The sequence below is a fragment of the uncultured Paenibacillus sp. genome, from assembly GCF_963515335.1.
In the GTDB taxonomy this organism is placed as follows: Bacteria; Bacillota; Bacilli; order Paenibacillales; family Paenibacillaceae; genus Paenibacillus_I.
In genome coordinates this window covers 1-57671 of the sequence record NZ_CAUPYC010000019.1, presented here as the reverse complement: position 1 = coordinate 57671, position 57671 = coordinate 1, and the positions used below count along the sequence as shown (strand labels likewise).

General features: G+C 53.9%; 46 protein-coding genes. 3 read left to right on the top strand and 43 right to left on the bottom strand.

The window, feature by feature from the left end:
- On the bottom strand, window positions 1-360 hold the full coding sequence (locus tag RWM61_RS08760) for a hypothetical protein (RefSeq protein ID WP_313999620.1): 360 nt from the start codon (window positions 358-360) through the stop codon (window positions 1-3).
- Between the two features lie 228 nt (window positions 361-588).
- On the opposite strand from RWM61_RS08760, the gene RWM61_RS08755 reads away from it, so the two are divergent.
- On the top strand, window positions 589-2883 hold the full coding sequence (locus RWM61_RS08755) for a hypothetical protein (protein ID WP_313999618.1): 2295 nt from the start codon (window positions 589-591) through the stop codon (window positions 2881-2883).
- 78 nt (window positions 2884-2961) lie between these two features.
- Here RWM61_RS08755 and RWM61_RS08750 read toward each other — a convergent pair whose 3' ends face one another.
- The 6 genes from RWM61_RS08750 to RWM61_RS08725 all read right to left on the bottom strand — a co-directional run bounded on the left by RWM61_RS08750 (window position 2962) and on the right by RWM61_RS08725 (window position 11049).
- Window positions 2962-4125 (bottom strand): glycoside hydrolase family 172 protein, encoded by a 1164-nt coding sequence (locus tag RWM61_RS08750; protein WP_313999616.1) that lies wholly within the window; start codon window positions 4123-4125, stop codon window positions 2962-2964.
- A 25-nt stretch (window positions 4126-4150) separates the two neighbouring features.
- A complete protein-coding gene (locus RWM61_RS08745; protein WP_313999615.1) occupies window positions 4151-4984 on the bottom strand; it encodes a carbohydrate ABC transporter permease in 834 nt (277 codons plus the stop codon).
- Window positions 4981-5787, bottom strand: coding sequence for a carbohydrate ABC transporter permease (locus RWM61_RS08740; protein ID WP_399538230.1), 807 nt, complete (start codon window positions 5785-5787; stop codon window positions 4981-4983). Before RWM61_RS08740 ends, RWM61_RS08745 begins: the two co-directional genes overlap by 4 nt.
- A gap of 209 nt (window positions 5788-5996) precedes the next feature.
- A complete protein-coding gene (locus RWM61_RS08735; RefSeq protein ID WP_313999610.1) occupies window positions 5997-7439 on the bottom strand; it encodes a sugar ABC transporter substrate-binding protein in 1443 nt (480 codons plus the stop codon).
- Between the two features lie 203 nt (window positions 7440-7642).
- Window positions 7643-9433, bottom strand: coding sequence for a sensor histidine kinase (locus RWM61_RS08730; protein WP_313999608.1), 1791 nt, complete (start codon window positions 9431-9433; stop codon window positions 7643-7645).
- An 8-nt stretch (window positions 9434-9441) separates the two neighbouring features.
- Window positions 9442-11049 carry a response regulator gene (locus RWM61_RS08725; RefSeq protein WP_313999606.1) on the bottom strand — a complete coding sequence of 536 codons (1608 nt, stop codon included), beginning with the start codon at window positions 11047-11049 and terminating at the stop codon, window positions 9442-9444.
- A gap of 137 nt (window positions 11050-11186) precedes the next feature.
- Between RWM61_RS08725 and RWM61_RS08720 the strand changes: the two genes are divergently transcribed.
- Window positions 11187-11897, top strand: coding sequence for a GDSL-type esterase/lipase family protein (locus RWM61_RS08720; protein WP_313999604.1), 711 nt, complete (start codon window positions 11187-11189; stop codon window positions 11895-11897).
- Between the two features lie 103 nt (window positions 11898-12000).
- Window positions 12001-12276: a hypothetical protein gene (locus RWM61_RS08715; protein ID WP_313999602.1), complete on the top strand. Its 276-nt coding sequence runs from the start codon at window positions 12001-12003 to the stop codon at window positions 12274-12276.
- Between the two features lie 143 nt (window positions 12277-12419).
- On the opposite strand, the gene RWM61_RS08710 is transcribed toward RWM61_RS08715, so the two are convergent.
- The 36 genes from RWM61_RS08710 to RWM61_RS08535 form a co-directional block, all read right to left on the bottom strand.
- Window positions 12420-14171 carry an alpha-glucosidase gene (locus tag RWM61_RS08710; protein ID WP_313999600.1) on the bottom strand — a complete coding sequence of 584 codons (1752 nt, stop codon included), beginning with the start codon at window positions 14169-14171 and terminating at the stop codon, window positions 12420-12422.
- Window positions 14171-15007 (bottom strand): carbohydrate ABC transporter permease, encoded by an 837-nt coding sequence (locus tag RWM61_RS08705; RefSeq protein WP_313999598.1) that lies wholly within the window; start codon window positions 15005-15007, stop codon window positions 14171-14173. The genes RWM61_RS08710 and RWM61_RS08705 overlap by 1 nt, the downstream gene beginning before the upstream one ends.
- The gene (locus tag RWM61_RS08700) at window positions 15007-15891 is read right to left on the bottom strand and encodes a sugar ABC transporter permease (protein WP_313999596.1); all 885 of its coding nucleotides are present in this window, start codon (window positions 15889-15891) and stop codon (window positions 15007-15009) included. The genes RWM61_RS08705 and RWM61_RS08700 overlap by 1 nt, the downstream gene beginning before the upstream one ends.
- 84 nt (window positions 15892-15975) lie before the next feature.
- Window positions 15976-17313, bottom strand: a complete 1338-nt coding sequence (locus RWM61_RS08695) for an ABC transporter substrate-binding protein (RefSeq protein ID WP_313999594.1) — start codon at window positions 17311-17313, stop codon at window positions 15976-15978.
- A gap of 272 nt (window positions 17314-17585) precedes the next feature.
- Window positions 17586-18584, bottom strand: coding sequence for a LacI family DNA-binding transcriptional regulator (locus RWM61_RS08690; RefSeq protein ID WP_313999591.1), 999 nt, complete (start codon window positions 18582-18584; stop codon window positions 17586-17588).
- Between the two features lie 291 nt (window positions 18585-18875).
- Window positions 18876-20939 carry a beta-galactosidase gene (locus RWM61_RS08685; protein WP_313999589.1) on the bottom strand — a complete coding sequence of 688 codons (2064 nt, stop codon included), beginning with the start codon at window positions 20937-20939 and terminating at the stop codon, window positions 18876-18878.
- A gap of 67 nt (window positions 20940-21006) precedes the next feature.
- Entirely contained in the window at window positions 21007-22590 is a 1584-nt protein-coding gene (locus tag RWM61_RS08680; protein WP_313999586.1) for a DUF3502 domain-containing protein, read from the bottom strand.
- Window positions 22591-22645: 55 nt separating this feature from the next.
- Window positions 22646-23578: a carbohydrate ABC transporter permease gene (locus RWM61_RS08675; RefSeq protein WP_313999584.1), complete on the bottom strand. Its 933-nt coding sequence runs from the start codon at window positions 23576-23578 to the stop codon at window positions 22646-22648.
- Window positions 23579-23594: 16 nt separating this feature from the next.
- Entirely contained in the window at window positions 23595-24515 is a 921-nt protein-coding gene (locus RWM61_RS08670) for an ABC transporter permease subunit (protein ID WP_313999582.1), read from the bottom strand.
- Between the two features lie 175 nt (window positions 24516-24690).
- Window positions 24691-26265, bottom strand: coding sequence for a response regulator (locus RWM61_RS08665; RefSeq protein ID WP_313999580.1), 1575 nt, complete (start codon window positions 26263-26265; stop codon window positions 24691-24693).
- Window positions 26262-27998, bottom strand: coding sequence for a sensor histidine kinase (locus tag RWM61_RS08660; protein ID WP_313999578.1), 1737 nt, complete (start codon window positions 27996-27998; stop codon window positions 26262-26264). Before RWM61_RS08660 ends, RWM61_RS08665 begins: the two co-directional genes overlap by 4 nt.
- Window positions 27999-28357: 359 nt before the next feature.
- On the bottom strand, window positions 28358-29806 hold the full coding sequence (locus RWM61_RS08655) for a glycosyl hydrolase (protein ID WP_399538218.1): 1449 nt from the start codon (window positions 29804-29806) through the stop codon (window positions 28358-28360).
- A 39-nt stretch (window positions 29807-29845) separates the two neighbouring features.
- On the bottom strand, window positions 29846-30817 hold the full coding sequence (locus RWM61_RS08650) for a glycoside hydrolase family 113 (RefSeq protein ID WP_313999576.1): 972 nt from the start codon (window positions 30815-30817) through the stop codon (window positions 29846-29848).
- Between the two features lie 48 nt (window positions 30818-30865).
- Window positions 30866-31888, bottom strand: coding sequence for an SGNH/GDSL hydrolase family protein (locus RWM61_RS08645; protein ID WP_313999575.1), 1023 nt, complete (start codon window positions 31886-31888; stop codon window positions 30866-30868).
- A 42-nt stretch (window positions 31889-31930) separates the two neighbouring features.
- Complete coding sequence (locus RWM61_RS08640; protein ID WP_313999574.1) at window positions 31931-32794, bottom strand: sugar phosphate isomerase/epimerase family protein; 864 nt, start codon at window positions 32792-32794, stop codon at window positions 31931-31933.
- A 25-nt stretch (window positions 32795-32819) separates the two neighbouring features.
- Window positions 32820-33896: a Gfo/Idh/MocA family oxidoreductase gene (locus RWM61_RS08635; protein ID WP_313999573.1), complete on the bottom strand. Its 1077-nt coding sequence runs from the start codon at window positions 33894-33896 to the stop codon at window positions 32820-32822.
- A gap of 32 nt (window positions 33897-33928) precedes the next feature.
- A complete protein-coding gene (locus RWM61_RS08630; RefSeq protein WP_313999571.1) occupies window positions 33929-35029 on the bottom strand; it encodes an SGNH/GDSL hydrolase family protein in 1101 nt (366 codons plus the stop codon).
- A 30-nt stretch (window positions 35030-35059) separates the two neighbouring features.
- Window positions 35060-36091, bottom strand: a complete 1032-nt coding sequence (locus tag RWM61_RS08625) for a glycosyl hydrolase (RefSeq protein WP_313999569.1) — start codon at window positions 36089-36091, stop codon at window positions 35060-35062.
- Window positions 36092-36206: 115 nt separating this feature from the next.
- Complete coding sequence (locus RWM61_RS08620; protein WP_313999568.1) at window positions 36207-37208, bottom strand: carbohydrate ABC transporter permease; 1002 nt, start codon at window positions 37206-37208, stop codon at window positions 36207-36209.
- Window positions 37209-37228: 20 nt separating this feature from the next.
- Window positions 37229-38131 (bottom strand): sugar ABC transporter permease, encoded by a 903-nt coding sequence (locus RWM61_RS08615; protein ID WP_313999567.1) that lies wholly within the window; start codon window positions 38129-38131, stop codon window positions 37229-37231.
- Window positions 38128-40704, bottom strand: coding sequence for a DUF5696 domain-containing protein (locus RWM61_RS08610; protein ID WP_313999566.1), 2577 nt, complete (start codon window positions 40702-40704; stop codon window positions 38128-38130). Before RWM61_RS08610 ends, RWM61_RS08615 begins: the two co-directional genes overlap by 4 nt.
- 13 nt (window positions 40705-40717) lie before the next feature.
- Window positions 40718-41338 carry a Yip1 family protein gene (locus tag RWM61_RS08605; RefSeq protein ID WP_313999565.1) on the bottom strand — a complete coding sequence of 207 codons (621 nt, stop codon included), beginning with the start codon at window positions 41336-41338 and terminating at the stop codon, window positions 40718-40720.
- Window positions 41319-42785 (bottom strand): gluconolactonase, encoded by a 1467-nt coding sequence (locus RWM61_RS08600; protein ID WP_313999564.1) that lies wholly within the window; start codon window positions 42783-42785, stop codon window positions 41319-41321. The genes RWM61_RS08605 and RWM61_RS08600 overlap by 20 nt, the downstream gene beginning before the upstream one ends.
- Before the next feature lie 13 nt (window positions 42786-42798).
- Window positions 42799-43671, bottom strand: coding sequence for a carbohydrate ABC transporter permease (locus tag RWM61_RS08595; protein ID WP_313999562.1), 873 nt, complete (start codon window positions 43669-43671; stop codon window positions 42799-42801).
- A gap of 4 nt (window positions 43672-43675) precedes the next feature.
- Complete coding sequence (locus tag RWM61_RS08590) at window positions 43676-44548, bottom strand: carbohydrate ABC transporter permease (protein WP_399538228.1); 873 nt, start codon at window positions 44546-44548, stop codon at window positions 43676-43678.
- A 108-nt stretch (window positions 44549-44656) separates the two neighbouring features.
- Window positions 44657-47599 (bottom strand): extracellular solute-binding protein, encoded by a 2943-nt coding sequence (locus RWM61_RS08585; protein WP_313999558.1) that lies wholly within the window; start codon window positions 47597-47599, stop codon window positions 44657-44659.
- A gap of 324 nt (window positions 47600-47923) precedes the next feature.
- Window positions 47924-49291 carry an extracellular solute-binding protein gene (locus RWM61_RS08580; RefSeq protein ID WP_313999554.1) on the bottom strand — a complete coding sequence of 456 codons (1368 nt, stop codon included), beginning with the start codon at window positions 49289-49291 and terminating at the stop codon, window positions 47924-47926.
- Window positions 49292-49658: 367 nt separating this feature from the next.
- Window positions 49659-50690 (bottom strand): LacI family DNA-binding transcriptional regulator, encoded by a 1032-nt coding sequence (locus tag RWM61_RS08575; RefSeq protein WP_313999622.1) that lies wholly within the window; start codon window positions 50688-50690, stop codon window positions 49659-49661.
- 413 nt (window positions 50691-51103) lie between these two features.
- The gene (locus tag RWM61_RS08570) at window positions 51104-51511 is read right to left on the bottom strand and encodes a VOC family protein (RefSeq protein WP_313999552.1); all 408 of its coding nucleotides are present in this window, start codon (window positions 51509-51511) and stop codon (window positions 51104-51106) included.
- A gap of 2 nt (window positions 51512-51513) precedes the next feature.
- Window positions 51514-51945 carry a VOC family protein gene (locus RWM61_RS08565; protein ID WP_313999550.1) on the bottom strand — a complete coding sequence of 144 codons (432 nt, stop codon included), beginning with the start codon at window positions 51943-51945 and terminating at the stop codon, window positions 51514-51516.
- A gap of 36 nt (window positions 51946-51981) precedes the next feature.
- Window positions 51982-52680, bottom strand: a complete 699-nt coding sequence (locus RWM61_RS08560; protein WP_313999547.1) for an SDR family oxidoreductase — start codon at window positions 52678-52680, stop codon at window positions 51982-51984.
- Between the two features lie 81 nt (window positions 52681-52761).
- Window positions 52762-53211, bottom strand: coding sequence for a VOC family protein (locus tag RWM61_RS08555; protein ID WP_313999545.1), 450 nt, complete (start codon window positions 53209-53211; stop codon window positions 52762-52764).
- A 36-nt stretch (window positions 53212-53247) separates the two neighbouring features.
- Entirely contained in the window at window positions 53248-54117 is an 870-nt protein-coding gene (locus tag RWM61_RS08550; RefSeq protein ID WP_313999543.1) for a sugar ABC transporter permease, read from the bottom strand.
- 11 nt (window positions 54118-54128) lie between these two features.
- The gene (locus RWM61_RS08545; RefSeq protein WP_313999541.1) at window positions 54129-55019 is read right to left on the bottom strand and encodes a carbohydrate ABC transporter permease; all 891 of its coding nucleotides are present in this window, start codon (window positions 55017-55019) and stop codon (window positions 54129-54131) included.
- Window positions 55020-55138: 119 nt separating this feature from the next.
- Window positions 55139-56521: an ABC transporter substrate-binding protein gene (locus tag RWM61_RS08540; RefSeq protein WP_313999539.1), complete on the bottom strand. Its 1383-nt coding sequence runs from the start codon at window positions 56519-56521 to the stop codon at window positions 55139-55141.
- A gap of 214 nt (window positions 56522-56735) precedes the next feature.
- Window positions 56736-57671 (bottom strand): LacI family DNA-binding transcriptional regulator (locus RWM61_RS08535; protein WP_313999537.1); only part of this gene is annotated, 936 nt, incomplete at its 5' end.

Sequence of the window (57671 nt, the reverse complement as noted above, 5' to 3'; positions counted from 1 at the left end):
TTACATGCCCAGAATATCGTTTATATTGCTGAAGTTATACAGGGAAGCGAAGAATCGGCGAATGTCCTGAGAGACCTCATAATCGTCGGTGTTGTCGGCCTGAATCCGGCTCCCGTTTTGAAGCGCTTTCAATAATTTGGTGTTGTAATAGATGTTGTAAACCCCATTCTCTAAATTAAGGAAATATTCTTCCACTTTTTCTTGGATATCCACGGCCGTACGGTTGGTCGAGACCGACACTTCCGTATCGATGGTCTGCTTGATCATGAAAAAAAGGATGGCGGAAATAATCCCAACCGGAATCAATGACGTAATCAACATAGCACAAAAAACTTTCGTCTGTATTTTTTTAAAGTGCATAGATCGTCACCATTTAACACCTCAGGGTTATTTGATTGGATAACAAGATTATGGCACGTTTGTCCCGAACCTGCCATTATTATTATGCGCGCACAAATACGTCTTGTGAAAGCGCTATATTTTCTCCTACTTCCGAAAACATCTCCTATATCATTAATCCCGGCCATCTCCAATAATGAAGAAAGGCGCTGCAGACCGCTAAATCCACCGACGCAAAGGAGAAGGATCATGTCGCATCCCTTTCTATCCGTGAACGACGCACTGACCCAGCCGAGGAGCCGTTATTTCGGCGTAACCTACAAGGACGGCAGCTATGCTGCGCACGACGAAATGAGCTTTTTCGGACGAAAGCTGCCCGATCCCGAGTTGACCTTCGATATCTCGAACAACAAAACGCTGGTGAACGTCAACATGAACGGATCCATCAAATTCGTATCTGTCTATCACGGCAATTATTACAGCGACAACATTCCCGGGGTATGGATGTGCAAGGATTTCAAGAAAACCGGTCCGTACGGCTTCAAGCTGAAGCTGGGTGACAATCTGATCGATCTCGGTCTGGACGACCTCCCTTATGCCACTTCGCTCCTCGGCAATCTGTTCCCGGTCACTGAATTTCAATTTGACGCGGTGAAAGCCACGCTCGTCACCTATACGCCGGTCTCGGCAGACGGTACCCTCCGCCTTCGGGGGCTCGTCTATGGACTTCATCTGCAAAATCTATCGCAGGAAATCGTGCGCGGCGACGTGCTGCTTCCATCCCCCGACGTATCGGCCGGCCAATTATTCTCAGGGGCCGAGCTGTGCGTCCATGCTTCGGATCTGGAGAACAAGAGCGGCATTATTTCCTTCGAGCTGTCTCCCGGACAGAACGTATGGGTGCCTTCCGTCATTTACCCGCCAGGCGAAAAAACGCTGCAACTCGTCGATGAGAAAGGCTCCTTGTACTGGTTGAACGAAACTTGGGCCTATTTCAAGGGCATCACCGGCACCCTGCAGATGAAGAATGACCCCTTCGTTGCGGAATTTTATGAACGTGCGGTCCTTCAGTGCTTCGGTTCCATCGGTATGGACGGGCATGGCGTCATTGCGGGCTCCAACTGGGGAACCTACCCGACCACGGAATTCATATGGAACAAGGATATGTATTACTCGTTCCTGCCGTTTCACATGATGGAGCCCGAGCTGTTCAAGCAAGGTATGCTTTGGTTCCTGGAGCATGGGGTTCGTCCGGCCGGCAACCGGTATGAAGGCGGCATCACCCACTCCCTCAGCAACTCCTTGTCATCCGTGATGATGGCCGGTCTTTATTACCGTACTACCGGAGACAAACGGCTGTTTCTGGACCGTCCGGATCTTGATCTTAAAGTTCGGGCCTTGCTGGAACAAACGATCCGCGCCAGAAAACCTGACGGACCATGGCTATTCCCTTCCGTATGGTTGTCTGATGCTTATTCTCTCGGTGATTTCCACACGGGCTCCAACGTCATTGCCTGGGGTTGTTTCTTTCACTACGCCCGCGTCGTGGAGGAAGTATTCGGCGACACAGAGGCGGCGCAACGTTACCGGGATATCGCCGCTCGGATAAAAGACGATTTGGAACGGCTTGCGACTGCGGAAGGCCCATTCGGTCCCCAATATGTCGAAGGAATCAGCATGTCCGCCTCCGACAAGCTGAAGGACGACGCCAAGAAATATGAAGGCGCCTACGATGGTTTCGGCATGCAGTTTATTATGAACCTGACCGAGAACGGCCAAATCGACTTGATGCATCACGACGGCGAAGAATCGGACACGATACTGATGCCGCTCTACGGCTACACGTCGTATGACGAACCGACCTACGGCAACTACATGCGTTTCTCGTTGAGCACCGCCAACCCTACTTATAATGCGGAATCGAGGGGCATTCAGTGGGGAGACCACTCGGCCTGCACCTTCCCCGGCTATATGAGCGGCATGGGAATGATCACGGATGCGGATTCCATGAGCGGAGAAGACGGCTACTTCACCCAAATCCGCAAGCTGACCGATGCCGACGGCTCCCTATGGTGGTGGCCCTACAAGAATGGCGCCGCTTACGGCGACGTCGTCCGTCACAATACGTGCGGCAAATGCGGATGGGCTTCTGGCGTGTTTGCCGGTCTATTCATCTCGGAGATTCTCGGGCTTGCCTATGATGCCCCCGCAAAGCAGCTGTCCTTTCGCCCGTTCAGTCCTACAAGCTCATTCTCATGGGACCGTGTCCGGTTGGGCTCCCAAACCTTCAGCGTCTCTTACCGAACAGAAGACGGGGTGACGGAGGCCGTTGTAACCAGCTACGGGCCGCAGGCTATTACTGCGGTGATCGAACTGCCTGTCGGTCGGCCCGACGGTGCTGTGACGGAGATGAACAGCGGCATGGAGGCCTCGCCCGCAAGGCATGGCGTCCGGAATGGGCGCGCCACGCTGATCTTCAATGAGACGCTACAGCCGGGCGACACGAAAACATTTACGGTTAAGGCGCAAACGGTGATCGTTTAGTTGAAAAGCAGCAAACAGCCCCTTCGGCTCAACTTGGCCGAAGGGACTGCTTTTTGCGGCAAATAAGCGCCGACTCAATTAGAACGTGCGATAGAACAGTCTGGCGCTTTCCTTCTCCGGCAGCGGCAGCCGCATCGCGACAGGCAGCATGTCCGGATAGGCTTTGTGCGGCTCGCGCTGGTACCAGTAGGCTACCGACGAATAGTCGTTTGCTTGTGCGTTTCCATGGCCGTGCTCCATGCTGAAGCGGATCGATTTGCGGAAAATGATCGGATCCACGATATGGAACCGGTACTGCGTCATTTTACCGGAGTAATCGTTGAAGGAAATCGTGTTGCTCTCCTTCCACGCATCGCCGTTTTCACGGATCGGCGCATACAGGGACAAGCCATGATACGGACTGTCGTACTTGCCGGACGGATACCCCCAGGCCGCGCAGAAATAATCCTCCGTACCCGTTCCATGAAGGCGTGGGGGCCAGGGCTCGCCGTCGATGAAAAACATGTCGTCCCCTTCGCCCGGCCAGCTGAACCCCGGCATCGGATTGAGATGGTCGATACTGAGATTGCACCCCACGTAATGCCCTTCCCCTTCGGCATCCAGCAGCACATAGTTTTCGTCGCCGCTGAGGTTCTTGATCTCGTATACCTTCTGGTCGGAGAAATTCGCCTTGTCCTGCTTGTCATGCTCCGCTTTCAGGACGGACAGGTCCATCAAACCCTTCGTCGGGTTCTCCCTCCGCCACGACGCATGAAAATAGAAGCTTTCGTCCGATACCGGCTTTTCGACGTAGTCCACGTAATAATACAGCACCATGTCATGTTCACATTCATTGACGATTTCGATTCTGGCGCCCTTGCGGAAAGGCATCTCAAAGAAGCAGTTCATGGCCGCCTTGTTCTCGATAACTCCCTGGGTCGTAATCATGTTGAGCGGCATGGAGACGTAATGACTGGCGACGCCGTGCCCGACGCCGAAGAAATCGCCGGCCGGCGATTCCACGCTCGGCTCGGTCTCGTCGTCCCAATACATGCGGATCAGCACCTTGCGGAACGAGTATTTGTCCTGCGAGGCGATCGTCATCCAGATGTGCCGAATGACGCCGGACCCTTCCACCTCTGCAATCACTGCAGTACGGTTCGCCCCGATGACGAGAAAGTCCTTGTTGCCGCCGGTCGTGTCCCAGCTTGATTGGCGGCGCGATACGCCTTCCTGGCGCAAATACAGTTGACTCATGTTCATAGTCGTTTTCCCGCTCCTTCTGCGATCAGGCTTTGATGCCCGTGAGTGTGATGCCTTCCACAAAATACTTTTGACCGATAAAAAACACGATGATCGCCGGAGCCAGCACGACGGTAGCAGCCGCCATCATCAGGTGCCATTCCGCGGCGTACATCCCTTTGAACTGCTGAAGCCCCAGTGCAAGCGTATATTTGGATTCGCTGTTCAAATAAACAAGCGGGCCCAGGAAATCGTTCCACGAAGCCAGGAAGGTGAACAGGCCGACGACGATCAAGGCAGGCTTGGTCAACGGAACGATAATCGACAGGAATATTCTCCAGTGGCCGGCGCCGTCCACATACGCCGCCTCGTCCAGATCCCGCGGAATGCTGAGATAGAACTGCCTCAGGAGAAAAATATTGAACGCCCCGCCGCCGAACCAAGCCGGAGCGATCAGCGGAATGAACGTGTTGGTCAATCCCAGCTTGCTCCAGCCGACGAACGTCGGAATGAGCGTTACGGCATACGGCAGCATCATGCTGGACAGCAGCAGGCCGAAAATAAGGTCCCGCCCCCTCCATGTCATCCGCGCGAAGCTGTACGCGCTGATCGAGCAGGTAATGATAACCCCAAGCATCGTAAAAACGACGATAATGGACGTATTTACGAAATATTGGCCGAACGGCAGGATCGTCAGCGCTTCACTGAAATTCGAGAACCGGAACGGATCCGGAAGCCAGACGGGCGGCATTTCGAAAATCTGGCCCATGTCCATCAGGGAGCTGCGAACGAGCCAGATCAGCGGCAGAAGACTGAACGCGCTTCCAGCCAGAAGCACAAGGTACACCACTCCGTCTCCAAACCATCGTGTGCTGCTCATCGTGTTCCATCTCCTTCATAATACACCCATTTTCGCGACGTCTTGAAGACCAAATAAGTCAGCGCCATGATGATGACGAACAATACCCATGCGATGGCACTGGCGCTTCCCATCCGCGAGAATTGAAACGCTTCCCGGTACAGATAGAAGACGTAGAACAGGCTCGCGTTGTTAGGTCCCCCGTTCGTCATGACGTAGGCCTGCGAGAAAATCTGGAAACCGTTGATGATGCCCATGATCAGGTTGAAAAAGATGGTCGGCGTCATCATTGGAACGGTAATATGCCATAATTTATCGAGCCGGGAACCGCCGTCCATTTCGATTGCCTCATACAGGGAACGCGGTATGTCCTGCAAGCCCGCCAAAAAAATGATCATCGTCCCGCCCGTCGTCCACAGGTTCATTATGGCCAGAGACGGTACGACCGAATTCTCCCCAAAAATCCACTGGCTGCCCGGCAGCCCGACCGAACGGAGCACCTCGTTTGCGAGGCCGAGATCCGGGTTCAGCAGCCACAACCAGATGAAGGAGATGGCAATGATCGGCACGATGGACGGCAGATAAAAGATCGTACGGAAAAATGCCTTTCCTTTAACGTCCCGGTTGAGCAGAAGCGCCAGAAGAAACGAATAGATGATGCCGGTCGGCACGCTCAGGATGACGAAATAAACGGTCACCCCTAGCGATTTATAGAAATATTGGTCTTCACCGCTGAACATTCTCGTATAGTTGTCGAGTCCGACAAAGGCCGGCGTATTCGAGCCGGAATAGTCGGTAAAGCTCATGTACAAGCTGTAAATCATCGGTCCAAGGGTAAAGATGAGCAAGCCCAGAATGGCCGGCAGCGCAAAGAGGACGCCGTTCAGCTCGTTTTTATAGGACCTGCGTTTCTTATCCGTACGTGCCTCTATACGGGAAGCGATGACTGCCATCAGCAAGTTTCCTCTCTGTCGAACCGCTGCAGAAGGGGCTCCGCCCGGTTCATGCGGAGCCGCCTACCGGCAACGGTTCGTTATTTCAAATACGTGCCTTGTATAAGCGGCTTGATTTTACTTTCCGCTTCTTTCAAAGCTTGTTCGGCGGTTTTGGTTCCGAGCCACACCTGATCCAATGCAGCCGTTACCGCCGCGTCAATCTCCACGAAGTTTCTCACATTGTTTTCCGGTGACGGCTCCGCATTCTCGAACGTCGCACGCATGACGGCATCCTGGAAGCCTTGTGGTCGGCCCGGCAGCTCCTCGCTCGCCCACTTGTCGATCAATTGCGGATCTTCATACCAGTTGGTCAGCTGCGGCATCCAGAGCCCCTGATGCATCTCCAGCACGTTGTTCGGGTCCGTAAGGAACTTGGTAAATTCCCATGCCTCCTTCGGATACTTCGTGCTCTTGAAAATAATGAGCGACCCGCCGAGGAAAAATGATTTATAGTCTTTCAAAACCGGAAGCACGCCGACACCCCAGTTAATATTTGCTTTGCTGAGATCGAGATGGTTCCAGCTGCCGTCGATAACCATGGCAACCTTTTTGGATTGGAGAGCCGTGGCCGGAGCCGGGATGCTGCTCGCTTGCACGGGAGAAGGCGCGACTCCGTATACATTGATCAGGTCGGCGATCTTCTGGATCGCTTCGACCGCTTCCGGCTTCGCGAGTCCCAGCTCTTTGCCGTCTTCCGTCAAATAATCGCCGCCGTTGGAGAGAACAAGCGGCATGTACGAGATCCAATTCAAGCTGAACTTCACGCCATACTGCTTGATGTTCTTCGGATCGAAGCCTGCTTCGCCGGCACGCTTGCCGTTGCGGTCGATCGTAAGCTTCTTGGCGGCTTCAACAAATTCATCCCATGTCCATGCTTCCGATGCCTTCGTAGGCGGCAGCTCCACTCCGGCCTCCTTGAACATGTCGACATTGTACATCAGGCTGGGCACAACGGAAGCTTGATAAGGCCCGGCGCTCTTGTCCGTATCCCAGTTCCACCAGCCGTACTGCAGGTAATCCTCTTTCCTGATGGACGGATCGTCCTTCATCAGATCAAAGAAATTGTAAATCAAACCTTCCTCGCCCATCTTCAGCTTCCACGCGGAGGAATAACTGATATCAGGTGCTTCGTTGCCGGCGATCATCGCGTTCAGCTTTTGCAGGAAGTCGGTTCCCGGTATGTGAACCGGCTCGATGGTAATATTGGGATTCTTCTTCTCGAACGCTTTAATCGCATCCTCCACGGCTTTCTTCTCTTGCGGGCTGCCCCAGAACGTGAACTTCAACTTTACCTTTTCACCGGTACTCGATGGCTGGTCTGCGGCGGAAGCGCCATTCTGCCCCGTGCTGTCCGCGGTATCACCCGATAAGGAATTCGTTGCCTGACTTCCTCCGTTATTGCTTGTTCCGCAAGCGGTTGCAATAATGGCCATAATCATCAGGATGATGAATACCCTTGCCATACCCGATCGCTTGATCATTTGGTTATTCCCCCTGCTCCGAATGTAAGCGCTGCAGTCGCCTATCCCTAGTGTAAAGCGGCTCTTCGCAAAAACCTATTGTACAATTATCCGTTTTCCGGACGATTTTTCGATCAATCCGAAATAATAACGTCCTGCCGGCATAAAACCACGAAACACCTTCCCGGCCGTCTTTCGGCGTCCGAAAAGGTGTCGATGTCGATTCAATCCGCGTGCTTTTGATAAGGTATGAGCAAGTTGACGCGTGTGCCGAGTCCCGGCTCCGACTCGATTTCGATGCCGTACCTGCTGCCGTACAACAGCTTGATTCTCTTGTCGACATTCCGGATACCCACGCTCGATGAAGCTTCCCCGAGCAGCATTTTCAGCCGTTCCGGCTCGATTCCGCTGCCGTTATCCTCCACGCAGAACCGGATGTCATCCTCCTGTCTGCAGCCATATACGGTAATCAGTCCGACAGTATCCATATCGCGGAAACCGTGAATGATCGCATTTTCCACAAGCGGCTGCAGGAACAGCTTCGGTACGCTGGCTTCCATCAGCTCCGGCTGGATATCGAAGTCGACGCGAAGCCGATGCTCGAATCTGTTTTGCATAATTACGATGTAATCCCGCAGCCATCTTATATCATCTTTCAGAAATGTGGAATCCCGGCGGTTATCCGTCGTATATTGCAGCATGCGGGACAGACTGACCAGCATGCCGCTCACCTGCTCCTTCTCACCGTTCACGGCCATCCAATTGATGATGTTAAGCGTGTTGTACAGGAAATGAGGGTTCAGTTGTATGTTCAACGCCAGAATTTCCGTTTCCTTCTCGCGCAGCTTGACGATATAATTCTCATTGATCAGCTCCTTCACCTTCTCATTCATACTGTTGAACTTGGTCAGCACATGGCCCAGCTCGTCCTTGCCCTCCACGTTGATCTTCGCGTTGAAATCTCCTCCCCCGACCCGCTTGATAGCAAGCAGCAACTTATTGACCGGCGAAGATATTCTGGCGGATATCAGGTAGGCGAATAGGAGCGAGAGCGCAAGCAGCGAGGCGCCGAGCGTGACGATAAAGAAGTTTATCGTTTTCAATATATCCTTCGTTAGGGCGCTGGGCGGGATCAGTACGATCGAAGTCCAGTTCGTTACCTGGGACACGGCGAAGGAAGCGACCATCCGCTGTCCGCCGACCGTTACGAAGGCCGTCCCGCTGCCGCGGTTTTTCACTTCCTCCACCCAGAGAGACGACTCGGTACGCGCAAGCAACGACTCGTCCTGATGGGAAATGATCGTTCCGTCTTCGCTGACGACAAGGAAAACCGCGCCTTCGATCGGAATGCTGTCTTGGAATATCTCCCTGTAAATGTTATCTTTGAAGTTCATGACAAGCACCGGCTTCTCCGATCCGCTCTGAGCGCGTACGATGACATCGTTTCGGACGCAGGAAGGATTCAATTCCCTCACACCCGAGAACAGGTAGCGGTAATCGATATCGGCGCCCGCAAGCTCCGGAAGCTGATACATGTCGGCGTAATCATAGGTCGGCACCCAGGAGATCCGCCCCTTTTCAGCCTTCGCCCGTTGAAACAGACGCGAGTTGTAAAATTGATCCGGCGGATAGGTATTCCTGGCTTTGCTGCCATAGACGAACGCCTTTGTCACAAGCTCCACGGAATACAAATCGTCGGACTGTGCGAAATAACGATTCAGGATGCCCGTCACCCGGTCGTCGGTCTGAAGCAGTTGCAGATCCCCCGAAGGTCCCCCTCCGTCAAAAATCTGGAACAGATCGCATTCCACCATTAAGGAAAGGCTGCTGTCCTCGATGATGCCGAGGCGCTCGTCGATGATCTGGTTGTTCTTTTGTACGATTTCCAGTACATTGTTGCGGGCGAGCTCCAGCATGATGTCTTTGCTTGCATAGTAATACCCCGCGCCCAGAATGGCGAGAGGCAGGGTAATCATGACGATATAGGACAAAATCAGCTTGTTTTTGAGTTTCATGCTCTCACCTACAGGACGACGTTCTTGCGAAATTCTTCGGGTGAATGACCTGTCTCCCGTTTAAACATCCGGGTAAAATAACCGGCGTCCCGGAAGCCCACTTTCAATGCGATGTCCGAAACCTTCCTTTCCCCCTCATGCAGCAGCGCCTTGGCCTTGGCCATTCGAAGCCCAAGCAAATATTCGGTGAACGTCCTGGAAGTATGGGCCTTGAAAAAGCTGCTGAAGTATGCGGGGCTGAAAAAAAACTTCCTTGCGGTTGCCTCCAGCGAAAGATCCTCCATGTAATGCTCCTCGAGATACGCTATGCACATCTCGATGATTCTCTGATTCTTGTTGTTCTTTCGGCTCTCCACGGCGTCGATGATTCGATGCAAATAATGTATCGCCTGATCCTTGACCTCATCCAACGTTGCGCAGACCGGGATCTTGAACTCCATCTCCGCAATCAGGTTGCTCGCTTCCTCATTTCGGAGAACCGCTTCGCTTGCCTTCACCTGGTTGATCAGGACATAGAGAATGCTTTCCTTCAGATGAAGGGGAGAAGGATAGCCGCCGTGGAGCAGCCGGGTAATCAGCGAGTCGAGCGCGATCACGGCCATCTCCCGGTTCGACTGGGTCAAGGCGGCGGCGATCTCCGCATCGGATGGTACCATTCTCAATGCCGGCTTGTTCGGATCGTAAGCGATTTCATCATGAAAAACAAGCTTCCCCTTGCCGCTGTAGAACGTGTAATCAAGCGCCTTCCAGGCCTGCTCGAAAGAGAGACAGACGTCCTTATACAGATCGGTGACCCGCCCGCCGACGCCGATCGAAACCGAGAGTTCGAACTCGATGCGCAACTGGTCGATGAACTCGAATAACCGTTCCACATCCCGTTTCATCAGCCATTCCAGCGGTTTATCGCGTGCTATGACTGAAACCAGGATCTGATCCGTGCCCTCCAGATAGAAAGAGATTGAAGGTCCCAGCGCTTGGTGGGCTTGCTGTATCCAGCCTTTGAAGCTTGCCTTTACTTCCTCGAATTCGGAAGGCAAATACGTTTGTGCGATTTGTTGCGTATCGAATTTTGCAAGCACGACGAAGCCCGCACGGGCGTCCGGAAACAAATGCCCGATCTCGCGGAGTTCCGCGTCCCCGACCGCCGACCGCATCCACCGGCTAAGCAGATGCTGCTCATACACCGGAATGGCCGAATTCAGCCTTTCCCTCAAGTTTTCCCCGTCCTGCCGGCGCTCACGGTCCTTTTGTAATGAGTTGTCCAGCTTCGCCAGCATGTCGGCCATATCGTGCAGTTCTAGCGGCTTGAGCAGATAGTCGAACGCACCCAGCTTGATCGCCTGCCTGGCATAATCGAAGTGCCCGTAAACGCTAAGGATGACGACCTTGATCGACTCCATCCGCGTTCCCAGACTTTCGATCAGCTGAAGCCCGTCCATGTTCGGCATCCGGATATCCGTTAGCAAAATATCAATGCGGTTCTTCTCGATAATGCGCAGCGCGTCGTCCCCATCCTTGGCCGTAAAAACCAGGTAATCCGGCCGCAGCATTCTGATCATATCGGCAATGCCTCTCCGGTGCCGCGGTTCATCGTCGGCAACAAGCACATGATACATGTCGGTCCTCCCTTTTCGCAGGGTTTAATGATTTCCCTGATCATAACACGAAAAGAAAAGGTTGCGAAGGTGCGTCGATCAAGACTCCAAAAATCCCAAATTGCATAGATCATCCGCCACCGTCAAACATTAAAGGCATGAACAAGATAAAATGGCGGCATCTGTCGGTATTGATCATCCTTATGGTTCTTGGCGTTTCCAATCGCAACACGGCCGCGCATTCGACCGATACCGGCGGCAGATGGCACAAAGAAATACGCTCCATTGAACAACGCTACGACGGCCGTTGCCCCGCGGGTGTGGTCGTGTTTACCGGCAGCTCCAGCATCGCGGCGTGGACGACGCTGGCGGCCGATATGGCTCCCTTGAAGGTTGTCAACCATGGATTCGGCGGAGCCACGGTCAGCGATGTAACCCGTTATGCGGACCGGATCGTCGCGCCGTTCAAGCCGAAAGCCGTCGTTGTGTTTGCGGGAACGAACGATATCAACGGCATCCCCGGTAAAACGCATACCGCGGGCCGGGTTTTTCGGGACGTAACCGTGCTTTTCGATAAGATTCGTTCACGGCTGCCGAGGGTTCCTATTTATTACATCTCCATCACGCCGACTGAATTGAGATGGCGCGTTTGGCCGGAAGCGAGGCAAGCGAACGCCCGGATCCAAGCTTTTTGCCGCAAGCATGAAGGTCTGCATTTCATCGATATAACGCCTCATGTCATGAATGAAAAAGGCAAACCGAATAACACGCTGTACAAAGCCGACAGGCTGCATCCGAACAGGAGCGGATACAAAGTATGGACATCCGCGATAAGACCGGTATTGCTGCGGGACCTGTATGGAAAGTAACCGATTCGCCGCAGCAAGGCTGTTTGTTTTTCCGACGGATAATTGTCATGACAGACAAGCGTGCATGAATAAAGATACGGTAGAAAGGTGGTGGTGCAGATCTATGGCATGGTTATGGATCGCGCTTGGAGCCGTTCTTGTCGTCGCGCTTGCCGTTATGGCCGTACGGGGAAACAGAGGATGGGTAATGCTGGCGTCGGACCGTGGGGAGCGTGCGGATTGGCTGTATCGTTTCGAGGCGGAGGTGAAGTCCAAAGGAATCCAAACCAGGTTGGAGCGTGATGACAGCGATACGGCCAAGCTGAAGGTGGCGAAAAAAGACGTCGATCAGGCGGCACGGCTTCTGGACGACTTCAAAAAAGGAACCCTGACACCCTGATCCTTGTTTGTGAACCGCCCGGGTTGCATCCAGGCGCCAAAATGAAAAGAGGCCGCGAGTGATCGCCGGCCTCTTCCTTATTAGAGAAGGCTGCTTAATCGGATTCGGTTGCGGGCAGATCGTTTTTTTTCATCCACAGCTGATCAGGACAGCATCTCCGCCAACGGGGGTTCTTCGACCTTTCGAGCAGGTTCCGGAGCGCATACTAAACGATAGACTCTCGATTCGTAAGGTTTCAAAAAGATTTTCCGAACGGTCGCCCCGGGGTTCTCCTCATAATTGGCCGCCAACAGCTCGGATGTGATGCATTTGATGGTTCTGGGCAGGTCAAATGTCGTTTCTTCCGGAAAAAGATTTGCAATAACCAGCAGCTTTTCGAGACCGAGCGTTCTTGTATACGCATAGATTTTCTTATGATTCGGCAGGATGAGGTCGTAGGTTCCGTATACGGCGACCGGATCGGTTTTTCGCAGCCGGATCAGTTTTTTGTAATAATGATAAATGGAGTCCGGATTGCTCATTGCGTCTTGGACGTTTATTTCTTTATAATTCGGATTCACCTTCAACCAAGGGGTTCCCGATGTGAAGCCGGCTTGGTGCCCGTCGCTCCACTGCATCGGCGTCCGGGAATTGTCCCGGCCGTTTTTCCAGATGATCTGCATGATGTCATCATGGCTCTTGCCGGCTTCCCTTTCGATCCGATACAGATTTTTCGCCGAGACATCGTTGTAATCCTCGATCGATTCAAATTTCACATTGGTCATCCCGATTTCCTGGCCTTGATAAATGAAAGGGGTTCCCTGCATCAGGAAAAACATGGTGGCCAGAGCCTTGGCGGACTGCTCGTGGTAGACGCCGTCATCGCCCCACACCGAGACCGAGCGGGGCAGGTCATGGTTTTCCATGAACAGCGCGTTCCAGCCGACGCCCTCCAGCCCCTTCTGCCAGCGGGTGAGCGTCTTTTTATACGCAATCAGGTCCAGTGTGCCGCCCCGGCCCTTGTCCCAAAGCCCGTTCGTTTCGAACTGGAAAATCATATTGAATTTCCCGTCCCGCTCCCCGACCCACTGCGCGGCGTCGTCGATGCTTACGCCGCCCGCTTCGCCGACGGTCATGATATCGTACTTATCGAACGTTTCGCGCTTCAGCTCTTCGAGATGAGCATGAATGCCTTCACGGTTTCGGTGCCCGTCGAAGGAACATACGTAAGGCAGATTCTCGGGATTAGGCAGATCGGGCAAGCCCGGGATTTTTTGGATATGCGTGATCGCGTCGATCCGAAAACCGTCGATGCCTTTATCCAGCCACCAGTTCACCATCGCGTAAAGCTCTTGACGGACCTCGGGATTCTCCCAGTTCAGATCCGGCTGCTTTCTGGAGAAAATATGCATAAAATACTGGCCGGTATGCTCGTCGTACTCCCACGCCGAACCGCCGAAAATGCTTTCCCAGTTGTTCGGCTCCGCTCCGTTCTTCCCGTCTCGCCAGATGTAATAGTCCCGCTTGGGATTATTCAGACTGGACCGGGATTCGATGAACCAGGGATGCTCATCCGACGTATGGTTGATCACCAGGTCCAGAATCAGCTTCATTCCTCTCTGATGCACCTGCCGGAGAAGCTGATCGAAGTCGTCCATCGACCCGAACTCCTCCATGATGTCCTGGTAATCCGAAATGTCATAGCCGTTATCGTCATTCGGCGACTTGTACATCGGGCAGATCCAGATGACGTCCACGCCGAGGTCCTGCAAATAATCCAGCTTGGCGATGATCCCTTGCAGGTCTCCGATTCCGTCCCCGTTGCTGTCCATGAAGCTGCGCGGATAGATTTGATACGCTACCGCTTCTTTCCACCAATTGCGTCCCGTCGTGTTCTCCGTAAAATGCTCGCCCATTACTTGATTGCTCCTTGCATGACGCCTCTAATGATGTAACGCTGACCGATCAGGTAAGCGATCAGTATAGGCAGAATCGTCAACAGGATGGCCGGGATCAGCAGCTGCCAGTCGTTCATATACGTGCCATTGAACACCTTCATTTTGATCGGCATCGTGAAATCCTGTTCCTTGTTGAGAATCAGCGATGGCAGCAGGTAATCGTTCCAGATCCAGAGCACGTTCAGAATGGCGATCGTCACCGAGGTGGGCGCAAGCATCGGCAGCACAATTTTGAAAAAGGTCTGTCTGCGCGTACACCCGTCGATCAAGGAAGCTTCCTCCAGCTCGACCGGAATCGATTTGATGAAGCCGTGATAAATGAATACGGAGAAGGAGCTGCCGAATCCGATGTACAATGCGATCAACAACGTGACCGGAGCCGTCTCGATCAGGTTCAATTTGGCGCCGTAAATATAGATCAGCGGAATCATGATCGACTGGAACGGAATGATCATCGAGGCGACCAGAACCGCAAAAAAAGTCTGATTGAACTTCGTGGCGTTTCGCACCAGGTAATGAGCGGTCATCGCCGCAAAGATCGCGATCAGGATGACGCTTACCGTCGTGATCACGAACGTATTTTTAAACGTGACCAGGAAGTTCATTTTTTCGATGACTTCGCCGAAGCGGCTGAAATCAAGCGTCTTCGGGATCGAAAACGGACTTTCAAGAATCTCGCCGTTCGTTTTGAACGAGTTCACAATGAGCAGAAAAAACGGAAACGTAAAACACACAAAAGCGACAACCAACAATGCGTAAGTGAACATTAACGATGTGAGCCTGCGGAGCGCCATTATGCCTGTACCTCCATTCTCTTGCTGAAATAAACCTGCAATCCGGTCACAACCGCAACGATCACGAACAGGATAATGGCCTCAGCCTGACCGACGCCGTAGTTTACTTCAAGAAACGCTTTCTGCACGACATGCATGGACACCATCATGGTGCTGTTGTAAGGTCCGCCTTCCGTCAATGCGAAGTTTATATCATAAACCATAAAGGCATTTTTCAAAGTGAGGAACACGGTCACGACAAAGGATGGAACCATCATCGGCAGCGTCATTCTAACCAGGCGCTGCCAGCCGTTTGCGCCATCGATGGTCGAGGCTTCAATAATATCCCGCGGGACGCTGATTAAGCCTGCGATAAAAATGATCATCATGTATCCGGCCGATTGCCAGATCGTTACAATAACCAACGCCCAAAAAGCCAGCTTTTCATCGCCGAGCCATCCCAGGCGCAGCAGCTCGATTCCGAATTTCTCGCCGATCGTCGGCAACGATTGTACAAAAATAAACTGCCAAATATAACCCAGAAGCAATCCGCCTATCAGGTTCGGCGTAAAGAGGGCCGTCCGGAAAAAGTTTTGGCTTCTGATGCCGGATGTGACCAGATAAGCCAAAGCAAAGCCGATCACGTTGACTAATACGATGGTTGCGCCTACATACTTGATCGTCAACCACATCGAATCCCAGAATTGAGGATCCTCGAAAGCAACCTTATAGTTCGCAAGCCCGGAAAATTCCAGCGGACTTACCGGGGAGGTCATTTTCATCAGCGTAAGATAAAAACCGTATACGAAAGGGACCAGTACGGCGACGGTAAACAGAAAGATCGTGGGACCGGTGAAAAACAGCTGGTTGCCAAGTCTTTTGATTTTACTTTTTTCCGCTATCATAACTTCTCCACATCCTAAACGAAATTAATGATCAAAGGGTGAGCGCTATCACTCACCCGTTTGATCAATTGTAAATGTACGGACTTATTTCTTGCTCGCGTAGTAGTTCTGGATAGCCTTTGCAAGACCCTCGCGGGTTTGTTTTTTGACGATATACTTTTGCACGTCCGGTCCGATGATCTTGAACCAGTCGTCAGCAACTACATAGTTCGTGCTGAATGGAGCCGTTTTGCCTTTGGAGATCGCATCGGCAATCGCTGCGCCCAGCGGGTTCGTTACCTTGTTCGGGTTGTTCTTGAAAGCGGAGATGATCTGGGATTTGTTCACCAGGAAATCTTGGCCCGCTTCATCGTACACCAGCCAGTTGAGGAATTTCTTGCCCGCTTCCTGCTGGGCAGGCGTAGCGTCCTTGTTGATGGCCAGAATTTGCGTCGGGCCTGCAACGATTTTGTTGTTGAGCGGGTTGTCCGGGTTGTTGTCCACCGGTACCGGGATGAAGCCGAACGTGTCGCCGGCGACCGCTTTCAGCGAATCGAACGCCCAGTTGCCGTTGAACAGGATCGCGGATTCGCCTTTGCCGACCGACAGGTGCGCGTCGTCATAGTACTGGCCGAGCGGACGCTCGCCGTATTTGTTGTAATCCTTCGATGCCAGCAGATCCATCGTGTCGTAATAGCCGTTCCAGATATCGTTGCCCGCCAGATCGAACTGGCCTTGCTTCAATTGCTCGACGATCGTGTTTCCGTCTTCAGCCTGGTTCAGGAATTGCGTGCTGTAGTGGTTGCTCACGGACCAAGCTTCCGTTTGGTAAGCCACCGGATACTTCACGCCGGAAGCTTTGATTTTGTCGAGCAGCTCCTTCAGCTTGTCGCGCGTGTTGATGGAGAACGGATCGAACGTGCCGCCGATCGCTTTCTCTACCACTTTGGTGTTATATACGAGTCCGAAGCCTTCGATCGCGAACGGGAAACCGACGATTTGGCCGTCTGCGTTTTTGAATCCGTCGGTCGTTTCTTCGTTCCACTTTTCATTCGAAAGATCGATGCCGAAGTCTTTGTATTTGTTCAATACCGCGCTCGGCTCAAGCATGGCAACCGTAACGGTCTCGCCGGACGCCGTCAGCTTATCCAGGATACCCAGCGTATCGCCTACCGCTGCGGACTGGGCCACGACCTTGATGTTCGGGTTCGCCGCCATAAAGTCTTTAGCCGCCTGCTCCCATTGCGCAGCGATCTCGCCTTTGCCGTTGGTGATGATGATTTCAACTTTTTCTTGTTCCGGGCCGGCTTCCTTGCTGCCGTTGGCCGAATTGCCGGTTGTCCCGGGGGACTCATTCGCAGGTTCTGCGGATTTTGATCCACCGCAAGCCGCCAATGTGACGGCCAGCATTACGACGAGAATTAAAGCTAACGTTTTCTTCAAGCAAACCCCTCCATCTTTGTGCTTTTAATTTATGTAAGGCCTTGGAAGGCCTTAACACCAGAATTTTGGGACCGGTTTCAAACACGTACGGAAAACAATAATTGGTACCGGTTTCAAACGCTGCCGAAAATCACTCTCCTATTCAAACCTCTCACCTGACTGCGTCGTGATCATCTGTATTGTAGCACGAGTTGAGACCGGTTTCAATCTTAATTTTCGCCTCAAAATCTTCATAAATAAATCGTGAAAAAGAGGTTGATATAAGTGCAAAACTAGGTGGATTTACGAATGACAAGCTCGATCGGAAGTTCGTACGTATCCGGGGCCTTTCCGGGATCATTGAGATGCCCGACAAGGACCTCAACTGCCTTCCTCCCCATCTGATCGACGGGTTGGCGAATGGTCGTCAGTCCCGGATCCAGCAGTTCCGCCGCGGGCTGGTCATCGAAGCCGACAATGGCCAAATCGCCAGGGATAGAGAATCCATACTGTTTGGCTGCGCTCAATATCCCCCCCGCAACCTCGTCGCTTCCCGTAAAAACAGCTGTCGGGCGATCCTTCAATTCAAGCAAGTATTTCATTACTTTTTTTCCGTCTTGAATCGTATGTTGATTGACTATAATCCAATTCGGGTTTATCTCGATTCCCGCCTCTTCCAGCGCTTTGCGGTAACCCAGATTGCGGTCGTTGTCTTTATCGATCTCAGTAAATGCCCCCCCCGTACAGTAGGCAATTTTCCGGTGCCCTCTTTCAATTAAATGCTTTACCCCCATGAATGCCCCCTTGAATTGATCCAAACGAATCATGGAGACATTGGCATTGGGATCACTTACATATTCATTGCATAACACAATGGGGCCATACTCGGTAAACGGCTCAACGGCCGACCAATCATTCTCAATGGCCGTCATGATGATGCCGTCCGCTTGTTTCGTCTTTAACAAGTTCAAAAACGTCAATTCTTTTTCTTTATCCAGATTACTCTGGCAAATGATCGTTTGATAGCCGTTTTGATAACTGACCTTCTCGATCGCATCCACCAAGTTGGAGAAAAAGGGGTTCACGATTCGCGGAACAATGACGCCGATGGTTGTCGTGAATTGCCCTCTCAATCTTCTCGCCGCCAGGTTCGGCGTATAGCCGAGCTCCTCCATCGCTTTCAAAACCCGTTCTTTCTTTTCCTTTGAAATATGGGGATAGTTATTAATGACGCGGGAGACGGTCGATTTCGACACGCCCGATAAACGAACGACGTCGGAGATGTTTGCCATTTCAATCACTCCATAGGCAGTAATTTGAGACCCGTTTCGCGTTTATTGTATCTCAATCCGGAACAAAAACGCACTATTTTTCTAAGGGTCGTAACAGAATTGATGATGAACCGTAACAAGAGCCCTCTGTCTCGGGGATCAATTGGGCCGCAATCTGAACGATGCAGCCAATTTTAATCACGACGACGAAATCCATCTGCCGGCCGGTGCCGGCTCCGCGGAACGATCCATGGAAGAACGGCCTGCCCCGTTGAGGGACAGGCCGTTTGTTTATTCCGACAAGGTCGATGCTCAAGCTTTCCGCTTCAGAATCCGCAGCCCGTGCAGCGGCAGCGACATTCCGCCCGTTACGGCTTCACCGCTCTCGACGTCCGTATAACGCGCTTCATCCAGCCCCACCGTCGCTTCTTTGCCGGAAAAATTAAGGATGAAGACATAATCATGCTCGCCGTCCGTCCGCAGCTGAGCCGTGACGCCGGCGGGCAACTCCGTATCGATTGCACGGCGGACACCCGCATCATCAACCAGCTTGCCGTAGAAGGAGTCATAGAACGACGGCTCACTGACGCGGGCAGCCAGGAAATAAGCCTTTCCTTCACCCAGTCCGTTAACGGTCAACGCCGGACGTCCGGCATAGAAATCGTCCCGGTAGACGGCAAGGACGTCCGCGCCCTCCGTGTGGATCAGCTCGCAAAGCTCATGCACGTCAAAGGCGCCTTCCAGTCCGAGCGAATTGCCGGCTTGCAGCACAATCCCGTTCCGGTCGCGGTCGTGAAGGCCTTCGATCTCTTCCGCCCATATGCCGAGCGTATTCCGCAACGGCCCCGGGAAGCCGGTCAAGTAGCACAGATCGTTCTCATTAACGATACCGGACCAATACGTTACGGCAATCGTTCCGCCGCCCCGGACGAACTGCTCGATCCGCGCACCCGCATCCTCTCTCAGCAGATAGGCCATCGGCACGACGAGAAGTTTGTACTTCGACAGGTCGTCATCGGATCCGATAATGTCGGTCGGAACGCCGAGCTCCCACAAGGCCCGGTAATGCTGCATCACCGTCTTCTCGTAATGGATGCCTCCGTTGCGGGGTCCTTGGGCGTCGTTCACCGCCCACCAATTATCCCAATCGAACAGGATCGCGGCTTCCGCCGGTACGGTCGTGCCGATCAGTTCCGTCAATCCCGACAGCGTCCGGCCGAGCGAAGCGACGTCCCGGAATACCCGCGTATGCTCATGACCGACGTGGTCGACGACCGCGCCGTGGAACTTTTCGCTGGAGCCCCGGCTTTTGCGCCATTGGAAATACTGTACCGTATCCGATCCATGGGCGACCGCCTGCAGCGAGGACAACCGGTGCATGCCCGGGCGCTTCAGCTTGCTGACGGGCTGCCAGTTGGTCAGGCTCGGCGTGCTCTCCATGAGCATGAACGGCTTTTGCTTCAACGTGCGGAACAGATCATGGTTGAAAGCGAACGATGAGGCGACGCCGGCTTCCGAGTCCGCGTCATGCCAGGTGGGATACGCATCCCAGGAAACGACGTCAAGCACATCGGCGAACTTCCGGTAATCCAGGTCATAGAACATATACATCATATTCGTGGTGCAGGGCAGCTCCGCATTGACGGCCTTGAGCGGCGCGATCTCGTGCTTGTAGAAATCGATCGTCTGATCGGTTACAAAGCGCTTCCAGTCCAGATTTTGTCCGTGAACCTGCGTCTCACCGTGCGGAGCGGGGGACTCGACTTGCGACCAGTCCGTGTACCGGTGGCTCCAGAAGGTCGTCCACCACGCCAGGTTCAGCGCGTCCAAAGTGCCGTATTTGCGCTTCAGCCATGCACGGAAAGCATCCTGGCAGTAGCCGCAATGGCAATCGCCGCCGAACTCGTTCGAGATATGCCAGCCTACCACCGCCGGATGGAAAGCATAGCGCTCGGCAAGCTTGCCGTTCATAATCGTGACCTTCTCGCGGTAGGCCGGCGAGGTGAAGCAATGGTTGTGCCGGAATCCGTGCAGGTTGCGGACGCGATTTTTCTGAACGCGCAGCACCTCCGGATACTTCTGCGACATCCAGGCCGGACGCGCGCCGCTCGGCGTGGCGAGCCATGCATAGATGCCGTTCTCGGCGAACGTATCCAGTACGCGGTCCAGCCATTCGAATGTAAACGTCCCTTCTTCCGGCTCCAGCGAGGACCATGAGAAAATGCCGACCGCCATGACGTTGCAATTGGCCTGTTTCATCAAGCGGATGTCTTCCTCAAGCACCTTCGGGTCATGAAGCCACTGATCGGGATTATAATCCGCGCCGTGCATGAATACCGGCAGCTTGCCGCTGATCGGCGGTACTTTCTTCTGCATCTGTACCAGTCTCCTTTGTCGTGAACAAGAAAAGAGGAGACGCTCGTCACCTCCTTCCTCTCATTCGTTATTTTTGATTGGCAAGGAAAGCGTCAATTTGGCTCTGCATCTCCTGCTGAATCTCGTCAATGCCCGCCGCCTTCAATTGCTTCAGAAGCTCCTCTTGGCCTTTATCGCCATCTTTGATCAGGCCGTATTCCAGCGGAATCGCGTAACGAAGCATCACATTGCCGACGCTGGCCACCTGGTTCTTCACCTTGGAATCGTCGAACACGAACGTTTCCAGCGGGAAATTGTACAGCTTCGACTCCCACTCGGCGGCCATGTCGATCGCTTCCTGCGGATAGGAGGCGTCCGTCCGGTTCAGCGGCGAGTTGAAGCCCCAGTTCGAGAAGCCGGTATAATTCGCCGCGCTCGGGCCGGCTTTGTACTTGTCGTCGCCGACCGGCTCGTAATGCGTGCCGGCGATCCCGTACATCATCAGGTCATGCAGTTCTTTGTCATTCTGCATCAAGTCGATGAACATCAGGGAGCGCTCGACCTTTTTGGACGTCGCATGGATGGCCATGCCGTTCTGCGTGGAGATCGCGCCGATTTTTTTCTTGTCCGGCGTCAAATCCGCGATCGCCATCTCGAATTGCGGCGTATCTCTGCGGGCTTCGGCCACGTTCGCGGCAACGGTGCCGAGATTCTGGGCATAGGAGGCTACCTTGCCTGCTTTCATGTCCTGCCATACGTCGTTTTTGTTGCTGACGACGTTCTTTGACCAGCCGTTGTTGTCCGCGAGGTCTTTATAGTAGCCGAGCAGAGACTTGAATTCCGGCGTATCGTAGACATTGAATAGCTTGCCAGTGTTGTCGTCCAGTTTGTAAGCGAGCGGAACGTTGTAATCCACGAGGTTCCATTCGTTCTGCTGCTCCAACAGGATTTGGTCGAGCTCGTGCCACTTCCAGCCGTCGGCTGCCTTGGCGCCGTAAGCGCTCATGCCTTTCTCGTTAGCCGCGACAGTCTTCACATAAGCCGCGAAGGTCTCCGGGCTGTTGACCGGCTCGAGATTGTATTTCTTGCGCAGATCTTCACGGATGATCACCGTCTTATCCGTCACTTCGGTATTGTTGTTCGGAACCATGTACAGCTTGCCGTTCACTTTCGCTTGCTCCCAAGCAACCTTCGGCATCGCAGCCCAGGTTTGCGGCATATACTTGGACAGCATGTCCTCGGTCAGTTCGAGGAAACCGCCCTTCAGCGCCTGGTCGTTATAGAAAGCCCAGTTCGCCGTATATACGATGTCGAAATCCTCATTAGCTGCGAATTTCAGCGGATACTTCTGCGTCCAGTCGGACCAATCCAGGAATTCCGCTTCCACGGTCGCATTGATTTTTGCTTTGAGCTTCTTGTTCAGCTCGGCGAACACGATGTTATAATCGACCGGTTTGGCACCGACCATAACGATTTTCAACTGCAGCTCCTCGGATGTATCCACCGCCCCGTTGCCGGCGGCCGGTGCTTCGTTGCCCTCAGCCGCTTCGTTGCCGGCTTGCGCCCCGTTATTGCCGGCCGCTCCGTTATTGCCGCCGCAGGCGGTAACGAGCAGCGCCAACGCCATGATAATCGTCAGAACGAGCATAGCGGACTTTTTCTTGTTTTGCATGGCTGACTTTCCCCCTAAAAATAATTGATATATTGATAACCAGGTTGCCCTGAAGTCATCCTTTCACTGCGCCGATCGTCAAGCCTTGCACGAAATACCGCTGGATGAACGGATACGCGAGCAGTATCGGGCCGGTTGCCACGATCGTCATCGCCATTTTGAGGCTTTCGGTCGGTATGCTTGCGGTCACCACGGCGCCGGAGCCGAGAATCGCCTTGCGGATGCCGTCCATATTGCCGAGCATTTTATACAGATAATATTGTAGCGGCATCAAATTCTCATTGGTTATAAAGAGAAGCGCATTGTACCAGTCATTCCAATAACCGAGCGCGATAAACAACCCGATGGTGGCCAAAGCCGGCTTGGACAGCGGTATGATCAGCTGCAGGAAAATCCGGAAATCACCCGCGCCGTCGATCTTGGCCGACTCCGTTATCGCTTCGGGTATGCTGCTCATGAACGTTTTCATCACAATCAGATAGAAGACGTTCAGCAGCATCGGAAGGATCAGTACGATCAGTGTATCCTTTAACGCCAGATCATTCACGATCAGCAGGTACCAGGGCACCAGACCGCCGCTGAACAGCGTCGTGAAGAAGAAGAAAAAAGAGAAGTGTCCGCGCCATTTGAAATCCTTTCTGGCCAGCACATAAGCGGTCATTGCCGTCAGGAACAGGCCGAGCAGCGTACCGATGGCGGTTACGGCAATCGTTACTCCGTAAGCCTTCAGCATCTGGTCGGGAAATTGAAACAGAATGCCGTAGGCTTCCGTAGAGAAAGCCGTCGGGATCAGCTGGAACCCGTCTTCGATGATCTTGCTTTCCTCCGTCAACGAGGAAGATACAACCAGAAGGAACGGAAAGATGCAGAAGACCGCGAGCAGCGTAAGGAAAAGATAGCCGACGACGGCCAGCAATCGGCGGTCGGCTTGCGTGTTGCCGGCGGCCGTCGGGACATTGCCGCCGGTGCTTATACCGGTTGCACTCATTGTGTTTTCCTCCCCCTTAGAACAAAGCCCGGTCTTTGTCGTATTTGCGTACCGCCCAGTTCGCCAGCATGATCGTTGCGAAACCGAGGACGGATTGGTAGAAGCCTGCGGCGGCCGACATGCCGATCTCATTCGAGGTCGTCAGCGAACGGAATACGAACGTATCGATGACGTCGGTCGACGAGAACAGAAGTCCGTTATTGCCGACCATGTTATAGAACAATCCGAAGTCGCCGCGGAAAATATTGCCGATCGCCAGCAGCACCAGAATGATCACCGTCGGGTACAGGTTCGGGATCGTGATCTTCAGGATCCGCTGGAACACGTTCGCGCCGTCGATCTCGGCCGCCTCGTACATTTCGGTATCGATGCCCGTGATGGCGGCCAAGTACATGATCGTACCGTAGCCTACCGCTTTCCAGGCCGAGACGGTAACGAGAATGACGGGCCAGTAAGCAGCCGTGTTGTAAATGTCGACCGGCTCCATGCCTGCCGCTTTCAGAAGCACGTTGACCGTACCGACGTCGTAGTTGAACAGGTTATAGGCGATCGCGCCGACGACTACCCAGGAAATGAAATACGGCAGAAACAGTACGGTCTGGGTGATCTTCCGGAACCATTTCCCCGCCACCTCGAACAGCAGGATCGCCGCCGCGATCTGCAGCACGTTGTTCACCGCGATGAAGGCGATATTGTACAGGGCCGTGTTGCGCGTGACACGCCAGGCATCGCCCGATTCGAAGAAAAAGCGGAAGTTATCAAACCCATTCCATGGGCTGCCGAAAATTCCGCCGGCATAATTAAACTGCTTAAACGCCAGTACGATGCCGGCCATCGGCACATAGGCGAATAAAATGAAAAACAGGACGGCGGGTGCAAGCATCAGCAGCAAGATCCGGTGTTTGACAACATCGCGCCAAAAGCCGTGTCGTTTCATCTCTCCGCTCCTCTCGTTGTCTCTATGTCCTTAGTATAGTGCGGCGGCAGAGTCCTTTGGATTCAGAGAAGCAACTAAAACGAATACACTTTCTACGATTTGTCGATTTTCGTCCACCTGATAAGCAATCAAAGGCTCCGGTCTGACGACCGGAGCCCAACGCTGAAGCATTGCGTTATATTTTATGTTTTTTCCGGTATTCGCCCGGCGTCATGCCCGTCGACTGCTTGAACTGGCGGTTGAAGTAGATGATGTTCTTGTAGCCGCAGCGTTCGGCGATCTCATAAATCTTCAGCGTCGGGTCGGACAGCAGCTCGCAAACATGCTTCGTCCGGCGCTCGTTCAGAAATTCGCTGAAATGCGTGCCTGTTTCCTCTTTGAACAAATGGCCGAGATAATTGGGCGTAAAATCGAAATGCGCCGCAACCTCTTTCAGCGTAACCTTTTGCTCCAGATGGTCTTCCACATATTGCATAATCGCTTCGATCAGCTTCCGTTTTTGCTTCCGCTTCTTCATGTACAGAAGCTCGGAGAGCTCAAAAAATCTGCGCCGCAGCCAAGATAAAATATCGTGCACCGTCTCGAACTGGAACAGCGCGACCGGCTCATGGGACTCCCACTTCAGCAGCTCGTACAAATTCTCGTTCATTTGCTGAAGATCCGCATGCAGCTTCGAGGTAATGCGAATGATAAGGTCATATGCGTCGGTTTTCCGGGACAACGGTATGTCCTTGCCGAACAGCTGCAGCAGACAATCGTCGATCGCGACCAGATTATACTCCAGGATGGCCTTGAGCATCCGGTCGACGGTCGGCTCCAGAGCGGAGGCCAACGTCTTCTGCGTTGCCGGATCCGACGCCTCCCGGATGATGCGGTTTTTGCCGAGCAGCCATTTGGCGCTCAGCGCCGCCTGGGCCTGGCGATAGGACTCATGCAGCGGCTCCAACTCATACGCAAACTTCCCGACCCCGATCGTAACGGTCAGCGGAAAAGCGTCCCTCACCGCCTGAATCAAGCCGTCGAGCAGCTCCGAGAACCGCTCCTCCTGCTGTCCGGCCAGCACGACATAGCGCGCGTGATGATCGGGGATGAACGTTCCGAGCTGCATATCCTCGGTATATTTCCTTATAAACCGCTCGAGACCGGCGATCAACGCCCGCCGCTGATCCTCCGTCATGTCGCGTGTTTTCCACTCCAGATCGTCCGGCTCGATGATGGCCGCTGCGGATCCCGTACCCGGCAAAGGCAGCAGCACGTTGCGGATATGTTGCTCCACCGGTCCCTGGGCTGCCTCGTTGAACCAGCGCAGCAGCAGTTCTTGCTGGACGAGCGAAAGAGCCTCCGTTAACGAACGGTTCTGTTCCCGTTCTTCTTCCACCTTCGCGCACAGGGACGCGAGCATCCCGTATAGCTCCGTATCCTCCACCGGCTTCAGCAAATAACCGTAAGCATTGAGTTGAATAGCTTCCTTCGCGTAGCCGAAATCTTCATGCCCGCTGATGAAGACGGTTTTGACGGACGGATTGATCTCCTTCGCTTTGCGGGCGAACTCGATCCCCGACATAATCGGCATTCGAATATCGGACAGGATGATATCGGTTCTGGACGCTTCCATCAGCTTTAGCGCATTGAATCCGTTATTGGCGGTGCCGATCACGTTCAACGGCAAGTTGAAGCCGGATACCCGGCGTCTCAGCCATTCCAGATCGATGGCCTCGTCGTCCACCAAAAGAATGTTGATCGTATTCATGAATGGCCTTTCCCTTCCCGGCTTTGTCCGTCTTGCTCCCCGCTTTCGTCGATCGGAAGCAGAATTTGCACGGTGGTTCCTCCGCCGTATATGCTGGCGATGTGAACGCCCGATTGCTCGCCATACCTGAGCTTAATGCGTTCCACTACGTTTTTCAAGCCGTAACCGCCCGATTCGCTTGAACGGGCCGGCATGCTTTTCACCGCTTCCGGCTTCATGCCGATTCCGTTGTCGATCACTTTCAGCTCGATCCGGTTGCCGAGCCGCCTGCCGGTAATGCGGATGGCGATCGTATCCCCGAACCACGCATGCTTGAATATATTTTCCACGAACGGCTGCAATATTAATTTGATGACCGGGATGTCCATGATTTCCGGCTCCACATCGTAATGGACGGTGAACGCATCCGCATATTTCACCCGTTGAATATCGAGATAGGTGCCCACCTGCTCCAATTCCCTGGCTAGCGGAATAAAAACCTGTCCTTGGTTCAGAGACAACCGGTAGAACCTGGACAGCCCGCGGACCATCTCCGTTACCTTCCGGGTTTCACCGAGATTGGCCAAGCTGCTGATGGCCGACAGCGTATTGTACAGAAAATGGGGGTTGATCTGTGCCTGAAGCGCCTCCAGCTCGGCCTGCTTTTTCTGAATACCTTGAACGTATACGCTGTTGATAAGCTCTTGAATATTGGACGCCATCGTATTGAAGGCATCTGCGATCTGGACGAACTCGTCGTTGCCGGCAAACCGGATCCGTTTCTGAAAATTGCCTTCCTGAAACGAGCGGATCAACGCAACGATCCGTTTCATCTTCCGCCCCGACAGACGAGCGACGATATATCCGATGAAGGCCATAACCAGAAAACTGGCGGTGCAAACCAGCACAATGACCTGTCCCAGCCGGGCGGCGTCTTTATTCAGGTAGGAGTAGGGCACCCATGTTTCGATCACATAATCGGTGCCCGGAATCCGTTCCGTGAGCCGCAGCGAGGCGCCGGAGCCCGTTCCGGCATCGGCTGGCCCGCGCCGATACAGAGAAACTCCCGTGTTCACGTCGGTCAACCGCAACGAAACGCCCTCTTCAACCGGGTAGGCGACGAAATCCCCGAGCAAATCCTCCAGGCTGGCTGTGATTCTGACGTAACCGATCACGGTTTGATAGTCGCTGTAGGACACCAGCTTGCGGAAATGGGAAATATTCGATAACTGCCGGTCGGTGTCCACCTGAAGCCACACATTGTCCAGCCCATCCGCCTGGATCGTTTTCATCCAATCGGTGTCCCGAACCTCGGCGAAGGGCAGCACATAATAATCGCTGTCCATGATGGGCTCCGCCATATTGTCGCCGGCCACGTAATGGAGATCTTCGTTCAGCGTGTACAGAACCAACCGGATATTATTCCCGAACAACTGCATCGGCGCCTGGATTTGCGGAACGATCTCGTCCATCATGGTCAGATAGATCTTGAGTGAATCCCCTCTGGTCTGCAGCGCGCGCTGAAAGGACAAGCTGCCGAACAGCGTGTCGGACATGCGGCGGATCTCGTCCATTTGGTACTCCAGGTTGTTTCTCGTCTGCTCCATGGCGGTCCGGATATTGGTTTCCGCCATCTCCGTCCGGGAACGGATGAGCATCGTATATGACATGTAACCGATGAGCGCATCCGTTAACAACACCAAAATCAGGTACGGCACCATCATTTTATACGTGAATGGAAAGTAGGCTTTCATAGCTGACATCCTCTTGCCGGTCATTTGTATTCTTATCATACCTTCCGCTTCGGCATAATTAAACATGCGGGGTCCTTATTGCGATTTCATGCATATTGTAAATCTTTCTCCTTGCAGCCCGATATCATGGCAAACAACGAAATGCAGTACTTTTTCCACGATCGGCGTTCAGGTGCAAAAATCCCACTGCAAATTTATAGGTAAAAAAATGAGATCGCCATAACATCTTGGCGGCGACCTCATTTTTTATGAATGGCTGTATCCAAATTTTTAGAAATTGTTTCGCGTACTAACGGCTTACCTTATCGAGAGGCAATGCCAATAGAACTGAGCCAGAGCGGTCTCGCCGTACACCGCGCTCATAACTTCGAGGATGCATAAAAGTTTCCGCGCTTCTTCCAGTCCGGCAACTCATCCAATGTCAGCACGTAGGGATGATTGTACACTTCAATTAGATGCTGACGATCATTCTGAATGCCGTCTTGAATAAAATTACCGCTCCACGTGACGAACCAGCTCCAATCTGCGCGATAGAGCTGAAGCAAATCCGGGTCCGGAATCGGCCCGTTCTCGGTAAGGGCGATGAGCTTCCGGTCGTTCACCAGTCCCTTCAGATTGTCATACCGATTGCTTAGCGGACCGTAATCCCCCGCCTGCGGATAGCTGTCAATGCTCACAATGTCCACGTACGCGTCGCCAGGGTACCATGCCGGGTTCTCGGAATTCCAAACCCAAATCAGGTTGTTCAGCTTATGATAGTTGGTAAGTCTGTCGTACATGAGGCGATATAGTTTCTTTGCCGGCTCCGGGCCCTTCGCTCCCCACCAGAACCAGCCGCCCTCCGCTTCATGAAGCGGTCTCCACAGAACGGGAACCTTCGCTTTCTGCAGCCGTTTCAGTTGAACGGCGATCGCATCGATATCACGCACCAGCAGCTTATAATCTTCCGACTGCGGATTGTCCATCGCATATTGGACATCGAATGTCGTCGCATAGGTATAGAAGCCTCTCCACCACTCTTTGCCGGGTTGATTGATCAGTCCCTTAGGCGCATTCCAATGCCAGGCGAACGTGACGATCCCGCCTTGTTCATCCCACTCGAGCGCATCCTCCACCTCTGTTGAAGACGCACCGTATTCAACGCGGGAGGGCGAGTAGTCGATCAGGTCGAGACCGAGAACGGCCGGTTTTTTGCCCGTCGTGTTATAAACCCAATTCGCATCGGCCAAGGTCTGCTGCCCCGACAGGATACGATTGCCGTACTCGGATCTCAGATACCGGTACAGCGCATCGGCTTCTTTGGAAGCTTTCGGATTGACGAGGTCCTTCGTCACTTGATGGGGAGGAGGTGTCGGTGCTTCTTCAATGCGGATCGCGTCAATGTTGTACCACCCCCAATTGCTGACGAAGCCGATGGTGTTCTTACCGGCTTGCAATAATAGTTTGCCGCCTTGCACTTCTTCGAACCCGGCGCTTTGCCTTAACGTAAGTTCGCCGCTCGGAATGCCGTTCAAAACCAGGCTTGTGTTCTTATCCCCGTACGGCGAATGATAACGAACGGTTAATGCATACAGCCCCGTTGCAGGAACGTTCACGTTGATGACGACCGAATCGGAGCTTTCGTTGAAGCCCGTGACGTAACCGTTGCCGGAGTAGCCGGCCGTCTCCGCAGATACGCTGACGCCCGTTAGTACGCCCTTCTCCGCTTCATAGGTTACCGCCGCCGCCTTTGTCTTTTTGTTCAAGCCGGGTATGACGGCAGCGATGAGTGCGAGAATGAGCAATCCGTGACCTAATTTTCTGAACACGATAACATACCTCCCTCCGATTTCAACTTGCCGGACTGCTTATTTAGCCAAATACCAATGCTTCAGGACTGCCTCCGCTTTTTTGCCGTAAATATCGAAGCCCCGGTCGTTCTTGGCTTCCGATCGGGGATAAAGCTTCACGCTCCAGTCCCACCAGAAAAATCCGCCGAACCACTCTTGATCCCAGAATACTCTCATTACCGAGCTGTAAAAGTTCGCTTGCTCTTCTTCATTGAAGGAGAGCTCGGTATGCGAGAAGTCCCATGGCATCGTCGCGCAGCCATGCGCACTGCGGCAGCCGATTTCCATAAACACGACCGGTTTGTTGAACTTCCGGTGAAGCTTTTCGAGCTTGTCGCGAACCGGCAGCCATTTCGCGATCATATTGTCTTCCGTATCGCCCGGAACGCTGCCGACAGGGTAGTAGGCGCTCGTTCCGATCATATCCACCTGATCGAACCAGGCCACGCCTTCTTCTTTGCCGTGATTGGCGTTGTAGATGAGCGGCCCCGAATAAACCTCCCGGACGCGCGCAATCAGCTTAGTCCACCTGACGGTTTGCGCTTCGGTTTTCACCATTTCGCAGCCGACACAGAACATTTCGCAGCCGAGCTCCTCCGCCAATTCCGCGTAATGCAGCAGGAAATGTGTATACGATTCGAACCATTTGTCCCAGTAAGGGCGAGTCGCGCTTTCTTCATCCGGGAATCCGATGTGCGCACGCCATATGCCGTCCTTTGAATTCACGACGGGCTTCAAGCATATCTTCAGCCCCGACTTTCGGGCCTCGGCGACCGCGAACGCGATATCCCGGTCGGTCATGGTATAGCCGTATTCGAAAGGGATTTCCGTAGAATGAACCGATTCTTGCCGCGTATAGAACGACAGGGCGATCCATTCGCTGCCGGTTTCCCGCAGCTTTGCGATGGAGTCTCCGGCTTCCGGCGTCCGATAGGACCCCCGTGTACTATTCCAACCCCATGTCATGCCTTTTATGAACATCCGATTCATTCACTTGCCCTCCGGAAGGTCGCACGCCAAGTTGAAGTGCCCCTGTTTTTATTCCCGCTGCTGCCAGCCGGCGTCTCTCTGCAGTACGCGGATCAATTGCTCGGCCATAAGGCGGTGTGTAATGACATTCGGATGGCCGGTTTCGCCGAGACTGTCCCGCTCCACGTCGGCCGGATCGAACAGAAAGCAGCGCACCTTCGGATCGGCCGCCCGAATCTCCTCGTATGACGCTAAAATATGCTCTTTTACCGGCGAAAGAATGAAAGGCCCCAGCGTCATGAACACAAGGGCGTCGGGGTAACGCGTTCGAAGCTCTCCTGCAAAGCGCTTGTACTTGGCAACGAACTCATCCCGATCGACGGCATAATTGTTATCGTTCGTACCCAGATTGATCAGGACGACCTCCGGTATCCACTGCCCGAAATCCCATTTCGTCTCCGGATCAAGCGGATTCAAGCGTCCATATTGCTCCGGCATCGTGTTGACGCGTTCATCCCCGTAATTGACCGCAAGCCCGATCCCGGAGACGGCCGTCGTATGCAGTTCGGCATTCAACGCTTCGGCCGCCAATGTTCCATAGGCGAGACGGTTATTCTCATGCGCGGCAATATTCGGATCGCCGTCTTTCCCTTCGTTGCCGGAACCGGCGCTGATGGAATCGCCGATGATCTCGAGCCTGTGCTCCCGGCGCGGCGGCGGCGTCATAAACCGGCCGCCTTCCGGAAGCTCGAATCCGAGGAATTGAACCGTGCCGAACATCGCTTCCGTCCGCTTGTAGACCTCGAGGATATGAGGCTCGTTCCCCGCTTGGGGGATAACAAGCGTCGTTGACTCGTGCAAGGCATCAATATGCAGCGTGCGATGCACCTCTCCGTCAACGATCAGATCCACCCAAGAATCTTCTCTCTCCTTGGCGATCATGCGAAGCGTTATGGCCTGGCCCCGGAACCGCACTGCGATCGAGCCGCCTGCCCACGAAAGCAGCGGCCCATTCGAATCTCGCCAATCCAACCGACCGACATAGCGCGCATGATTGCGGAATTCGAATTGATTATCCCTTCTGTACTCCATAGCGTATGGCCCCTTTTCCACCGATCCCGATGACTTTCGGGTTCATTCGCCGCCGCCTCTCTTGGCCCCACGAATTGCAGCGGCCTGGAAGACCTTGTCGAAGCCTTCGCTGGAACGCTTCAACAGCGTTTCGGGGGAGTCGGACGGCGCCTCCTGCGTCAATATTTCCTGCGCCACGACGCCGGCATAGCCGATATGATGGAGCGCGTGCAGAAAACCGGGCAAATCGATAACCCCTTCTCCCGGATACAATCGGGCATTGTCCAGCACGTCCTCGACCGGCACGTCCGGGGCATCATTGATATGGACATGAACGATCTGCTCGGCACGCAGCTTATAAATGTCCTCAACCGTCGATCCGTTCGTATGCCAGTGATAAGCGTCGAATAGAAGTCCCACATTCGGCTCGCCGATCGCATCGATCCAATCCAGCGTTTCCTCCATCGTCCAGATGAACGGATTCGCCCATCTGGTGCGCAAGTGATGCGGGCCGACGAATTCCAGACCCAGCCGAATGCCGTAAGCATCGAGAATCCGGGCTGCGATCCGCATCCGTTTCGTAGCCATCGCCATAAAATGCGACGCCTTCTGATCGGTCGAGGGCAAAATATAGGTGCAGCAAGCCGTGCAGCCGAGCGCGGCGGCCGCCTCGGCGGCCTCGGTCAGACCGGTCAATCCGTCCCGAAACATCGCTTCGCTCTGCCGCCACTCCACAGGCAATCCGATCGAGCCGACGACCATCTGATGACTCCGGAGCAGCTCCTTGGCGTTCTCGATGCCGACTCGTTCGATCAACCCCAAAGCATTGATATCGACAGCTTCAAAACCGTATTGCGCCGCCTTCTCGATGAAATACTCGTCATTGCCGATATCGCCTAAGCCGGCACGCGTAAGTCCATGCAACATTGCGGATCCTCCTCTAATGCGAATCTTACACATTCCAGTTGAGCTTGACTTCATTCCCCGTGCGGGACGACTCGTAGATCGCGTCCAGAACGAGATTGTTGGTAAACCCGGTCAATGCCGAGCTGATCGGCTGCTTGCCGTCGCGGATACACGCCAGGAAGTGGCGGCTAAGACGCAGCCGTTCCCCTTCGTCGTTGTCCGGCTTGCGCAGCTCCGTCTCCGACGGCCGGTCGAACTTTTCCGTCAGCAGCTTGCCGCTTGCGCCACGGTACGCTGCTCCCCCTTCGGCACCCATCAGATGGATGAACGGCGTATTGTCCGTATCCATATGAACGGCCCAGCTCACCTCAAGCGTGAGCGTGCTTCCGTCCTCCATTTTGATGATCGCCATCGCCAAATCTTCGACGTCGTACACACCGTTCCAATCCGGGGTCCCCCATGTGCCGATCCCTCTCCGCTTGGGCCCGAATTCCGCATAGGTCGATCCGAAAACGGACACAGGCTTCGGGTTTCCCATCAGGTAGAGCGCCAGATCCAGCATATGCACGCCGATGTCGATCAGCGGACCGCCGCCCGACTGCTCCGTTTGCGTGAACCAGGTGCCCCAGCCGGGGATGCCTTTGCGGCGGAACCAGCCGGTCTTCGCGGCATAGATACGGCCTAATTCTCCTCGATCCACCTGCTCCTTGATTTGCATCGGAACCGATTCCCACCGCATTTGATGAGCCACCATCAGCACCTTATCCGACTTGCGGCTCGCCTGCAGGATTTGCCGAGCGGCGTCGCCGCTGATGCCCATCGGCTTCTCGAGCAGCACGTGCTTGCCGGCCTCCAAAGCTTGAATCGCAAGCGGGGCATGATGCTGATTGGGCACCCCCACGATCACCGCATCGACTTCCGGATGGCCAATCAGCTCTTCATTGGTTGCCGTAACGATCGGGATCCCGTTCTCCTCGGCACGCTTGCGGACCTTGGCTTGATCGATGTCGGTGATCGCCACGATTTCGCATTCGCCCTGCAGTTTGGAGAATTCTCCGATGTGCACGCCTCCGATATTGCCGGCGCCGATCATACCGATTCTGATTTTATTTTCATTTGTCATGTTCAATCCTCCATATCGATTGGATTCCTTCATTAGCGGATAACACCGATCATGCCCAGCCTGAAGTTCGTCCCTTGGCAACCGGGCCGGTTGCCGTGTATGACCTCAAGCTCGAAACGGTGCGCCTCGTGCTGCAGATCATCTCCGTGCACCCACAATCGGTACCAGCCTTCGTTGCCGATCCAATCCGGGCGGTCGCGTTCAACGGATACCCATTCGCCGCCGTCGATCCGGTAACGAAATTCGGAGGATGTCCGCCCGAAATCGAATCCCAGGGCGACTCCCCTGCCGTCGAACATAAAATCCAGCTTCGCCCCGACCGCCGCCGTTTCCAGCACGCGGTCAATCCATCCATAGTAAGGCCATCGACGGATCGTCCAAGGACCTTCCGTGCTCACCTCATCCAGCGGCAATTGGACGGACTCCCCCCAATGCAACGGATCAAGCGGCTTCACCATTGCCGCCGACTGCCTCTCAACCCAGTACGGGTCGCCCGCACGCGATGAATCCTGTTCCAAGAAGGCGATCACGCTTTCGCCGTAGCTCATGCTGCCCCTGGCGGTCGGATGGAGACCGTCCGGCAGCCATTCCTCCCAACGGATAGCGCCTTTCCGGACTTCCTCCAGCGCGTGCAGCCCCATCCAGACCGAGCCGATTCCGTAATGCTCCGCGAGCTCTTCCAATTCCCGAATGGAATCCGGCTCCCGACCGGCTGCCATCGGCTCGTACATATCCTGACAAAAAGTGTATACGAACACCACATCCCGTTCCCCGTCAGCGAGCAGCTTCCGAATCAAGCCCTCCCGCGTTCGCCTGCGCCGCCCGGAGGGCGTATCGTGATCGTTGACCGCATATTCGACGAACACGATGTCGCAGCCTCGGTGGATGAGATCCCGCTCAGCCCGCAAGACGCCGAGGTCGCTTCCCGTCGCTCCGATCGCGGCATTCTCGACCGCAATTCTCGCCTCAGGGAAGCTCCGGGCGAACCAGGCAATAACCGGCTCAGGCCAGTTGTGCCTGGGTCTGGCGTCCGTGATGGAGCCGCCGATAAATCCGAGGGTGATTCTTCCCTCATCCAACTTGCAGAACGTGCCGGTCAGTGCTTTGCGATGCTTCCAAATCTGCAGCGTCATCCTATATGCTCCTTCTTGTCTGTTTGCCGCTTAGGGGAGACGGTAGGCCGTCAGATCCGGCAAATCTTCCCGCGTCAAGGTAAACGGGTGATCGTATAATTTCCGCAGCATCTTGAGTTCCGTGTATTTCCCGGAGTATACCAGCCGTCCGTTATCCTCTCTGTACACGAATGTTCCGTACCACGTACAGCACCAAGACCAGGGTGCGCCGTCCCGGATCAGCAGGTCGGGGTCCGGCAGGGGTCCGTTCTCGGACAGCGTAATGATCTTATTGGCGGACGTATAGGACGACGCCAGACGGAACCGGTCGACTTGCGACTCGTAATTTCGCTCCGGCGGATAAATGTCTTCGCCGATGATATCCACATATTCGTCGCCCGGGTACCAATCACCATGCTGGCCGTTCCAGACCCAGATCAGGTTATTCAGTCCGTGCAGCCGCGTCATCCGGTCGTACATCAGCTTCCAGAGCGCAATACAGGGCCCAGGGCCTTTCGCGCCCCACCAGAACCAGCCACCGGACGCCTCGTGCAGCGGACGCCATAGCACCGGCACGCCCTCGTCCCGAAGCCGGCGCAGCTCTTCGGCGATCGCGTCGATATCGCGGATCAGCAAAGCAAATGATTCCGAGGACGGATCCTTCATCGCCGCTTCGATATCGAAGGCGGTCGCATTCGTATAGAACCCCTTGCTCCAGTGCCGGTCAGGCTCCAGATCGATCAGATCCTTCGGGGCTCCCCAATGCCAGCAGAACGTCACGATCCCGCCTTGCTTCCACCAGTCGATCGCGAGATCGGTATCCTGGGAAACGGCGCCGCGCTCCGTCCGTCCCGGCGAATAATCCATAAAATCGAATCCCATTACAGCCGGGTATTTCCCCGTCGCTGCAAAGATGATCTCCGGCTCCGGGTTGCGCCCGACTCCCGCTTGCTGGCCGGTCAGCATACGCTTCCCATACATATCGCAGAGAAAAGCCATCAGCCGCTTGGCGTTATCCGATGCGTCCGGATTAATCAAGTTCGGTTCGACCCGAAAATTTGCGTCGCTTGTCAGATTGATCATGGTCAGCCACTCCCTATTACGTCTTAAGTCTGAGTCGTCATCCACTTCGGTGAGAACAACGTCTATCGCGATCATACGAAGACGGGCGAACCTGCAGGATTGCGGAGCGATCCGCTTAGCCGACAACGCCCGTGCGCTCCACGCTTTCCACAAAATAACGCTGCACAAACAAATACATCACGATCAAAGGCAGAATAGCGAGCAGGATGCCGGTGTCGACGACCATCGCCACATAATTCGGATCCGCCTTCACATTCGGATTCGTCCCGACCCCGAGCATGAGCGGAATCTGTTGGCTGGCATCTGCGGGAAGCGCGGCGATATTCACCGGCATCAGATTGCTCTCGCTCATGAACAGCGTGGTGAAGAACGTGTCGTTATACTGCCAGACGAAGGCGAACAGAATCACGGTAAGCAGCGGCGGAACAGCATTGGGAAGCATGATCCGGAAAAAGGTTTTGAACCCTCCCGCCCCGTCGATGAGAGCTGCTTCCTCGATTTCTTTGGGCAGCCCCCGGAAAAATTGACGGAAAATATAGATGAACAGACCCGACTTCAATCCGTTTGCGGTTGCTGCCGTGATCATGGACGGCCAGAACGTATTCAGCAAATTAACGCCGTCCTTACCGGTCAACAGACTGACGATGCCGAGAATGTCGAAGCTTCGGAAATGAAGGTACATCGGAACCATCAAGGTGCTCATCGGGATCAGGATGGTAAGAATGACCAGTGTGAACAGAACGTTGCTTCCGGGAAAATCAAACCGGGCGAAGCCATAGCCCGCAAGCGCACACGAAGCGGCCTGCAGCAAGGTAATCACCGTCACGAATAAGAGCGTGTTTCCAAGAAGCGGCCAATAGTCGAGCAGCTCGATCGCCATGCGGATGTTGTCAAGCGTGAAGTTCACGGGCACCATATAGATCGTCGGATTATAAATATCCTCTTTCGCTTTAACGGCAACCGACACTTTCTGCAGCAAAGGATAGAGGATGACGAACGAGATCCCGATAATCAGTGCATACCGGAATGCGGCCCATAGCCACTCCAGCGTTTTGTTCTTGGTCTTCCTGAACTTGTAGCAGATTACCGCTTCGCTTCGTGTCGTTTTGGCATCCAAGATTCGCCTCTCCCCTCGAATCAGTTATAATAGAACACTTTTCTGGAAATCAGCACGCCGACAATAAGCAGCAGTCCGCCGACGACCAGCGTATACAGCCAGGACATGGCGGCGCTGAGACCGAAATTCTGCGTCTGAAACGCCGTCGCGAATATCGTTTGGGTAACCGGGCTGTCAGAGAACGAATCGATGATCGTATAGATGACATTGGTTAGAATGAGCGGACTCACCATCGGAAACGTAATTTTCCAGAATGATTCGTAAGGCGTTGCGCCTTCCATCTTGGCCACTTCGTACATCGCGGCAGGAACCGATTGCAGGGCGGCCAGGAAAATGAGAATCTGTACGCCGGAGCTGCGGATAATTTCATAAATCCGCATGACGGCTTCGGTAATATAGTCGATGAACCACCGCGGCATACCGGCTTCATCCAGCATGATGACCATGGACAGGATATCGACCCCGGATTGGGCGTCTCCCACCTCTTTCGCCGCCTCCGAATTGCCGACCAGGTTGAGAAGGCCCGCCGCTTCGGCGGACGCGATCGCGCCGGAGGCCAGAATAACCGGCAGGAAAAAAACCGCCCTCGCGAAGCCCCGGCCCTTGAACTTCTGATTAAGCAGCGTTGCCGCGAACAAACTGAAGAACAGAATCAACGGCACATCCACGAGCATCGCTGCCACGGAATCCGTCAGGATCCGGTTGAAATTCGCATCGACGAATAAGGCGTCGTTGAAGTTTTTCCAGCCGACATTCACCAATTCGTATCCGCCGGGCGCGATAATCAGCTCGTTGAAGCTGAATTTGACGGACTGCACGAGCGGCATCGCGAACAGAAATAAAAATCCGAGCAGCCAAGGGAGAATAAAGGCTACGCCGAGCAATGCTCTCCGCTGGGTAAGGGTCAGACTTCGTTTATTCATCCTTGGCCACCCCCTACCGCATAATCTTGCGCATCTATGCGGGTTCCGTTGATCGCAACGGGCTGATCGGTATAGTTGACGAGAACGGAAGTACCGTCTTCATATCGCACTTCCACAACCCCGTCGGCATATCGAACACGCCGTTCGATCGCTTTCGTCCGCAAGCCGGAGAGCACCGCATTTACTTCTTTGTACATCGCGACGGCATCGTCGTACCACGCCGCGTAATCCGTAGAATACATCGTATCGAAGCGGGTGTACTTCAGTTTAGAGGACGGCTCGTAGGACCACAGGAAATGAGGAGCCGCCCCGAGTTCTAGGCTGCGAAGCATTTGCCGCTTCATGTCCTGCTCGTCGTCCAGATTGATCGGCGATCCGGCATAGTCGACGAATCCGTGCAGCACCATCTGATAGAAGGGCACTTCCTCATCCGCGATATTGAATTTACTGGTTGAGGTCGGCACATTGACTACCTGTTCGGCATATGGAAGCGCATAGGCGTTCCCGCCGGTCAGCAACGTATTCGGGAATTTCTCCTTGATCTTGCCGAGCTGCCCGGTAATGATATTCTTGGCGGTTTCACGGAAAATGACGCGATTTACGCGATAATCCGAATAGACCAACTCCCCGAGATCGCGAATGGCTACGGCGTCCGTCCCGTACGAAGCGTATCTGTCGATGAACTGATCGACATAATACGGAAGCTTGGCGGGGGACAAGAGATAATAGATGCCCAAATCGAAGTCCATGGCATTGAATGCGGGATTAAACGGTGTACGCGCCGCCTCTTCCTTGGTAAGAAATCTCGCCGCGTCCGAAGAGGGAGTGAAATTACGGTCGTTTTGGTACACTTGCTGGAAGGCCACGTCCGGGTACAGCCTGCCGCCGATTTCGGCCAGCTTGTCCTCGAGCGCCTTCAATTCCGGCTTCCCGCCAAGTACGCCGTCCACCTTCATGTTCACAGGCAGCTTATGGTTCAAACCCTTATTGAACCAGCCCATAAATCGCATTTGGATATTGGTGATCCCGTCCGATTGAAGCTGTTCGGCGATTTGCCCGGCCTGTTCGAAAGAGGTCATCGACACCAGTGCATCATAAGGAATGCCGAGGAAGGTTCGTCTCTTCTCGATCGCCCCCAGCATATCCACATAGAACGGGATTGAAGCGCTGTCTCTGAGCGGCTTCAGTACGCCTTGCTCCACCAGCCGGTTGCGGTAGAGCTTGGCCATGCCGGAATAATCCGCGTCTTCGCCGGATAAAAAGCTGTACCGAACCTTGATGTCGCCTTCATACCGCTGTTCCGACAGCAGCTGGATGGACTCTACTTGATTGCCCTTGTAGAGTTCCAGCGAGTCCTCGCCGCGAACGGCAAAGCTGCTATACACATGGTTATAGGAGTTTTGTTTGCCGGAAATATCGGCGTTGATGCCGGCGATTCCGTCTCCCTGCTCGATGACCGCGAACCAGGCGTCGTCGCCCGACTTCAAGCCGAATACCGGCATTCTCGCGCTTTGGGCGACTTGGCCACGGCGGCCGCTGTTATCGTTATAATCGTCGCCGTATAAACGCTGCGCATACAGTTCGTTTTTCACTTTGCCGTTATTCAGATAGATCAGGCTGCCCGTTCCGTCCGGCACGAACATGTAGCCTTTCTCCTCCAGGCCGGCTGCTCCGAAATAACCGAGCAGCTCGATCGAGCGGATGCGGTAGGCTTCGCTTTCCTTGATCTGCGCGACTGGCACCGAGACCAGCAGGGAATCGCCGTCCAGCCTGTATTCGAGCGGTACGGTGAAGTTGGGCCGATCGGAAGCCGCTCCCCCGGCAATCCCGTTCTCTTCATTGTCGAACGCCAAATCCTCCCTCGTGTAGCCCGCTTTCTCGAAGGCGGCCAACATTTTGTTCAATACCAGCTGCCTGGAAAGCTGGGCATCCATTCGCTCCAGCACTTCCTTGTTCGTCGATAACGGATAATAGCGCAAGCCGACATAACGCGCAGTCGCCTCATCCAATCTGCTTAGGACTTTCTCCTCCAGCCGCTTCTTGCTGATCAGCCGGGGCAGCGCTTCGATCCCGAGCGACTGGTCCCCGAGCGTATAGGTGACCCGGATACCGCTCTCGATGCTTTCCGCTGTAAATTGCTTCTTGCTGATGCTCTGTCCGAAACTGGTATAAGTCTCTAGATTCCCGACCGCATCCCGGAACGAAATGTTGGCCGGGGAGGCCATTGACTCCTTCTCGAACGGCGACGCTTTGGCATCCGAATCGCGTTCGGCCGGGCTGCTGCGCCATATCTTGCCGCTGCGCTTGTCCTCGACGGCGACCTCTGTTGTCTCGGCATGATAATACAAAGCCAGATCGTCGGTCTGCGCAACGAGCTTCATGCCCGGGACTCCGCCCGAGCCGCCCGGCAGCGCCTTAAGCTCCGCCGCTTGCGCAAGCTCTGCCGTACCTTGCGTATAAGAAGCCGCATCGATGGCCGGTACGCCGCGCGTGTTAAGAATAATGAGAAAGACTGCGATTCCGGCGATTACGGCACAGGCCGCCACCGCAAGCCATTTTTTTTGTTTTATCAAGGGGGCGGCCTCCTTATGCCCGGAATATCAGTTCCCGGTAGATGTCAATCACAAACCAGTACATCTGCATGATCATACTGTAAGCCAGCGTGCCCAGGAAGACGATGATGCCCATCGCCACGACACTAAGGGCCATTGTCAGCACGGTCTTGGCCGCCGTATACTGATGCACCGTCATGATGCCGGCGAATAATAAGAACAGAAACCAGATGACGGCAATCGAATTCAGCAGGTAATAAAATGCCGTTTCTTCGGCAGCCATGAACCGGCTCATGAATGTCGTCGGCAAGTAGATCAGAATAAGCGGCACCATCGCATAGGCCGAAGCCATTACAATCTCCTTGAAATTGCCTTCTCCCTCCATCAACGTCGTGATTGACCAGTTCGCGATGCACCAGAGGAAGAACGGCAGTACGGTATATTGCAGATCGTCGAGACTGTTCAGATACCGCGGATCATTGAAATTCACAAGAAACCCCGCGTATTGCTTCTGCAGGATCATCGTGATGACCACGAGGAACAGCACGGTCAACGCTACCCTCATCTTGCCTTTCGCTTCGTATTTCATGTCCCAGAATCCGTCGAACGGACGCAGGATGACATGGAGCGGAAACTTAATAAAGTCCTGCTTCACGGCGCTCAACCCTCCTCGTTCTCCATTTCTTCGTCAGCCGGAACGCCGCCAGCGACGCGATGGCTGCCATCAGCACGGTTAGGAAGGTGCCGAAATGCTCTTTCATGACTTCTCTGCGGTATCGCTTGTAAGCGACCGAATAATACTTCCGCTGCATGCCGAGCTTGAAATATTCCATGGCTTCCTTGTTCTTCTTCTCCATCAGCATCGCTTTGCCGATCCCGATATAGGCGATGTCGTAGTTGGCGTTCATGCGAAGCGCCTCCTTCCACGCCTTCACCGATTCGGCATCGTTGCCGTTATACTGAAGCCTTACCGCCTGATGGACACTTCTGCCGAACGCCGTCGGCTTGAACACGGTTATGCTGTTCTTGCCGCGGTCCAGCACGACGAGCTTATCCCCCGCCTGTTCAATGGCGACAGGCGTCTTGAAAGTGCCGAGCTGCGTGCCTTTGTCGCCGAATACATACAGCAGCTCGCCTTCGTCGTTGTATGTAAAGAGCCGGCCGCGGAACGAATCGAGCACGGTATACATGCCGTCGCCGAGCACCTTGATGTCCACAAGCTTCGATGGCCCGGCATTGTTGCCGAAAACCCGGTAACGCACGTCGCCGACTACGGGATGGCGACCGAACCGCTTCAATACGTCCTGGCCGGAAGGGTTGAGCCGTTTCACCGGCTTTTGGGTCTCCAGATCGATGTTGGTCGAATAGACGAAACCCTTGCGGTCGATATCGACGCTGACGAACTCGGTCGGAATATACAGCCGCATCTGGCGCTTCTGCGTATCCGTTGCGACGAGCCGCCATATTTTATCCCAGAGATTCTGCGTCAGATTGATGGTTCCGACATATCCGATGAACGCGCCGTTCTCGTCGAACTGCATCAGCCCTTCGAATACGCCCCGCGCGACGACAAACACGCGGTTCGCCTTGTCCACCGTCACTTTCAGCGGGACGAACTTGAAATCCTGGGGCAGAATGTCGGACTCCGGGTTCTCGATGATCTTGACGAGCTCCCCTTCGTTCGTGAGCACGACAATGCGTTGACGCTCGGTGTCCGCGACAAAGATCCGTTTATCTTCAGTGACGAAAATGCCGCCTGGGTTGGCGAATCCGTCCTCTTTGCCGTTGTTGTCGAACACAGTGATCTCGCGGATGAGACGCCAGTTCTTATCCAAACTGATGATGCGGCGGTTGCCGCTGTCGAGAATATAAATCCGGCCGTCTGCCGTCACATACATGTCGTTCGGATCGATGAAATCGCCGACGCCGAGATCCGCCCCCGATACGGAACGTTCGGGGAGGAACGGCGCCGGAATCCGGACGCCGTCCTCATAATAGTTATACGTATAGCTCTCATAAGGCGCGGACGCCGCAGACGGCAGGGCATCGATCGTCAGAAAGGAAATGACAGCCAATACGAGAATCGCTTTTTTCAGCAGCATCCGTCGATCCCCCTTAATCCTTCATGCCGGAAGTGGCCATGGTTTCAATGATGCGGCTCTGCGAGAACATGAACAGGGTGATCGGCACGCTCATCAGGATCAGCGCTACCGCGGCGCCCACGCCGGCCCGGGCAATGCCGCCCTGAATGATCTGGTTCGAAGCGTAATGCAGTGTTTTGAGCTGTTCGCTGTAGATGAAGCCGTTCCCGTCCGTGCCCCAGAGCATTTGAAAGAGCAGGATGATCAGCGTCAGCCAGGCCGGCTTGACGTTCGGCATAACGATCTGCCAGAAAATCCGATATTCGCTGGCGCCGTCAATTTTGGCCGCTTCCATCAGGGCGTCGGGAATCTGCTCCATGAACTGCTTCATCAGATACAGGCCTAACGGAAATGCGAATGCGGGCACGATGACCGCCCAGTACGTGTCGATCAAACCGATCCAGGACATGATCATATAGTTCGGAATCGCGGTAACCTGCGGCGTGAACATAAGCGACAGGACAACGGTGGTGAACAGGATCGTTTTGCCCGGAAAATGATGCTTGGCAAGCGGATAAGCCGCCGCCGATGCCAGAAGGACGTGGCCCGCTATGCCCATCCCGGTAATGAATACCGTGTTGAATAGATAACGCGAGAACGGAACCCAGGAATTGCCGAGCAGATTGACCAGATCGACGAAGTTGGTCATCGTGGGATTCCGGACGAAAAGCGTCGGCGGGAATAGGAATATCTCGTCCAATGGCTTGAAGGCGGCATTGATCGCGTACACGAGAGGCAAAGCCATGAAAGCTCCCATAAGCGCGAGCAGCAGGAATAACCAGAAGCTTCCCATGAACGAACGGTTCACGCGTTTTTTGCCCCTAAGCATGAATGCGAAATTATTCATGCGCTTACTCACCCACCTTCCGCAGAAGTCGTTGTACGATCAAATTCGTGCCGACCATCAGCATGAACAGCACGGTCGCAATCGCGGAGGCAAAGCCCATCTCGAATCGGATCGTGCCGAAGTCGATCAGATGGGTGACGATGGTTTCCGCCGCATAGTTGACGCTCGGAAACCCGGCGAGCGCGATGGAGACATCCGCCACCGCGAATGAGGCGGTGAGCTGAATGACGGCTCCGAACATCAGCTGCGGTTTCATGGACGGGAGCGTAATATACCACAACTCCTGCCAACGGTTGTTCACGCCATCTACCGCACCGGCTTCGTACAAGGTGCGATCGACCGTCTGCAGACCGGCGATGAAAGCCAGGAAGCCGGTGCCCAGACTGAGCCACAGCTGAACAAGAATGATGATCGGCAAAATGTACTTTTCCGTCTTGAGCCATTGAATCGGCTCCAGCATCATCCCTAAATTAATGAGGAAGCCGTTGGCGATTCCGTAACGGTCGCCGGAGAAAATGATCAGCCAGATAAAAAACACGTTGCCGGAAATGGAAGGGGCATAGAAAATCAGCGTCATGAACGCCCTCATCTTCGGCCGTAAATCGTTAATGATCCAAGCAAAAACAAAACTGGCCAGATAGCTGAGCGGACCGGTTATGGCAGCGAACAACAGCGTATTCTTGATCGCGATCAGGAAAACATCGTCCTCAAGGAACAGGCGCGTGTAGTTCTGCCATCCGATGAACCGCGGAAACTCGAGCATATTGAAATACGTGAAGCCGATCAGTACGGACATGACGACCGGCAGGATGGTGAACAGCCCGAACAACAGCATGTAAGGCGCCATTAATAGGTAAGAGTGTTTATGGGCCTTCATCGCCTTCTTCCTGATCGTCCACCAGGTCTCGCGCCGGACCGCCGATTTAGCGGCCGCGGCGGGCGGCGTATGCGGCAGACTCGCGTTTGACATCCTTGCATCCTCCCTTTAGTCAGCCAGACCGAATTCTTTGCGTTTGGTGCTGATCTCGTCCTGAATATACTGGACATAATCCATCATGGCTTCTCTCGGCTGGGTCTTCGCATTCACGACGACCCTGTAGAACGCATTGAACAAATGTCGCCCGGTGAAATAGCCGCCCGGCACTTCGGGAATGCCGCGCACCCACTCGAACTGGGCTTTCAGATTCCGGTAATCGCCTGCCGTCCAAGGGAGGCGGTCCAATGCGTTGATGTTCGCCGTCGGATAACGGGCCGCTGCGCCCATCAAGCCTTCCATCTCACGGCCGAACTGCGTTTGCGTCTCATCGCTGGTCCACCATTTCATGAACGCCCAAGCCGCTTCTTTGTCTTCGGCGCTTTCGAGCATCAGGGTACCGCTGCCGCCGCCTGGAACCTCCCGGTTGACGGTGCCATCTTTCTGCACGGTTCCCGGTACGGGAACGAATCCCCACATACCGCGGATTTCCGGCGCAAACACCGACAATTGGTTATACATTGTATAATCCGCCAGTCCGATCGGCATCTCGCCGGTCCTGAACCGGTTCGGGAAATCGAATTCCCGCTCCAGCTTGTAATCGGTATAAAACTCCGTCCACACCTTAAACGTCTCAATGCCGATCCGGGAATCCAGGTCGGATTCTTTACCGCCGTTGCGGTAGAATTGCCCGCCGTTCTGCATGAGCAGCGTCGCGTACACGGAATTCGGCGGGATGTTTTCCCCCGGGTAGGACGGCTGAAGCACGAGCGGGAGCGCAAATTGCATTTGGTTCTTGTTCAGGACCGCCAGCAGGTTGGAGACGTCATCCCACGTCTGCGGAATGTCCAGTCCAAGCTCCTTGAGCACGTCCTTCCGATAAAACAGCATGTTGAAGGTTTGCGTTTCCGGCAGCGCATAAACGCCTTTCTGATAAGAGTAAGGAACGAAGGCGCTTTCCCTGAACCGTCTCGATACCTCTTCGAAATCCGGGAACTGCGTCAGGTCGGCCGCCGCATTCCGCATCGCATAGTTCACAGGAAGATCGTTCCCGATCTGCATCGCCACGTCCGGCCCCTGACCCGCCAGCGTGGCGGGAAGCAAGGTTTGCATCTGTGCCAGCTTCAAATTCACGTTAATGCCCGTTTGCGGCGTGAAGGTTTCGTCGATCATCGATTTCAGCGTATTCGCCTGATCCCTGCCGCTGCCGATCCAGACCGTAACGGACCGCCGGTCTTCCGCTTCTGTCACGTTGCCGATTTGGTTGTAGTCGATGACGAACGAATAAAAGAACGTTGCGATCTCATGCCATAGTTCCGCGAAGAACCCCATCCCGGCTTTCGGCAGCTTTTTGTCCGGAGACACAACATAGATGGCGTCGATCTCCAGCGGCATCTCCCGCGATTTCAGGATCCAGGTTCCGAGGCCTCCGGTATTGGTTTTATAGGCTGTCAGCCTTCTCGGAATCGTATCGGGACCCTTGATCATTTCATCCAATTGGACGGACATCGTCTTCAGCAGCGCCTCGGAGTCGCTGCTTCCTCCGGATAACGCTTTCAGCTGCTTGCCTACTTCTTTCAGCCGATCGCTTTCAGCCTGGAAGGTTTCCAACAAATTCGGAATCCGCTGCTCGACCCTGTAGTCACGGACCTCGTCCGGCGCGGTGCCGGTAATCATCAAAATTTTTCGATACATCGCATTCAGATTGAACAGACTGTCTTCGACCTCACGGATGAGCGGCGCGAATTCGCCGAGGCTCGTCTCCAGGCGAAGGATATGCTTACCCTTCTCCAGCTTGAACAAATAGGGCTCCTTGGCGCCCATCACGTCCATCCGGTAGCCATTCTTGAACCGGAACGCAACCTTCTCCATTTCCTTGAACGGCACCTCTCCGTCAATGGTCAATCGCCTGGTCGAATAGATGCCTCTCACGAAGTTCTGCTGTGCCTTGAAGGCGATTTTATATAAGCCCGTTTCCGGCACGTCGATTTCCCATTCGATCCATTGACCGGGGATGCGCCAGTTGTAACCCCCGATCGTATTGATGCGGGCTTCCTTCGCGCTGTACGGGTAGACGGCGGGACTCGTCCGTTCGTTTACCGGATACAGCGTCGGAGACGATTTCGCAATCGCGTCTTCGCCCTGAACTTCAATTAATAATCCTTCGGTTTCTTCCTGCCCCTCTGCCTGATAGCGCTTTAACGCGTCCTCATAAGAAGCGGGGTCCTTATATGGAAACAGCTTCAGATTCCGGATGATCATCGGCTCACGCTGCGAGATCAACGTCAAGGTATGCGTGCCTTTTGATAGGTAGAATTGGAAAGGTTTGTCGTAATAGCCCTCGAAATCCTTAAAGACTGCGGCACGCCAAGCGGGCTTCTCGACCTGCTGAGGCCGAAGGTCGTTCCCGCGATTGTCCCGCTGAATTTCGTCGTACTCGTTGTCCCAAATACGGTCGAATTGCACATAGGCCGCTTCTTCGAATGGTATGGCCCCGTCGATCAATACCGTGCGTTCGATGCTTGAGCTTTTCCCTTCAATCGGGTAATAGAGCATCGAAATCGTATAGAATCCGGCTTCCGGCACTTGAAAGGTCCATTCCACCTCGCCTTGCTCCCCGGTGAGCAGGGAAGAGCCGCTCTGCCCATCGAATGCTTGTATCGATTTGAAGCCTCTGCCTTCGACACGCGTATAATCCGTGCCTTCCAGCATGATCTCCCGTTCCGGTTGTACAGCGTTTTCATACTTCGCCACATAATCGGAGTAGGCCGGTTTGTCCTCCAGCAATTCGAATAGCCGGTCGTTGCCTGACAATGGGCCGGCCGCATTGTCCGGCGCTGCGGACTTCCCGGCTTCCAAGGCGTACACAGGCGGCGAGGCCATCAATACCCCCGAAACCAGGCATATGCCGATCGTTGCCGATGCCCATCTCTTGAGTCTTGCTTTACTCTTCAAAGCCAGCCCCCCCTATCGAATAAGCTCCATACGATCCAAGATTCGGTTTCAAGCTTCCTTCATTCCCGCCTCGTGAAGCCGCGGATTTCGTTGGATAACAAACAATAACATTATAATAACAATTATATCATCAGACCAAACGACGGTAATTTTTTTATTAATTGTTTAGGATCTTGTTTGGTCATTATTTTCGCCGTTTATATAAGTCATCTTCACCTGGGCATTTTGCTTTTTGTTATTCGCACCGTTATGATCTTCACAAACAGAAAGGGCCGCGTCTCTTTGACGCAACCCTCTCTTCCTGTCCGGAATTGCCGATTGCCGTTATGGTTTCAGCTTATCCATCGACGCCTGAGCTTGCTGCTTGTATTTCTCAACCGTGGACGATACCGATACGTTATTCACGATAATGTCCTCAATCACCGCTCCGATCGGGAAGTCCGGATAGCCTTCGTGCACATACACCATGCCTGTGCCTTGGATGTTATCGCGAATCATCTGGATGTCGGCTTCCGTCGAATACTTCGATTCCATGTAATCCTGGCCTACATACTCCTCGGTCGGCGGAACATCCTGCATCTCTTCGAAGATCTGGTAGACGACTTGCGGATCTTTTATGCCTTTCGGGATGAATTTGCCGCCCAATGCGGTATTCGCATAGGTGAAATCTTTCGTGCCCTGCGGCCCAATCGGCATCGGAACGACACCGACTTCAAAAGGCTGGTCGCCCAGCATCCACTCGTAACCGATAAACATCGCCACGTTGCCATCTTTATACGTGTTGAACTCGTTATAATCGGTTTTGTTGCCGCCCTTGACAAATACGACGTTCTCCTGGTTGTAGAGACGATTGACAAACTCCAGCGCCTCGATCACTCTCGGATCGGAAAGACCTTCCTTGCCCGTTTCATCGTCGGCAATTTTGCCGCCATTGGAAGCTGCGAAGTTCGGTACGATGTTGCCGGTCCAGCCGGAAAATCCGTACGTATCGGTTTTGCCGTCGTTGTCGGTGTCGCGGGTCGCTTGCTTGGCGATCTCGAGGAACTTGTCCCATGTCCATTCGCCGCTGTTATAGACATCCTGAAGATCAGGCAAACCAAGCTTTTTGAAAAGATCGCGGTTATAGTGAATGCCTACCGAGGACAGTCCCGGGGTATCGAAGCCGTATTCTCCTCCAGCCAGCGGAGGCAATTTGATCGTCAGCTTCTGCGCGTTATTGATGTCGTTATCCGCCGTGGTAAATTCGCTGAGCGGAAGGAGTTGGCCCTTCAGTACCGGCGCGATCGCGCTTTTGTACTCCAGCTGAACAATGTCCGCAAACGGTTCGCCCGCAAGCACGGTGGTCGTGAATTTGTTCATGTATTCCTCGAAAGGCACGTTGACGAACTCAATTTTCACGTTGTATTTCTTCTCGATCTCGGCGATTTTTTCAAGCCGCGCTTTCTCGCCGGCAGTTTCACCCTTCGGGGTCATATCCCACCAAGCCGCCATTCTGATGACGCGCCCGCCAAGATCCGCCGCCGCTTCTTCTTTCGCCTCCTCCGCGGGTGCTTCGGCGTTCTTCGCAGCACCGTTGTTTGCGCTTACATTTTCATTCGCGGGATTATTGCTCCCTGTGTTATTGCCGCCGCAAGCCGTAACGATCAACATGAGCGCCATCAGCACCAGCGAAAGCACTTTCATTTTTTTCATCGTCTGACCTCCAGTTCTCATTTTGCGGGCGATTGTTACCCGTTAAGCACCGTTCTGTGGGTATGACCCCCGTCGAATTCCACGATAAAGCGTTTACGCTTCTTTGCGGATGACATCACCACCAGTATTTTTGTTTTGCTCAATTACAAGCTAATATTACCATCCAAGTTCAGAAATCGTCAATCGCTTTTGGCTAACATTTTTATTTATTTTTTTGATATTCGTTATTTTTAGTTATTTTTGTTATGTTCGTTATGTTCATCCCGCAATCGACCCACAGCAGTATCATCGATTTCACACTTGCCTTTATAAACAAAACAAAAACCACCGGATCTTATCCGATGGCCGGCGGTCGTTGATCGGGATGTTATTGTGTTGGTCCCGCGAGCTGAAAAGAATGCTGTTCACGCATGACGATATCGCCGTAAATCAGCTTTTTCTCCACGCTCGACTCCTTGTTTGCGATTCGCCAGAGCATTTGATCGACGGCCCTCATGCCGAGCAACTCCTTGTTGACGTTCACCGTGGCCATAATCGGCAGCGTATCGAACGTATTGTCAAAGCCCGTAACGGCACACCGCTCCGGGATCATTATGCCTCTTTTCTGCAGCGTTTCAATCGTAACGGCCGCATTGATATCGTTCGCGCAGACCAGCACTTCCGGCAATTGTTCTTCGGCGATATCCGCCATTACGACATGGATTTCCCTCACCGGCGGGCCGATCAGCTCTGCTATCGGCTGATACGAAATCCCGAATTGCTCCAGTGTCGATTTGAACGCGAGCCAGCGCTCGTAGAAGCTTTGTGCGTCACCGATATCGCCGACGAATTGAAAGTCTTTATAGCCTTTGCTGACGAGCTTGGTGACCAATTCCTTCATGCATGTGAAATTATCCGTAAAGACGGTATCGCAATGGAAAGCCGGATCCTGATGATCCACCATGACCACCGGAATATTGAGCCGATTGATGTCGAGCAGAATCGCCGTCGAGATCGTACCGACCGTAATGATTCCCTGAATCGCGTCCGGATTAAGCAGCGAGAATACATGATCGCTTGAAGGCTCCGTCAGGGTCAGAATATCCATGCCTCGCTGGTTCAAGCGGGCGGAGATCCCGTCGAACACCGGCCCCCAATAGACCGACTCGTTGTTTTGATACCGGATATTCGGAAACAATACGACGACGGTACCCGACACTTTTTTGCCGCTGTATTCGTTCAGTTCGTTGGTGAAGCTTTTGGGTTCGTTCTTGAAATACCCGAGCTGTCCGGCCGCACGGAGAATCATTTCCCGCGTTTGCGCGCTGACGCCCGATTTTCCGGATAACGCCCTCGAAACAGCAAATTTGGACACACCCGCCAAATCGGCTATTTCCTGTACGGTTACTTTGCCCCTCATCGCCATCATCCTAGTCCCCCTGTAATCTCCAAGCAGCGACGGGCAGGTAAAATGCTGCATTTGCGTTGCCGCGCCGTCTGCCACAAGCTGCTCCTATCTGATCAAGCCTATTTCATCTTACATGTATCGCCATCCATTGTTATTTTACAACATAACGTTAGGTAAATGAAACACTTTTTTGTTAGCATAGACTCTGAATGATTTCTGCCTTGACAGGAGACCAGCATACCGGTGCCGTATTATATTGACTTTTTCCCGGTAAATGGATAGACCGCGAAAATCAGCACGCATGAAGAGGAGACACCCGAAAAGAGATAAATGTGCTTAATGTGCAAAAAAACATGGCAAAAAACCTTGGAAAGGGTTTTTGCCATGTCCATGTCAGTGTCAGTGTCATTTGGAATGCTGGATATTCAGCTGTTGCTTTGCGGCGAACGCGGATCGAGCTGCATGAATTCGATCGGAAAACCGTCGGGATCCCTGGTCCAGCATTGATAGTTGTAATCCTTGCCGCGCATAGGCTCTATATCGAGTTTGATGCCATGCCGCTTGAGGCGGTCGGCCGTTGTAAAAATATCGTCCACCTCGAAGCAAATGTGGGTGGAGCCCGCGTTTCTCGGATGCTGGACATACTCGCGCCGGCCGCCATAGAACAATTCGATGAATTGTCCGTCCGCTACCTTCAAATAGTTGATCCAGGGGTTGCCTTCATCATCGTCCAGATCGAACGCTTTCTCGAGTCCCAATACATCACAGTAAAAATGCAGCGATCTGTCCATGTCGGCTACGACAAACGCGACGTGTGCGTTTCCTTTCAGCATCGTTACGCCTCCTTCACCAGGCTGCTTTTGGCATGCGGGGAATCCGGATGGATCTGCACGAACTCAACGGCGTTGCCGTCCGGGTCATGAACCCAGCAATTGTAGTTCAGATCCTTGCCTTGACTCGGTTTGTCATTCTGCATCAGTCCGTTGGCTTGGAACCGCTTGGCGAGCTCATCGATATGATCAGTCTCGAAGCAGAAATGATGGTAACCGATGAGGTCGGGCGCATACCGGTTCTCCGGCACTTTGACCCCGTCGTAAAACAACTCCAGAAACTGTCCGTCCGACACCTTTAAATAAACGATCCAGGGCTTATCGTTATCGTCATGAATCTCGAAGGCTTTGGTCAGCCCTGCGATGTCGCAGTAGAAATGCAGCGATTTTCCCATATCCGCAACACGGATGGCGTTATGGGCAATACCTTTGATCATAGGGATTCTCCTCTGAACGAGTTTTGACTGCGGTGTTCAAATGGGCATTGCTTTGCCGGAATAATCGACGAACCGGAAACGGCTCTCCGGAACGATTCGCCGTTCGATCTGGTCGACGATGCCGCGGGCGCTGCTGCGCGGATCGGTGGGCGCATTCTCGCCGCCCATATCCGTCTTCATCCAGCCGGGGTGAATGCTCAGCACCTGAATGCCCCGGTCTTTCACATAGGCCAGCAGCTGCTGCGAGAACATATTAAGCGCGGTTTTGGAGATCGCGTACGGATAATCGCCCGGATAGGCATTCGTGATGCTGCCCGCTTCGGAGGAAATATTGATCACCGCGCCATCCTTCTCCGTTAACAGCGGCAGAAAATGCTTGACCACCCTCATCGGACCATAGAGGTTAATCTCAAATGTCCTCGCCACATCATCCATATTAAGGTCCTCAATAGGCGTGTTGCGGGCTGTGAGGATCGCCGCGTTATTGACGATCGCCCCAAGCGTCCTGCCCTCCCGCTTCATCCGGGAGGCCAGCGCGGACAGCCCCGCCTCGTCCGTCACATCCAGTTCCGCAACGGCAAGCCGCTCTCCATGCGCGGCGGCAAGTGCCGTCAGCTTCTGATTCGCTTCGCCGGGCTTGCGCACACCCGCGACCACGGCATGGCCGCGCTCCAGCGCTTCGGCGGCAATCTCATAGCCCAGCCCGCGATTGGCGCCTGTTATGAGCAGATTCAACAGGTTTCCTCCTTTGTCGGTGGAACAGCTTAAGCGTCAGCCAGGATCAATCCCGTTTCGGACCGAGCTCCTGAAGCATTTTTAGTCGTTTTCGAGCAGCTCGACCAGCACCTTCAGCGCTTGGAAGGTATCGATATAGGCATACCGGCCGCCGGTGTATTCGCCTTTCTGCTGCAGCGGGAACCCCTTGCTCTCCAGCAGCGCAACCTTCTCCTTCATGCCTTCAATCACGAACGCAATATGGTGCGGCCCTTCGCCGTGCTCATTCAAGTAATTCCGCCATGTGCTCGGATGCCGGTCCGGCTCGATCAGCTCCAACTGCAGCGAACCCATATCGAAGAAAGCGAGCTTGGCCCGGGCTTCGCTGGGAGCGCCGTTATATTCGGTTCGCGCCTTGTCGACCGTATCGGTGATCATCGCTTCCGGCTTGGCGACACCGAAAAAATCGGCGTATGCCTGGCTTACCTTGTCGATATCGTTGACGAGAATCCCAATTTGCGTGATGACGTTATTGCCCAACAGACCTGCCATAGTTGATAACATCCTTTCGGCTTATCGTGTTTATCGTTAATCGTTGTTGCCCCAGCGGTCGGAAACCTTGAACAGAATCAGCGTGAAGGTAAGCGCGATGAGCAGCAGTACCCAGGCCATGGCGGAAGCGTAGCCCATCTTCGCATATTGGAAGGCATTCTGGTACAGGTACAAAGAGTAGAACATGGTTGCCCCGTCCGGTCCGCCCTGCGTGATGATGAAAGACTCCGCGAACGATTGGAACGTGCCGATGATGCCGGTGATGACATTGAACAATATGACCGGACGCAGCATGGGCAGTGTGACGGATAAAATTTTTTGCAGCGAATTCGCGCCGTCGATCGACGCCGCTTCATACAGCGATTCCGGTATGCCCTGCAGTCCCGCGAGGTAGATGATAATCGATCCGCCGGCACCCCATAGTCCCATGAGAATAAAAGCCGGCTTGGCCCACGCCGGACTGGAGAACCAGCCGGGACCGTCGATGCCGATCCAGCCGAGCAGCGTGTTCACGATACCGGAATCCGGCTGCAGCACCCATACCCATAGAATCGACAGGATGACGAGCGGAACCAGCGTCGGCAGGAAGAAAACGACCCGGAAGAAAGCCATGCCTTTAACTTTCTTGTTGTTGAGAAGAATCGAGATGAACACGGTGCAGGCCGTAATGACCGTAAGGCCGACAAAAACCATGTACAGGGTGTTCTTCAATACTTTATAAAACAGGTCATCACCGGTAAAGAGCGTCTTATAGTTCTCCAGTCCGACAAACACCGGCGGATTGATGATGTCGTAGTCGGTAAGCGAATAATAAAACGAACTTGCAAGCGGGTAAGCAGTGAAGAACAGGAATCCGACAATCCAAGGGGAAATAAAGAGCAAGCCGGTCCGTATATTTTTTCTCATCTGCGCGCCCCCTAACCTTTGATCCCCGAGAAAGCGATCCCTTGGATGAAATACTTCTGGAGGACAAAAAAGATCAGCAATACCGGCAATGTCATGCTCACGCCTACGGCCATCAGCAGCGGCCAGCGGGGATCATTCACCGACATGATCTGCTGGATGCCGAGCGACAGCGTATAAAGCTTGTTATCGCTCAGAAACACAAGCGGCCCGATGAAATCGCCCCAGGAGCCGATGAAGGAGAAGATCATGACCGTTGTGATGACCGGCAGCGATAACGGCAGAATCATCTGCCAGTAAATGCGAAACTCGCTTGCCCCATCGACCTTTGCGGATTGGGACAGCTCCTTGGGTATGCCTTGGAAAAATTGGCGCAACAGAAAGATAAAGAACGGGTTTCCGAAAAACACGGGAACAATGAGCGGAAGAAACGTTCCGATCCAGCCCAGCTTCTGGAACATGATGAAAAGCGGAATCATCGTAACCTGGAACGGCAGCATCATCGTCGCGAGCACCAGGACGAATACGCCGTCCCGGCCCTTCCACTCCACCCGCGAGAAACCGTAGGCAATCAACGTATTGGATAAAACGGCGCCTATAATGCCGAATCCTGCAATCGTCAGTGTGTTGCGCAAATAGAGCAGGAACGGAAATTCACCGAAGGCTGTCGTAAAATTGGTCCATTGCGGCTTGCTCGGAAGCCACACCGGCGGATTGGCGAACAATTCGCTGCTGCTCTTGAGCGAGCCGGACACCAGCCACAGGAAAGGGATGATAAAAGCCAGCGCCGTCAAGCCGAGGATGATGTAAACGGCGGCAAGCTCCAATCGTTCCATCAGCTTCTTGGACTGCACCCTCGAGGGCGCCGCCGGCATGACCTGCACGGTTGAAGGAGAACTTCTCAAACCAATTCACCACCTCATAACGATTGACCGACCGGATACGCCATACCGATTCGTTGGCCGCGACAGGACGAGTCTTCTTCGTCACAGGCTCAATCCTCCCGCGGACGGTTCAGGCACGATTATTTCTTTTTGTCCAGCGCCGTTTGAAGCTTCTTCTCCGCATCCTCGAGCAGCGGCTTCGGATCCTTGTTGTTATAGATGACGTTATCGCGCAGCAGCTTCAATTCATTGGACATTTCCTTGGCAACCGGAGTAAGCGCAGGGTGTCCGGAGTTCGGCGACGCCGCGACCTCACGTACGACTTTGTATACGGGATCGTTCTCTTTATCCCATTTGATCGCATCGCTTGGCTTCGTGTAGATGGAGATGGACCGCCAGGTGTTGATGTTGTCAGCCAGAATCTCCGGCTGGCCGGCAAACATGATGAATTTCATCGCATTCTGCGGATTTTTCGCGCCTTTCGGAATCATGAACACGTTGGTGCCGAACGTCGTGGCTTTCTCGCGTCCGCCTTCCGGGAACGGAATGGCCGCTACACGGTACTCCAGGTCCGGCGCGTAAATTTTCAGCGCGTTGGCGAACCAGTTGCCATTCACGGTCATGCCCACTTTACCCGTGAAGAAAGGGTGATCCGGCGAGAATGCGCCGCCGAAGCCGGACGTGAACGATTTGATTTTCTCCGGATTGTATTTCCGGGCATACTTGTTCATCCAGTTGTACAAATTGGCCAGGCGGTCGTCATTCAGCTTGACGGCGCCGGTCGCTTCATCGATGAAATTAGCGCCGAAGATCCATCCCCACAGAAACGCGTCGTCGCCGGCATCGATCCACGGAATGAAGCCCAAGCGGTCGATGCTGCTGCCGTTCACTTTCGCCAGCTTCTCCGCTGCAGCGTCCAGCTCTTCAATTGTTTCCGGCGGATTATTCGGATCCAGTCCCGCTTCCTCGAACATTTTCACATTATAGTAAAGCAGGTTTACGTTGGAGTCTTGGGGGTACAGGTACGTGATGTCCTTATATTTCATCAGCGGCAGGAAAGAAGACAGAACGTCGGACTCTTGGAAGTCCAGTGCGGCGAGGTACTCGTCCAGCGGCTCGAGCGCCCCCTGCGCCGCCAAGGAGTAAGCGCTTGCATATTCGGAAGAGATAACCACATCGGGTGGATTCTTGCCCGAAATGGCAGATACAAGCTTACCGTTCGTCAGGCCGCCGTCCGGCGGAACATATGTGGCATTGATCTTATAGCCCGGGTTCTTCTTTCCGAATTCCTCCATCCGCCATTTGTCCCATTTCTCCGAATCGCCGCCCCAAGGATACCAGTAATTGATTTCGCCGCCTTGGTCCTCTGCCGCCACAGCGTTTTCACCGGAATTTCCCTGCTCGGCCGCAGCGTTCTCCGAATTGCCGCCGCCGCCACTTTGACCGGAGCCGCTCGAGCAGGCCGTAATCACCAGCATAAGGGAAAGCATCATGCCGACTAATGCCGTCCATCCTTTTTTCACGGAAAATCCCCCTTGATAAAAGTAATAGTCAGTTGCGGTGCGCAACGTACGACTTTCACCCTTCCCGGAACCCGACGCGAACTACATAGAAATTCCCCCTTCCACGATTAAATGAACGCGCGTTTATATTAAGTCAATTAGTCTTTATTTTTCAACAATTATCGACATATATGTTGTAAACGCGTGTTCATTGAAGCGTAAAAAAATTTACCCTTTACACTCTTCGGCACGATTCCCGAATCACAAGACTGCAATCCAGCGTGATTTCTCTTATATCGGAACTCGGCTTTTCGATTTTGGAGATCAGGATCGTGGTAAGCTGCTTGAGCATGTCGCTGAAATCGACCCGGATCGTCGTCAGGGCGGGATGGTGCTTCTCACTGAGCGCATGATCGTCAAAGCCGATGACGGATATGTGTTCAGGCACCTGCAATCCGTGTTCCTTCAACGCCCGGATCGCACCGAACGCTACGCTGTCGTTGGCAGCTATGATCGCCGTAGGCCGTTCTCCTTGTGTACGAAGAAAAGTATGAATCGCCTCATACCCGCTTTCTTCATGAAAGCTGCCCTCCAGCACCCAGTCTCGATTGACTTGCAAACCGCACAATTGCATCGCTTTCAGGAAGCCCTCGTATTTCGTCGGGCCGGATAAGCGGTTCATATCCCCGTTAATAACGCCGATCCTTGTATGGCCGAGTCCCGCCAGATAAGCGACAGCTTGCTTCATACCGGAATCGTTGTTGAAATTGGCGACAATCCGGTTGGATTGCGGAATCTCCGGATGTTCCTGATCCACGACACCGACGATGAAGCCTTCGGCAATGAGCTCCTCAATGAAAGGCTCATGATTGGCGGCGCCGATGAAAATTCCCCCGTCAATCCGGCGCTGAAAAAAAATCTCCTTTACGTTCTTGACCGTTTCGGTATCTTTTGCGTCCCGGATGATATGGGTCAGCACGTAGTAACCGCAAGCGGAGGCATGTTCAATTACACTTACGATCAGCATGTTCGTCAGAATATCGCTGGATACATGTCCCGGCGCAATCAGGAACAGGCCGATCGTGCGTGCCCGCTTCCCGGCGAGCACCTGAGCGGAAACATTGGGAAAATAATTATACTGCTGGATGACTTTCATCACTTTCTCGCGTGT

What these genes read in the sequence shown, in the direction of transcription:
- RWM61_RS08760 (WP_313999620.1), bottom strand. Translation starts at nt 360, where the DNA reads ATGCACTTTAAAAAAATACAGACGAAAGTTTTTTGTGCTATGTTGATT.
- RWM61_RS08755 (WP_313999618.1), top strand. Translation starts at nt 589, where the DNA reads ATGTCGCATCCCTTTCTATCCGTGAACGACGCACTGACCCAGCCGAGG.
- RWM61_RS08750 (WP_313999616.1), bottom strand. Translation starts at nt 4,125, where the DNA reads ATGAACATGAGTCAACTGTATTTGCGCCAGGAAGGCGTATCGCGCCGC.
- RWM61_RS08745 (WP_313999615.1), bottom strand. Translation starts at nt 4,984, where the DNA reads ATGAGCAGCACACGATGGTTTGGAGACGGAGTGGTGTACCTTGTGCTT.
- RWM61_RS08740 (WP_399538230.1), bottom strand. Translation starts at nt 5,787, where the DNA reads ATGATTTACAGCTTGTACATGAGCTTTACCGACTATTCCGGCTCGAAT.
- RWM61_RS08735 (WP_313999610.1), bottom strand. Translation starts at nt 7,439, where the DNA reads ATGATCAAGCGATCGGGTATGGCAAGGGTATTCATCATCCTGATGATT.
- RWM61_RS08730 (WP_313999608.1), bottom strand. Translation starts at nt 9,433, where the DNA reads ATGAAACTCAAAAACAAGCTGATTTTGTCCTATATCGTCATGATTACC.
- RWM61_RS08725 (WP_313999606.1), bottom strand. Translation starts at nt 11,049, where the DNA reads ATGTATCATGTGCTTGTTGCCGACGATGAACCGCGGCACCGGAGAGGC.
- RWM61_RS08720 (WP_313999604.1), top strand. Translation starts at nt 11,187, where the DNA reads ATGAACAAGATAAAATGGCGGCATCTGTCGGTATTGATCATCCTTATG.
- RWM61_RS08715 (WP_313999602.1), top strand. Translation starts at nt 12,001, where the DNA reads ATGGCATGGTTATGGATCGCGCTTGGAGCCGTTCTTGTCGTCGCGCTT.
- RWM61_RS08710 (WP_313999600.1), bottom strand. Translation starts at nt 14,171, where the DNA reads ATGGGCGAGCATTTTACGGAGAACACGACGGGACGCAATTGGTGGAAA.
- RWM61_RS08705 (WP_313999598.1), bottom strand. Translation starts at nt 15,007, where the DNA reads ATGGCGCTCCGCAGGCTCACATCGTTAATGTTCACTTACGCATTGTTG.
- RWM61_RS08700 (WP_313999596.1), bottom strand. Translation starts at nt 15,891, where the DNA reads ATGATAGCGGAAAAAAGTAAAATCAAAAGACTTGGCAACCAGCTGTTT.
- RWM61_RS08690 (WP_313999591.1), bottom strand. Translation starts at nt 18,584, where the DNA reads ATGGCAAACATCTCCGACGTCGTTCGTTTATCGGGCGTGTCGAAATCG.
- RWM61_RS08685 (WP_313999589.1), bottom strand. Translation starts at nt 20,939, where the DNA reads ATGCAGAAGAAAGTACCGCCGATCAGCGGCAAGCTGCCGGTATTCATG.
- RWM61_RS08680 (WP_313999586.1), bottom strand. Translation starts at nt 22,590, where the DNA reads ATGCAAAACAAGAAAAAGTCCGCTATGCTCGTTCTGACGATTATCATG.
- RWM61_RS08675 (WP_313999584.1), bottom strand. Translation starts at nt 23,578, where the DNA reads ATGAGTGCAACCGGTATAAGCACCGGCGGCAATGTCCCGACGGCCGCC.
- RWM61_RS08670 (WP_313999582.1), bottom strand. Translation starts at nt 24,515, where the DNA reads ATGAAACGACACGGCTTTTGGCGCGATGTTGTCAAACACCGGATCTTG.
- RWM61_RS08665 (WP_313999580.1), bottom strand. Translation starts at nt 26,265, where the DNA reads ATGAATACGATCAACATTCTTTTGGTGGACGACGAGGCCATCGATCTG.
- RWM61_RS08660 (WP_313999578.1), bottom strand. Translation starts at nt 27,998, where the DNA reads ATGAAAGCCTACTTTCCATTCACGTATAAAATGATGGTGCCGTACCTG.
- RWM61_RS08650 (WP_313999576.1), bottom strand. Translation starts at nt 30,817, where the DNA reads ATGAATCGGATGTTCATAAAAGGCATGACATGGGGTTGGAATAGTACA.
- RWM61_RS08645 (WP_313999575.1), bottom strand. Translation starts at nt 31,888, where the DNA reads ATGGAGTACAGAAGGGATAATCAATTCGAATTCCGCAATCATGCGCGC.
- RWM61_RS08640 (WP_313999574.1), bottom strand. Translation starts at nt 32,794, where the DNA reads ATGTTGCATGGACTTACGCGTGCCGGCTTAGGCGATATCGGCAATGAC.
- RWM61_RS08635 (WP_313999573.1), bottom strand. Translation starts at nt 33,896, where the DNA reads ATGACAAATGAAAATAAAATCAGAATCGGTATGATCGGCGCCGGCAAT.
- RWM61_RS08630 (WP_313999571.1), bottom strand. Translation starts at nt 35,029, where the DNA reads ATGACGCTGCAGATTTGGAAGCATCGCAAAGCACTGACCGGCACGTTC.
- RWM61_RS08625 (WP_313999569.1), bottom strand. Translation starts at nt 36,091, where the DNA reads ATGATCAATCTGACAAGCGACGCAAATTTTCGGGTCGAACCGAACTTG.
- RWM61_RS08615 (WP_313999567.1), bottom strand. Translation starts at nt 38,131, where the DNA reads ATGAATAAACGAAGTCTGACCCTTACCCAGCGGAGAGCATTGCTCGGC.
- RWM61_RS08600 (WP_313999564.1), bottom strand. Translation starts at nt 42,785, where the DNA reads ATGCTGCTGAAAAAAGCGATTCTCGTATTGGCTGTCATTTCCTTTCTG.
- RWM61_RS08595 (WP_313999562.1), bottom strand. Translation starts at nt 43,671, where the DNA reads ATGAATAATTTCGCATTCATGCTTAGGGGCAAAAAACGCGTGAACCGT.
- RWM61_RS08590 (WP_399538228.1), bottom strand. Translation starts at nt 44,548, where the DNA reads ATGAAGGCCCATAAACACTCTTACCTATTAATGGCGCCTTACATGCTG.
- RWM61_RS08580 (WP_313999554.1), bottom strand. Translation starts at nt 49,291, where the DNA reads ATGAAAAAAATGAAAGTGCTTTCGCTGGTGCTGATGGCGCTCATGTTG.
- RWM61_RS08575 (WP_313999622.1), bottom strand. Translation starts at nt 50,690, where the DNA reads ATGAGGGGCAAAGTAACCGTACAGGAAATAGCCGATTTGGCGGGTGTG.
- RWM61_RS08570 (WP_313999552.1), bottom strand. Translation starts at nt 51,511, where the DNA reads ATGCTGAAAGGAAACGCACACGTCGCGTTTGTCGTAGCCGACATGGAC.
- RWM61_RS08565 (WP_313999550.1), bottom strand. Translation starts at nt 51,945, where the DNA reads ATGATCAAAGGTATTGCCCATAACGCCATCCGTGTTGCGGATATGGGA.
- RWM61_RS08555 (WP_313999545.1), bottom strand. Translation starts at nt 53,211, where the DNA reads ATGGCAGGTCTGTTGGGCAATAACGTCATCACGCAAATTGGGATTCTC.
- RWM61_RS08550 (WP_313999543.1), bottom strand. Translation starts at nt 54,117, where the DNA reads ATGAGAAAAAATATACGGACCGGCTTGCTCTTTATTTCCCCTTGGATT.